Origin of the sequence: Sulfitobacter sp. EhC04, assembly GCF_001650875.1 — a bacterium.
Classification (GTDB): Bacteria; Pseudomonadota; Alphaproteobacteria; order Rhodobacterales; family Rhodobacteraceae; genus Sulfitobacter.
In genome coordinates this window covers 1-49,285 of the sequence record NZ_LXYI01000037.1, presented here as the reverse complement: position 1 = coordinate 49,285, position 49,285 = coordinate 1, and the positions used below count along the sequence as shown (strand labels likewise).

The following is a 49,285-nucleotide window of genomic DNA, read 5'->3' as shown; positions in this document are numbered from 1 at the left end:
GAGGTTTTCGAAAAGAGACAGTTTGACTGTCCAGATAACATGCCCAAGGCCTGTTCGAGGCCGAACGGGTTTTTGGCCTGACACTGACCAATAGTGCGGGCCGCGACATCCCCGTGCGCTGGATCGGCGAGCAGCATATCCGTGAAGACTGCCAGGGCCGCATCCCGAGCATGGCGGACTGGCTGCGACGGATACAGCCTGAGCCATGGATGGCCAATGGCCACATCGACCGGCATTCCGGCGATGAGCCCTGCGGCGACCCAAGGGTTGCCTGGGCCTCCGAGGTCGCCGCCGGAAGAACGGTTCTTGGCCTGAAGGATTGGATGGCGGCGCGCGCGACGCAAGCCACGCAAAGCGCCTGACAGCTCTTGGCCGTTTGCCAAACGAATACTGCATGGAAGCCCGGTTGGACGACCGGGCTTCTTGCGTCGTTTCCCCACCATTCTTCTTGAGGAGGTTCGCATGACACTCGAAGACATCAAGGCCGCCTTTGATGCCGGCCAGACCGTGCATTGGGCCAATACCGGCTACGTTGTCCACAAGGACCGGCTTGGGCAGTACCTGATCACCTATGTGCCGAACGGCAGCTGCATCGGTCTGACCGACCAGGAAGGGCAACGGTTGAACGGCAAAGAGGAGGAGTTCTTCATCGCGCGGTCGGAGGACAGCGTTGAAAATTCGGGCAGCCAATCAAGACCAGACGGGCAGGGGAGGGGCGTAGCACCCGGAGGCGCGGGGGCCTTCCCACTCGGACGGCAGCTCTGACCCGTGGGCGGGGCTGAAAGGAAAGCAGGCTTTCTGATTTGTGATCCCTCAAGGGGTCGAGAAAGCAATCCCGGATGCGCTGGCAAGAACGTCAGGCACCGAACAATCTGAAAAGGAACCATCCCATGTTCGCAGGAACCCTCACCCGCAATGTCGAGACCGCAGCCGCCGAGTACACCGGCATGATCCATTCGACGCGCTTTGACATCGCCATCCAGCTCGAGGCACGGGCCAAGATGTCCGCTCGCAGCCCGGATTTTGACGTGACGGCAGTCAACAAATCAGGCCGCAAGGTGCGTATCGGCACGGCCTGGAACGAGACCGGGAATACCAGCGGCAACCCCTACATCTCGATGCAGATCGATGTCGGCCTCGGCCCGTTCCGGGTCAACGCGGTGCAGACGAAAGAGGCGCGTGCGGCCGAGAGTGGCGCGTTCGAGATCATCCCACTGGTCTCGAACGGCCTGATGAAATCCGGCTCGATCTCGGGCGAGCTCACCGCCATGGACGCCGACAACGCCTTCACCGGCTACATCGCCAACATGATGTTCGATCTGGAGTTCATGCTGATCGAGAACAGCTACAAATCCGAGGAGACCCACCCCGATTACCGGATCGAGGTCAGCTCGCCCCGGGGCACACCGATCCGCGTCGGCTCGGCCTGGATGGCGAAAAGCAGCCGCACGGGCAATGACTATCTGTCGCTGCTGATCAACACGCCCGATGGCGACCTGCGCGTCAACGCCGTGCAGAACGAAGAGCAGCGCGGCGGCAAGACCTTCTCAATCATCCCGTTCATCGACAGCGGTGAGCAACCGCAGGACGCAGGCGCGGGGCTGGCGCTGGTCGCCTAGTCAGCGCGCGAGGAGGAGACAACTTGAACCCAAAGGGGAGCCGTGGGACCACGGTTTCCCTTTTTTCATGTCCGTTTACGTGAAGGGCGCCATCCGCTTGCGATCCGCTGAATATAGGATACGATAATATAGTATTGGACGGGCGAGGACAGGCGCATGGTGGCGAGACTGGGAAAAGCTCCGTGGTTCGAGAGCTTTGATGTTATCCCTCAAATTGGAGGATCAGCTATGGCTGGAAACGAGAGAAGCCCGAAGAGATCAGCAAGACGTGGCAGATTCAGCCCAGCGAATAGACACAGTTGCCAACTCTTGGCGCGGCAAACGGCTACATGTCGGAACTAAAGCTTTTCGATGAACAAATTACACTCCTTTTGGTGAGACATAAGGTTGTCAATTCCAGACGTGACATCCACCCGCCAATAAGTCCCTGAGGTTTCCTGCTGAATTTGAACAATCCGATCGTGGAAGTGTTGGCTGCGCGAGGGCTCCCACGGTCGAAGCGCAATCTCCCCGGAAACGCACGGCTGAGATACATTTAGCAATCCGTCACTCTGTATTTTGCTGTGATCGTCTCCGTTCCGAGGGTTCCAAGTCAGTTTCAGAGACGCGATTGTGACGCCCGTCTGCCGAAGCGCACGAAGGAACTCACCGAGTTTTTCACGGTTGCGATGCTGTGCGCCGATCCAAGGGTCTTGGATGGCAAGAGAAACTGTCTGCCCACTTAGCTCCTGAAATACCGCCGCAATATTTCTTGGCTTTCCGGCCTGAAAACGGTGAACGACCAGCCGATCAAGAAGCTTTGCAAACAGCTCCGATTTCGGAGCCTTCAAGACGGCTTGAACATGTTTGGCGATCCACAACGACTGTAAATCGTTCACACCGTGTCTTCGGAAACAGATGCCGTTCCCGAGGCCGGCCAGTAAGCCTTGCCTTGGTTCAGCGTCAAAGAGCTCTTCATTCGTGATGCCGCCGAACAACGTCAAACGCGGGGCTTCAGTAAGCTTGCTTTGAGTCATCCGGACGATGACAAGGTTGCCGGAGTCTTCAGCTGGCCTAAGCATCTCAGCGATCTGCTTATCTGTTCCGGTTGGGCTGTCCTGATCGTGCTCAGGAATGACAAGCCACGCACGACGTTCGCGATCATCCTCCAGCCAATCGCGCAGGGCTCGGGCACTGCCTAAGGACGCTTCGGGTTCCTCTGCTCCCCAAATCGAAGACCCAACTGCGATCATCTGTTTGTGGCCCTTCAAAACAGGTCCGAGAGCAATTCCGAGCGGTGCCATGCAGGGAACCGCATTCTCTGGCACATGTTTCGGTCGCGCTATCGATCGTGCCACAACTCGCTCAAGCCAACTGCGCGAGAGATGCCGATCCATGCGATCCCACCAAATCTGATTGGAATAGTCATTCAGACAGTGGACGCAGGTCGTTTGACAGTCCTTTTCACAATCGAGCTTGTTGATTGCTTCGAGAAGTAGAAGGCGAGCAGAAAAGCGACTCTCTTCGACAAGCCTCCGAGCGTAGCCAGCACCTCCAGGCGTGGCGTCCGCCAATACAATGTCGAAACCACCAAGGGGAGCCAGTTCGAATGTGGCGCGGAGGTCCCTGGGATCGGTTCCGAGCATATCCGCTGCTGCAAGCCTGATTGCTTCGGCTGCACCACGCAGGACATCTTCTTGCCAGGCACGTTGATCCACCGATGACGATGGAGGGTCGATCGGGACGGCTATCCGTATCAGCCTTATATCTGTCGAATAAGTGTGGGCGAGATCCGTCGCTCCTTTCAGTTCTTCGACCGGGCATTGGTCTCCGGTCCGGGGATCGTGATGCTTGGATGCGACCGGCCCAAACCCGAAATAGTTCCTGGCCGCTGGTTCAGCGTGTTCGCATCTGGGGCAGCGCATGTAGCCTGTCCCGTTCGGACCACGATTAACGACGATCATCTGACCTTCTGGATGATCCGCACTCCCAATCGCCGACGCGAAAAAAGTGCTCACGTCGCGGACATCGGTCGCGCCCATTAGACTGGATGATGCCTTTGTAAGCAGACGGGCTTCATCGACCGCGCGCGGTCGCAATCTGGACGAGCCCGGCTCGCCACCAGCACGATCCTTATAGTTCGTCAAAAAGCCAACCGGTTCCACGAAGCGCCGCGGAGGTTCCAGACTTCCGTCGCAGGAGGGGCAAGCCTGAAGAGTTTCTCCTTCTTTAGGAAGGCGCTCCACGTTTCGGCAATCTCTGCAAATCTGGAGACGGCCTTCGTCCATCCAGACGTCATTCGCGCTATGCGAACTGCGTCGGGAGATACCGGCGCTGGTCCACACCCTGCCTGCTGCGATCGTCTCCGCCCCAGGCGCGAACTCAGAGATCGCAAGCGACGCGTCTCGCGCAAGTTCGATATCATCGCTCCCGCGCCCATGACCACGATCCCGGACGACCTCCAGACTCAATGAGCTCACCGGGAAACTATAGGTCGGTATGACACCGAGCCTCGAGAGGCTTTCGGTCAAAAGGCGATCGAGGAAGAGCTGTTTCTCCCGTCCGGCCCGATACACCCGCCCATTGGCCTTTTGTTTTTCGTCCTCGCTTTCCGCAGACGCAGCCTGCTCCTCAGCTCTTTGAGAGCGGTCGTCAATCATTTGCCAACGGCCACAAACATCGTCCAGCCAACGCGACAGGGCCTCATCTTTCACATGCCTAATCAACTCCACGCCTTGGAGAGCAACACCGTTGGGCAATCCCGCAGCCATGGCTTCCGCCTTTGTCAGCGATCTTTCTCCATCGTCCGACTGCAACCAGATGGCGAAGTCTTCCAGTAGGCTTTTGTGGGCAGCGCTGTCCAGTCGCTCCCCCAGCACGTCGCGAAGTCTCGGAGAGCCCGAACGCGAACTGTTAGCCAAGCGTTGCGTAAACCATCCAGCGAGAACGCAGGACACCTGATGGCGGTGGAAGAACCGCGGGTTTTCGAGGTTGATATACGGAACGTTAGGCAACGCCTTCAGATAGTCGTCAAATCGACGAAAAGATGCCTGGTCGTATCGACTGCCCCTGGCGATTGTGAGCGCAATAGGCGCAACCTGAGCGCGCCGGCCAGCGCGCCCCGCGCGCTGCTGGTAGTTTGCGATCCCTGGCGGGACATTCCGACAAATAACCGCTTCGAGGTCACCCAAATCGACGCCCATTTCCATGGTTGTCGTGCAGCTAAGGACATTTACATCGCCAGTTCTAAACTTACCTTCGATCTCGTTGCGAAGCGCTGATCCGATTGCCGCAGTATGCTCTCGGGCGATCGCGGCACCCGGTTGGGTGAGCCATCGTTGCACGTAAAAATTCCGCGCGACATCCGCGTCTTTTCCGGGATCCGGAAGCTTGGAGACTGACCCTTCGCACCTGTTTGCAAGACAGACGCCACCCAAGTCAAAAGAAGCAATCCGGCCACAGGAACTGCAACGAAATCGTTCTGAGGTCTCGCCGAGCTTGATCTTGTCGAGGTCGATGACCATAGCCAAACTGCCCTTTTTCAGAACACCAACACGTGGTCGAACCATTTCGTCCCAACACGCTTCCGCAATGGTATCCGCGTCTTCCCGCGACAATCCGAGCCGGTCGCACAACACCCAGAGCAATCGTGTCCTATCGCGCGGCCTCGTCGGCAAGACCCGGCGAATTCGAGAAGCGTTGCTTTCCTTTCGAAGTTCCCAAGATATACGCTCCGACCCCAGTCCTCGTCCCCAAATCGATTCATCACCGAGATCCAAGCGTCCATCCAAATCAGAGATCGCCCGGCTCTGGCGCATCATCATCAAAATCAGACGCATCACACCGGAGGCGTAACCGCTCAAATGCGGCTTACCGTGGTCTTCCAGACTTCGGGACACGCGACGCTCAATCTTATCCAACCCATCGTGCTCGACTGAGAGCAGGCCGTATGCCTCGAGCGAGCCCCGGCCACGTCCGCCGAGTGTAATTTCGGCTGTCACAAGGGCCGTCATCCGGTCCTTCATCTCCGTTCCAGTGAGCGGGGCCGATTGATCACCTCTGTCGAAAACGCGGAATCGATGCTTCTTGAGACGTGCACTCGCTTCCGCCGAGAGGTTGGTGATCGACAGGTCTTCTTCGGAACGAACAGCATCTATGATAGCCCCGCGGACGGCCTCGACCCTCGAAATCCTTTCGAGAAATGGAGCAAAGAATGCTGCGTCTTGACGGTTGTCAGAGAAAGCGAGGAGTGAACGGCCCTGCATCGGCGCGTCTGAGTCAAGTTTGGCGGGCAGTGCCTCGAGCAGCGTTTGCGTGGCCATAGCCGAAGTGGACTCGTCACCTGCATAGATGGTCGTCAGAGGTTCGGCAAAGGCACCCTTCTTCTCCCCGCAGGCCAAACAGGCTTTCACGTATTTCTTTCGGTCGTGGTCGTCATCAACGCACTCGGCGACTTGGAGTGATATGATCCCCTCCCCCGGATCGTCTTCGATCGAGCCAGTTCGCGGATCAATGTGGACGAATTCCGTTTCTTCGTCTTCGTCTTCTTCTTCGTCCAAAGCTGCTGGCGCAGTGCCGATCAAACGGAGCACGGTCCGTTCGCCCTTGTTGTTGCGAGGCGGAAGAGCGGCCAATCGGCGCCCATCGTCCCAAGCTTCAATGTAAGGTTCTCCACATGTCCTGCACACGAGCAACGGAAAAGCAGCTGGGGCATCACTGGTAGCGTCTCGCCCCACTTTTCCCGCCAGCACCCGGCCCCATTTTTCCGGTGCATCCGCCGAAAGTTCGACCAATGCTCCCTCAATCGTGGTCGCGGCAATATGGTAACGGGCTGGAAGAAGGGGAAACCCACCCCCTTGTTTTGGCACCGCAAGAACGGCGACATTCACGAGCGCAATCAGCGCGCGTTCGGCCAATTCCTGCTCCACGCCGTCGAATATGACGCCAGCCAAGCGTTCGAGCAGCATCAAGCCGCTCGCCTTGTTATGGAGAGCTGTGGCGACCTGACGGACTTCGGTCAGGGTCGAGAGAGCCGTTAACAGCGCTTCGCCGAGATCGTCGCCTTCGAGGCGCAAGAAAGAGCCCAGCTCGTCGTTCCAGTTTTCAAGGTGAAAGCGCTCTTCTTCCGGGGAAAGGCCGCCGTCTTTACGCAGACGCGCCAACCCTTCGCCGAGCGAAACCCAGTCTTCCGGGGCGAGAGAATGAGTCGTCAGGTCTTCGCGCAAGCGCGGATGGAGTTCGCGCTCGCCTGTGATGACCGCCGCGTCGCCAGCACCGAACGGCTCGTTGAAGAGATCTGACGCGAACTTCGCCAAGTCGTCCTTTCGCTCCGGGTCCAAGCTTGCTGACGTTCCGACGCATCTGAGGGTCCCGGTCGACATGCCGAGATTGGCCTTCAATTTTCGAATTAGAAATGCGACTTCGATCGCTTGGGCACCGGCGTAGGTGTGCAATTCGTCCAGGACGAGCCAGCGGAGATCGGCGTCTTTCAGTAGCGCTCGATTGCGGGGCAAAAGCAACACATGCTCAAGCATCGCATAGTTCGTGATAAGAATGTCCGGTGGTGTCTCAAGCATTTCGGAGCGGGAAAGCAGCCATCCAGAGGGCGCTTTTTGCACGCCGGGGAACGCGTCCTCAAAGCTGGGTGACGACAGGATTTCGCGCTCGATCTCCGAACGGCTTGAACCGGGGGTGGTCTGCCCCGTGAAGCGCCCGAGCGTAATCTTCGGATCGTCAAGTTCGTTGAAAAGCAAACGCGCGATACGGAACATCTGGTCGGTGGCCAGCGCGTTCAGAGGGTAAACGAGGATCGCCTTGATTCCAGGCTTGCCGATACCATGACGCATAATGTCGTCGATCAATGGGAATAGAAAGGATTCCGTTTTCCCCGAGCCCGTTCCCGTGGCGACGATGTAATTGTCATCACGGCCAATCGCAGCTTGCTGGTGGCGATGTAGCGGCCGTCTCCAAAGATCAGGCGCTTTTTTGAACATTCCTTGCCACTTCTCGGACAACAGCTTTTCCGAGACCAGCTGTTCGATCGAGTCTCCCTTCTCAAAATCGGGCAAGCTCTCGACAAAAGGGCCCCTTATGAGAGTTTCCCCCTCGATCATCTTGCTGATGGCCTCACCCAGCGCGGGCGCGACGACCGGAGAGACGGCAGCAGCGGCGGTCGTAAAGCTTCGAATGCGCGCCTCGAGCGTTCTCCGGAATTGGAGTGGGTCCAACTCTGGCGTGCTGATTTCGCCGCTTACATGGTCTTTCACGGCCTGCTCCTTTTTTCGATCTCGGCGGCGATCAGATGGAAGATGAAGATTTCTCTGCCCAATCGTATCATTTCACCTACGGATGCGAGAACTTTACCTTTGCTCATTCCCGTTTTCGTCGACGCCCTCTCGATCATGGCTTCGACGGCCTCGGGGCCCTCACGGCTTCGAACCGCGAACGATGCAAGAGCCCTTTCGATCAGATGGACAGACGCATCGTTTTCATTTTCCGTGCTCAAGCACCGATCCGACAAAATCGGGTCTTGAAACGCGACAGACGCGCGATTCAGATCGGCACTTCGCAGCGACATCCGCGCCTCAGCCTCGCCTGAACCAAGAAACTCGTGGGTTTCGATTCGATCGCGCAAGAGGTTCAGGCCGGTCCAGGCATGGTCAGGTCCCAGGGCGTCCTTGGCCAGCCATTCACTCGGCTTTTCAGCCAGTGTTGAGAAGATTACCGGCAAACTACTGGGTCGGAAGTTGCGAAGCTTTTCTCCAGCCATGTCCGCACGCTTCGCATTCGGAAACGCGAGCATCGCCATCGGACTGAGATCCAAATCGCGCAGCCGACGAGAGGATGCGTCGGCGATCACTCTCAAGATTCGATCCGCGCCATTGGAACTGGAGAACCCATGGAATCTGATTGCATCGGCGGCGAAAAGTGTCGGAATTTCCTGAATGACGTGCAGCATCGGCAACCAGTCAAGTTCATCCTCTTGTAGGGACAGCAAAAGCAGTCGCTCGGTGCCACCAGGCAAAAGCGAGACCTGATGGACAAGAGTCGACCAGCGATGTTGCAGAGCCTTCCCAAGGCCTCCGTCCCATACATCAGGCGCGTAGCATCTTGAGAGCCAGTCCTCGAGCCGGCAAAGGGCAGATGCAGTGGGCTCAGCCGCAGTGCCGGCCAAAAGTGGGAAGGCGAATAAATCATCCCGTGCGTTGCTGAGTTGAGTCCAATCTTCCTTTCCGACGCAACGCACCTTGAGGGTAATCAAGTTCAGGCCATTCAAAGGCGCTCCGTTAAGTTCAATTTCCACTTTCTTCCCATCCACCTTGGGAGCAAGCAGCCAAAACTGACGTGAAAGGGCAGCCGGCAGACGGTCAAAGCTAACTTCACTCTGGTCTCTGTGACCATCCTCCGTTTGAAGCGTTACCGTGATCCCGCCGATATCGAACGGCATCTCGAACGAAATCCGAGTGCCTCCGGCCCAAGCTCGGATGGTAACATCCGACGGCATCGACGCGCTCTCCACTGTTGCGATCAGAGTTGGCGCACCTGCTTCCGAAACGTGCACGATGTCTCCGCCGTCCAGCGTGGCGATCGGTATTGCGTAGGTGGGTCTTTCTCGAAATGGATTGACAATCACTCGGGAGCCAATTTTCAGACCCGCGCGCTCGTCGGGAGACGTCAGCACAAGAGCATCGCTTTTGGTCGCCGAGCCTTTGACGATGACACTGCCGAGTTTCCACGGCATCACCGTTCCATCAACGCGTTCCAAAACGCACGACAAGAGTTTTGCACGAAGGGTAAACAGACTGACTTGCCCGCCTATATCAAAGGCAATTCGCCCCTCTACATATCCCCCACTACGGTCGAGACACAGGAAACCAGTGTCGTCACGCACCACATGCCTTGCCTCGGCGTCGATGAAGTTTTGCGGTGGGTCCTCAGAGCGGATGAGCACGCCTTCCAGCGCTCGGAAACCTGGCCAGACAATCAGCTTTCGCTTGAAGCGAGTGAGAACGCGTTCGGTCGAGTCAGCGTTTGTGCGGAGCAGCGTGAGCGAAAACGCTTCCGGGTCACCATTAGGAGCCAAGCCCGCAGCTTCTACGATCGCAGCGACGCTCACTATCGCGATTCCGCGCCCATCTGCTTCGACTTCCATATCTATTGCATTGCCTTGCGTCTCGACATGGACAAAGGCGCGACGCTGTTTACCGTCAGTATGTCCAGCAAGCAATTCACTGGAGCCAAAATCGAGCTCCACTTCGGCTTCGGGCCCCCAAAGGTTCGGACCGCCCAGGCCTTTTGCAACTGGTTGGCCATGTATCGAGATTTGCGGCCGACGCACACCGCTAAGCGTCCAATGTTTTGAGCCTCGCGCCAGCACTATCTTCCCCGAACGAAGGTCGACGTTGGCGCTGTAGAGATCAGGCGCCGTTTCCCGGCTCGGTTCGCCGTTTACAGAGAAGCTTTCCCTTGCAACCACGATAGCGGTCGCGACCACTCCGCTTAGCCGTGTTTCGTCATCGACGATGCGGGACGTTAGTTCGACCTGGCGACCCGTGTTGCTGTCGAATACGACAAAATCCGTGGTTTGAAATAGGCGGATGCGCCCTGGTCTGTCTCCTTGCCAAGAGACTTCGGCGGGGAGTGGAAAAGGCAGAGGCCAAAGACGCCCAGCACGAACCCTATGCAACTGGCCATCAAGAAAGATCTTGTAACGCTGCTCTTGTCCCGGGATAGACAATTGTGGACGCCCGTCCTCCCAAACAAGACGGGGAACGGGAGCGATCCGGGTCGCCGGGCCACCCGAGCCGTCGAATACCTTCTGCAACTGTTCGCCAAAGTGTTTCAGATAGCTTGATTTTTCTAGCAGAGCATTCTGATCCCGACGCCAGTCAACATAGGCCGACGCCATCCAAGCAGAATGATCCATTAAGATGGGGCGTTGCAACACGTGCACGCCTGCATCCAAGAAGTGAAGAGCATCATCCTCCCAGCGATTTAACAAAACGATGTCATCTTGATTGGGTAATCCGATGGAGCGTTCTTGAGCGATGAAAACTCTCGCGAGATGGTGCAACTGGGAGCGCGATACGCCAGCGTGAACCTGGAAAGCCTGAACCGAACGGTCAAACCCGTCGGATGCGAGACCGAGTTTTTGGCATGACCGCTGAAAAGCTCCACTGATCAGTTTGCGCTCTTCCGGAAGTTTCAATGTCCTCCCCAAGACATTCTCAACCAATGGCCAAACCTTGGCATTGCCATCTTCGCCATAGTGTTCGGATAGTGTCGCGCAAATTGCCCAACTGACCGCATATCCAAATTTCTGCATTAAGACATCAAGTCGCCAATCCGACAGCGCGTGAAGCGCATCCTTGGCTTCTGGCAATTTCTCAGCGACAAGTGCAAGTCCGAGGAACGGTGAGGCATCGGCTCGAAGCTGGGACCGCATCACCATATAATCCAAGGATCTGAGTTTATTCTGAGCGTCCCGTGAAGAACAATCTAAAGTCGCCTGCGTCAATTATCGTGCCCCGTGTATTTTTGATCGTTGTCCCATTCTCCTAAGGCATATTAGCTGACACTGTTCGTAGTGCGGCCTGCAAAGTCCTAAATAGCCAAAGCTACGAGACACTGACACTATGGTTGTCCTTGCGGGCCGATGTTGTCAACAGAATGGCATGCGTGGGGCGCAGCGCAGGTCGGTAAGGTGTGTGCCCATTTCGGCCGAGAGTTGCGAAGCAAAATAAATTCTCGGGTGGTTGCCAGTTCAAGTTATATTCTTGCGCGGGAACCAGGTCGGCAGGCCTTGCTCGGAGGTAACTCCCCATTTCATGAAGAAAGGGGCTTCGTTCGTGATCAGCTTAGCCACAACGCCCGTGTCCAAGAACCTGTTGGACGCCGTCAAGGATCAGCGGGGGTAAGTACTTCGTATAGCTGGCGGCGTGGTCGCCTGCACTTCAACCTTGGCTTAAGCCTTGCGGCCTCCCCTGCTCGGCTTCGCGTGTCGCAGGCGAGAACGGCCCTTCGGTCCGTCGCGCATTCGGCCATGCGGCCTCACCGCGGCGTTGCACCCAGTATCCCGGTTTGCCCGCCTCGCGAGCACGTTCCTCCCCGGCCGCTCCGCCGGATTGCGCTCTGGTCTGTTTTGGCCTGAGGCCAAAACGATCCCGCCACTTCATCCGTCTCCCGCGTCCGGTCGGCCCGTTTGCCTGCTCGTGTCGGGCAAACCTACCGTCAAAACACACACACATGAGTGCGGAAGCATATCCTCCGGATGGCCCCCAAATCAGCCCGCGTCAAGGATCGCAAAACTTTTCGGCGAGGGCGGCGCCAGTGGTGCGGGGCGGTCCCGTGCGTGAGGGTGCGCATGTGTCGGGTGCTGCGCGCAGAAAACTTTTGCGCCCGGCAAGCCGGCGGCTGCGCCGTCCCTGACCCGGGCAGATTCGGAAACCAGGCATTCGGCCATGCCCCCACACTCACGTGGTGGCTCCACAACCGAATACTGGAGACCAGACATGGCTTACGACACCGCAAACACCTACGAGACCATCGAGCTTTTCGGACTGACCGAGAAGGACGCGCAGCTGCCGATCCCGGAAGATCACGTCCTGACCGACCACATCATCCGCGAGAGCTTCGAGGCTTTGCTCGGGCAGCTGCGCGGGACCGGGCTCGAAGCAGAAATCGAACCGCTGGCCCATGGGCTCGCGACGATCCTGCAGCGCCGCAAGGTGGCGCTTGGCAAGGAGGTCGACCGCACCGCCGACAAGATCGGCGCGCTGGCAAAATCCCACGACGGATCGGAAATCGCCGAGACCGCGCTCGAAGAGGCGCAGGCGCGCTTCCTGCAGTTGCGCGAGATTGTCGGCGCCATCGAGGTGATGAGCGAGGCGGCGGCGGAATGTTACGAGATCGAGACGGGCCACGCCTTCATCCCGGCAGCCGGGTCGCGCGCGAGTGTCCGGGCGCAGGAGACCGGGGCGGTCTTCGAGGCACGGCAACTCCTTGAGCAGCACGACCGCGAGACCGCCGCGAAGTCAAAAGTCGAGGGGGTGCCCCTGATCGTCTCAGGTGCCACCGACTGGACCGATGTCGATGTGATCTTCAACACGCTCGACAAGGTTCGCGAGCGGATCAAGCAGAACCGCAATCAGGAGATCTTCCTCTGCCACAAGGGTGGCAAGCACGGGGCCGAGATGATTGCGGCCCGGTGGGCCCGGGCACGCGGGATAGCACAAGCGCGCTTTGATCCGCGCTGGTCCGCGCACGGGCGGGCGGCACCGTTCAAGTGCAACGACGAAATGCTGGACGACAAGTTCGCGGCGACGGGGGTTGTTCTCTTCGGAGGCAACGGGGTCGCGCTGAACCTCGGGCAGAAGGCGGAAGCGAAAGGCCTGACGGTCATGCGGGTTGCGGACCCGGCGAAGAAGGCGTCGCAGGATTGAAGAGAGAGGGTCGCCTTCGGGCGGCCCTTTCGTTGTTTTCCCAGTTGTGTGCGAACCTCGGCGGTATCGCAGTGAGCTCCAGCAACGGGCATCGACAGGCTTGGTGATCGCAATCCGGCCAATCTGTTTTTGGGAATGGCTGGATGGTATCTCGATGCAATCACAGCTTAATGTGGCCGTGCGGCAGAAGACATTTGTTGCGCAGCTCAACACCCGAACAGGTTTTTCCTCAATGCCTTTTTCTCCGGAACGCACCAAAGAGATCCAATCACGCATTGATGCGCGTTTGCGGTCCGGGCAGGCAAACGATTGGGAAGTGTCTTTTCTCACAAACATGGCTGAACGGTTTGAGCGTCACGGGACGGAGACGCGTCTGAGCAAAGCTCAGTACGCCAGCCTGCACAAAGTCCTGAAACTGGAAGGGGAAAAACCGGCCCAGACAAGGGCAGCTGCCGACGACGGCACTTCGAAACCAGCACCAAAGCGCAGCCCCAGAGCCGTTCAGGCGAGACCCCGTTCGATCTCCGTGAGCCGCGCAATCACCGCACCTCGGCGTGCCGTGCGCAAGGCTCAACGCCAAATCATGGTGCCGTTGGTGATCGCTGTCGGGTTCTTCGCGTTGGTTGGATCATTGTTTGAGACGTCGAGTTCACGATCCACGCCCTACAGTCCGTCAGCAATTCCCACATCGCAAACGACAAACACCACTTACGTCTATGTGACAGGGACACGTGTCAACCAACGTTCTGAGCCGTCTACCGCGAACGCTGTGATGGGCGTCTTGAGCGAAGGGACTCGCGTCGAAATGCTTCGCGATGAAGGGCAATGGACCCAAATTCGGTCTAACTTGGGAGTGGGCTGGATGTCTTCCAGTTTCCTATCGCCGGTCGCGCCACCTGCAGAGCGACCCGCCTCGCAAGACCGGTCGCTTCGAGCCAGCGATGTGCGGATCATTGATGGTGATACGATTGATATTCGAGGCATGACAGCGAACGTGCGTCTCGTCGGGTTTAACGCGCCTGAGACATGGAGACCATCCTGCACTGCAGAGCGCCAGGTCGGGGAACAGGCAACAGCGCGTCTTGGTCAATTGGTGCGGGGTGCGGCGTCAATTGAATTTGAGCGCGTGGCCTGTTCCTGCCGGCCCGGGACTGAAGGCACCGATCGATGCAATTTCGGGCGGCTTTGTGGGTCGTTGTTCGTTGACGGTCGGGACGTGGGCAGTACGCTCATTGCTGAAGGTTTGGCCGTGCCATACCGATGTGGCCGCACCAGCTGTCCCCCACCCCCTCAATCCTGGTGCCGATAGCAGGGGCACTCACCCAACACAGACGACGGATCATCGCGCGCGGCTGAACGCTGACCCGCAGCGTGATGCGCGTGACGGATCATTATCCAGATGCATTGGATCAGAACGAACCAAGCCACCTCAGACCGGTATCGACGGGTGCGAACGCAACTGCAAAGTGGCGGCACAAATTTGGGTCTCTCCTTTTGCTCATCGATGTGGATCGCACGGGGTCGGCCCGTTCGTGCCCTCAGCTCACGCTTCGGCAAGCACAAATACGGCTTCCACGGCTAGCCGCGGACCCTCCGCATTTGCGCTTGCGACCGGGCCTCTTGCCCCGTGCCGGGTGATCCCCATCGCAACAAGGAGTAACCCAAATGACCAACCACTACGTCGCCACCGTCCCCGTCAAGTTCACCGATACCGATGGCCAGGAGCGCACCCGTTTTCAGCGCGTGGGCGCGATGTTCCGCAACACCCGCAACGGGGACGGCTCGGAGTTCTTCAGCCTCAAGCTCGACTTCCTGGTCGCGGTCTCGGAGCTGGTGATGTTCCCGCCGAGCGCGAAAGATCCCCAGGACTAAATCCTCTGACGAGGATGGGCCGCCCCAGGATGATCTTGGGGCGGCCCGATCCCTGTTCCAGGGATGCCGGTCCCTGCGCGTTCAACGGACGCACTCTCCCCGGAATGATCAGGCCGCGACAGACCGGCCAGTCAGCCTCAAGGGGGCCATCCACAAAAATCTATCGGCCAAGGCCTCCCGGTTTTTGCGGCAGAGATTTGGCAAGCCAAATCTGGCCCTCCTTGACCCTGCCTGACCGCCCTGTCGGTGGGGTTTGCGCCCGCCCGCGGTTCGGTCCGAACACATGCGTGTTCGGCCAGACCCTCGGGCGGGGCTGGCGGACGGGACCCCAAGGACAGGTGGGTCGCCCGGTGGTGAGGGCGGCAGAGCCGCGTCCCTGCGGGCCGCGGCGTGAAGCGGACACCAAGGCTGCCTGAGACTGAAGGCGACGTAAGTATATAATTGACAGATTGGTATATTATCGTAAGGTAGGGGCAGCCTTGGTGGAAGGTGGCAGGAAATAGGGGGTCTTTCTTCGCATGTCTCGCTCAAAACGTCTCACAGATGCGGACCGCATGGAGATCGTTCGCGAAGCTGCGGAAGGCGTTTCCACTTCAGTGCTGGCGGAACGGTTTGGCGTGTCGGTGCGGGCGATCCAGTACACGCTCAAAGCCGATGCCGAGCGCCAGACGGATGCCGCAATTCCGGTCTCAGCGGTCAGTGTGAAGGTCACGGCTGCGGAGCTTGCGGCGCTCGACGCGGTGTTGGCGAAGGCGGGGATCGAGAGCCGGGCCGAGGGGCTGCGGCGGCTCATTCAGGCGGCGGGTGGGGTGTTCGTTCCGGACGCGCAGATGGCAGCAGAGATGGCGCGCTACCGCGCCTCTCTGCACGAGGTCGGTAATGGGGTCGCGCAGATCGCCAAGCAGATGGCGCAGGCCAACCGGCAGGGGCAGGGGGCTGGCCCGGAGTTTACCGAATTGCGCCTTGCGCAGATGCGCGGGCTGGCGCGGTTCATCCTGGATTCCGCTGACGAGATCGATCTGCTTCTGCGCCGCCGTCGTGACGCGATGCAGCTGCAGGCCACGGCCGCGCTGAGGGAGTTTGCCCATGCGGCTGAATGATGCCGTCCATGCCGTCACAGGCGAGGTCTTCCGGGATGGCTGGAGCCGCGTCCGGGGCTCGATGCAAGGTCTGCACGTGGCCAAGCAGACCCAGCTTGTGCGCGCGGCTGCGGGGCATCGGCCAGCGGTCTTCAAGGCGATCCGGGGCGGGGGTACGCATACCAAATCGCAGCTCGCAAACCAGCTCGACTACCTTACCACCAAGTCTACCCATATCGTCGACAGTAGCGGGTTCCTGGATGGCAAGACGAAGCTCGAGGCGGGTGACATCAAGGATCTGACCGAGCGCTTTGCCAAGCGGTGGGATGCGGGCTTCAAGCCCAAGCTTGGGCAGACCACCCACATGCTCATGTCCTTCCCCATCGGCACGCGCGGGGAGGATGTGCGCGACATCGCGACGGACGTGGCCGAGCGGTTCTTCCAAACCGATAAGGGGCATTTCGAATACATCATCGCGGTGCATGAGGACCGCGATCACCCGCATGCGCATCTGGTGCTGAACCGCCGCTCGCAGGAAGGCGAGTTCTTCTTTCTGGGGCGCAACCACCGCTTCAACTATGACGACTTCCGCCTCGCCATGGTCGAGGAGGCGGAAAAGTATGGTGTACGGCTGGAGGCCACGCGGCGGGTGGATCGCGGCGTCGTGCATTACCCGGCCCGCACCAGCGAGGTTTACGCCGCGAAAGACGAGGGCCGCGCGCCCCGCGAGCGCGAACGCGTGGGGCAGGACCTGACCCGGACGCTGGCAGAGATCGCCAACACCAGAACCGTCTATCATTCGCTTGCCGCAGAGGCCTCCCGGGAGGCCCGGGAAGACATCGCCGCGGCACTTTTTCGCGCGGGCGAGGTGCTCGCGCATGGCGGGCAGGTGGACCGAACAGGAGATGTGTATATGGCCGAGGATCAAAGCTTCGAGGATCTGAGAAGCCTCTATGCGGAAAAGCTCGCGCGGGTGCAGGGCATGATCGCCGAGAAGTCTGACGCGGAACGTCCCGTGCTGGAAAAACGCCTCATCGAGATCCAGACGCAGGTCCAGCACATGCAGCCTCTCGGCTTGCGATCATCCACGCTGTCAGAGACCCCCTCGGAGGGCGGGATCTATTCCGAGGCCAATATTGACGCCAGCCAGCGCGAGCGTCTGGCAGAGCCCGATCTGAGATCGCGCATTGACGCGGCACTACACGGCACCGGGATCAGCACATCGGAAGTGGTGGCCCGGATCGAGACGGGCGCCTCAAATGCAGCGCTCGAGCATCAATGGATCGCCAATGATCTCTCCAAAGTGGCTGAGGCGCGCGATCTGAACCTCGAACGCCGCGCCGATCTGGAACAGGCGCGCGACATTCTCAACGATGTGCACGTCGAACTTGGCACGCTCTTGGAGCGGGAGACCGTGCTGCGCCGGGATGGTGTCATGGAAGCGGAACCGGTCAGCGAGCGGTTCCATTATCATGAGGACGCGGTGCGGGCGATGGAAGGGACAATCCGTCAGGAGATGCGCGCAGACGGCCTGACAGCGCAGCAGATCGAGGACCGGGATTGGGAGGTTGTCTCAAAGGCGGAGCGCCGGATCGAGACGGAGCAGCGCGCGTATCTCGAGGCACACCCAGATCTGCTCGCACGCCCTGGCGATGTGATCGACCGGTCTGAGCCCTACAGGGAGACCATCACCGATGCGGCCCGCGCCAGCGAGATCACCAGCGAGGTCGACCGCATCATGGAGGGACGCGACCTCCGCACGCCCGTTGCGGATGCAGTCACGGATGACTTGCGAGCGCGCTATCCGGACATGCCGTCCCATCTCGCCCGTGGGCTCGGTGCAACCTATGCGGCTGTCGTCGAGATCCGGGACACGGAGGCCATCAATCAGGTTCGCCGCGACAACGAGTTGCGCGAGGGGCTTGGGGTTGGCACGCGTGACGAACGTCTAGCCACCCGCGATGGAACGCCGATGCGGTCTGACCGTGCCGACCGCCTTGCAGACGAGATTGCGCGTGTCGTGGACCATGAGCGGGCCGGGGAATTGTCTGCGCCCTTCGAGACCGAGGCGGAGCGGGACGCCTTCCGCGACGAGATCGCGCGGGTGCTTGATAACCGTCAACTTGAGCGGCTCACATCCGGCGATGCCGATGCGCTGGAAAAGGTTCTCGAGGACCGTCTCGACCGGCTCTATGTCGCCAAGGTTTACCTGCAATCGGATGCAGCGACGGCCAACACGGAGGCCTTGCGCCAGGTGGTCGATGATCTTGCCGACACCGAATATGAAAAACACCGCGCGACAGACGTGGATGGCGAGACCGAGCGGGGTCAGGTCCATTGAGCGCCTCCATGGGAAAAGCGCGGATCGCAACCGGCGTCTTGCTGGTGACGCTGGTGACCGGGGCGATGGGCTATACCATCGCCTCGGCGGTGCTGACCTACCAGGATCTCGGCTTCGGGGCAGAGATCGACTTCGCCTATATCGCGCAGAACTATCTGGCGATCCTCGATCGCCGCCCCGAGGACGCCCAACTTATTCACCTGATCGTCGGCAGCTTCGCCGCCGCCGGCCTGATGCTGAGCCTCGCCCTCTCGGGGTCAGCTCTCACACGCTTTGGCCAGACCCATTGGCAGTCTGCGCGCGAGATGAAGGCCAATGGCTTCTTCGGGGCGCCGGGCACCGGGTTCATCCTCGGCAAGCTGGGGCCGCCGGGCTCCCGCGCCAATTACATTTGCTCCAAGGTCTTCCCCCATGCGCTGATCGTGGCCCCCACGGGCCGCGGCAAGACCACGGGCTTTGTCATTCCGAACCTGCTGACCTGGCAAGGCTCCGCCGTGACGCTCGATGTGAAGGGCGAGTGTTTCGAGGCAACGGCCCGGCACCGCGCAGCCCAAGGCGACAAGGTCTATCGCTTTGCCCCCACCGATTGGGAGGGCAAGCGCACGCATCGCTACAACCCGCTCTTGCGCATCTTTGAGTTGAAAGATCCCGCACGCCAGCAGATGGAATTGCAGCTCCTCGCGACGCTCTTCTTGCAGAGTGACAACGACCGGGTGCAGGGTCTCCTCAAGGGCGGGATCGATCTCTTCGTGGCGGCAGGCCTGTTGGCGTTCCAGCGCAAGCGTCCGACCTTGGGCGAAATCTATCGCATCGCGGCCTCGGGTGGGAACAAGCAGAAAGAGTATTTCGCGCGGGGCCATGAGGTCGACAACAGGGCCGCCAAGCTGATCTTCACGCGGCTCGCGTCGACCAACAACGATACGCTGACGTCTTACGTCTCGCTCCTGATGACCTCGGGGCTGGACCAGTGGCAGAACCCGGCGATCGATGAAGCGACGGCAGTCTCGGACTTTGATTTCCGGACGATCCGCAAGAAGCCCTTTTCGGTTTACCTCGTGGTTCAGCCGTTGATGGTGAAGCCGCTCGCGCCGCTGATCCGGCTCTTTTTCTCTGACCTGCTCTCGGCCATGCAGGAAAAGGACCCCGGGCCGGATGAGCCATGGCCAGTGATGATCATGCTCGACGAGTTCAATCGCCTCGGCAAAATGCCCATCGTGGTCGAAAGCATCGAGACACTGCGCACCTATCGTGGTCACCTCGCCGTTGTCACCCAAACCATCCCCGCCCTCGATGAAATCTACGGCGAAAACACCCGCCGCGCCTTGCAGGGGAATGCGGGCGTGAAGCTCTACCTGACGCCCTCCGATGAAAAAACCGTCGAGGAGCTGAGCAAGGCGGTCGGCAAGACCACGAAGACCGTCATCACGCGCTCCCAGTCTATCGGCAAGAACCCCTTCGAAGGGCGCAGCCAATCTACACGGACTGAAGAGAGCTCTCTGCTGCCCGAAGATGAGGCGCGCCGCTTGCCGCTCGACGAGATCGTCATGGTGATCGATGCCCAGATGCCTGTCCGGGCGAAGCGGATCCAGTATTTTGACGACCGGCTGTTTAAGTCCATCCATGCGGCGCAGACAGGCGAGTTGCCGTTTCCAGAGCCGGGGGGAGGGGGGCCGCAAGGCACGCTGCCGCTGAGCATGCGCGCCATGCCGATGACACCGCCACTGGACGGGTCTGGCGGATCCGAGGCCGACGTTGAGGCCGAACGCCAGGCTGCTGATGGCCAATCGTCAGGGAAAACTGATGTCGCTCCAAAGAAAACTTCGCCGGTCGTTCAAGCCGTTATCGCCGAGGAACAGCGACAGATTGAAATGGATTTTGGGGGGGAAGTGGCTGCTCTTGGTTCGGTGAAAGATGCGGATGTCGAGCAGGTACGAACGGCCGTACATGATTTGGGCGAGTTGGAGACAGCCCTAACACAGGGGCTCTAACTTGATGGGTTGTCGCATCCAGAAGTTGATGCAGTAAGAGGTGGTCACCAGCCGCGTTCTAGAAGTCTGAGATTTCGCTCTCTATCAGGTTTGACCCTTTGCAAGGGTAACCTCCATATCTTGTTGCTCCTCCCTTATGTTGCTCCAGATAAAGTGTTACATCTCGAAAAGCCTGTTTTCGGGAATCGAGATGTGAATAAGAAAGTTACAACCAGCCAGCGAATTGGCGAAATCGGGGAGAAGGCGGCTAATCTTCAATTCTTGCGAATTGGGTTCCAATTCGATGGGCGTTCGCGGTTGGAAGCAGGGATAGACGGCATCGCTGAGGTGATGGACGATGATCAGCCGACTGCGAAGATGATTGCCGTTCAGGTCAAGGCTACTGAGCGTGGCAGCTATGTCGGCGAGACGAACGCCGGTTTCACCTATCGTGTCCGCGCTTCAGATTTCGACTATTGGCGTGGCTCCAACCTACCCGTCATCCTAGTTCTCTACAGGCAATTAGATGACACATTCTTCTGGAAGTCGCTCGAAAACCTCGTTGGCGAGGCCGAACGCACATTGCAGTTCGACAAGGAGCGCGACGTCTTGGACGGACGTGCGAAGGATCGCCTCGCTGCCCTGACCGTCGCCAAGCAAGGACACGGTTACTACGTCCCGCCACTTGGGGGAGGGGAGGACGCGATCATCAACATGGTGCCATTGCAGCTTCCTGAGGAAATCTTCGTCGCACAGACACAGCTCTCCACCCAGAAGGCGCTCGCCCGGATGAATAAGGTCTGGGAAGGCCAACGGTACGATTGGATGATCGATGAAACCTCGCTTTGGACATTCTGCGACCCGCTAACCACACCCGTTCGCGACCTAGTTGAGCGGGATCAGGTCGAACGGATCGAAACCGACTTTCTGGCACAACACGACGCCGTAGATCACCAGCACAAATTTGCGGGCCTGTTGCGACATACTCTGGCGCATGACTTTCGGGATTTGCTTGGATGGGACCGAAAGAAAAAGCAGTTCTACTTCTTGCCGACACCTGGAGGCGTCGGGCGCAAGTTTCGCTATCTTGGTGCGAAGCAGAAGACACAGGCCGACGTTGTCAGCGTCTATCAGAAGTCGAAGGGGGAGGGGCCCATCGACTATGTGCGGCACCATTCATTCCATCCCCGGTTCGAGCGCTTGGCGGACCAATGGTACCTGATCATCAACCCATCCTACTACTTCACTTCGGATGGAGCGCGCGCGCTCAACTATCCGGATGCCTTGTTGTCCGGGAAGAAGCGCCTCGACACAAACAGCACCGTTCGAGGCCAGGTGATCATGTGGCATCGATTGCTGTCAGGTCTGGAATTTGAAGATGCCGGCGAACTGCTGGCACCCGACACCAAGACGGATCGTATCATCAAGTTTGGTGACCCGCCTTCCATCGAACTGCCGAAGAGTGTGCCCGAGGACGTGTGGGGCGCGAAGGCGCAAAAGTCGAGGAAGCCGTCCGGCTCGAATGAACAAGGCAGCTTCGACCTATGAGCGACTTCAAGACAAAGATCTTCCCGGAGCCTGAACTGGAATTTGGTGACCAACACCATCATCCTGATCCACGATTGGGGTTGCTACAGGCGGGCCCGTTGCAAACGAACCTGGGGGACACGATCAAAGTCGGCGTTGTTGGCAGCGCTCTGACCGTCGAAAAATCAGGCGAGTTTCTGAATGCGATCGAAGATGGGTTCGAGGGTAAGACCGAAAAGCACCCGAACCTGCACCCGGATTTCCCCGGGTTGAGAAACCAGAACCCCTATCGGTGCCGGTTTGAAATGGTGGCTGCCGAAGATGGAGTACTGACCAAAGGTCAGATCGAGAAGATTGCCAAGGAACCGAGCGATGCGCGTGCTGTGGAGATGGCCGTCGACGCAGTTATGGCGCAACTGGAAAAGCTGGAGGCGCATCATGAACGGCCGGACGTGGTCATGGTTTCTCTCCCTGTCAAGTTGATCGAACGGGTCTGGAGAAACGAGCGGGCGCGCGATGACGAAGTTATAGAGGACGAAGCGGCCGACGCGAAAGCTGGCAGAGAAACCTCTCCGAACTTCCGTGGCTTGCTCAAGGCCAGAGCGATGGACCTCAGATTCTCAATTCAGATTGTTTGGGAGGATGTCATCAACCCCGATGCCAAGATCCCTCGCAAAATCAAGGAGAACTCTGACCGCCAAACCCAAGACCGAGCTGACCTCGCATGGAACCTTATGACGACGCTCTACTATAAGGGCAGCGGCAAGGTGCCCTGGCGCAGATTGCCGGAAGAAGGCGAGTTCACCGCCTGTTACATTGGCATCAGCTTTTTCAAGGATGCCGAAACCGACGAGATATGGACCAGTGCTGCGCAAATGTTCGACGAGCGGGGCAGAGGGTTTATTCTTAGAGGCGGTCCTGCACAGTCAGAGTCGCGGGGTCGCCACCCGTTCCTCACTATCGATGAGGCTCACAAGCTTACCGAGAGCGCCTTGGCCGCCTACAAGTCGGTCCATAGAACGATGCCGGCACGCGTGATCGTCATGAAGACGTCGCGCTTTCGCGAGGACGAGGCCGAGGGTGTTGGCAAGGCGCTCGACGAGGCAGGTGTGGAACTGCGCGATCTCGTTTGGATTCATGAGAGCTATTCAGTCAAGGTGCTGCGCGACGGCGACTTCCCTGTCCTCCGCGGCACCTTCGTTGAACTGGACGGCAATGGGCTGCTCTATACCAACGGCAGCATTCCCTACTATGGGACCTATCCTGGCCTCTATGTCCCGAACCCCCTGTTGCTCTGTCCACACCCGCAAAGCGAGAGCACAATCGAACAGATTGCGAAGGAAGTTTTCAGCCTCACGAAGGTGAACTGGAACTCGACCCAGATGAACCAACGCTTGCCGATTCCGATCCGAGCAGCCCGTAAGGTTGGTGACGTATTGAAATACGTTCCCTCGGGGCAAAAGGTCAGCAGTGACTATCGGAAGTACATTTAGAGCCTCTTGGGCCTTCGGGAATTTGCAGAAAACCGATTTGAGAAAATAGAACGCTAGGGAATTCGGATGAAGATTGACACACTTTTTATACGGAACTTCCGATGCTTCGGCGCAGAGGCTGAAACTCTCAGGTTTGAGAACGGGGTTACGGCATTGGTTGGCGGAAACGGAGCCGGAAAAACGGCGGCGCTTCAGGCGTTAGCACGGCTTTTTGGTGTCTCAAGTGCAGAAAGACAGATCCAGACACGCGATTTTCATCTTAGGCCTGACCAAACCGAGCTCGATCCTGGAGCGACGCTGTCGATCGAGTGTATCCTGTCCTTCCCAGAATTAGACGGTCTTGACGAGGCGGCGGCGGCCGACGCCGTGCCGGATTTTTTCAACCATATGGCAGCAACCGGCCCTGGAGAACCGCTTAAAGCGCGCATGCGCCTGCAGGCAGTCTGGACGGATGACGGAACGCCCGATGGTACGGTGGAAGAGGACATTCGATGGATTGGTACGCTCGGTGATGATTACGATTGGGATGAGTGCCAAAGGGTCGCCGCCGTTGATCGTGGCACCATCCAACTTGTTTATGTGCCGGCGACCCGTAATCCGGCGGATCGTGTCACTGATTTGCTTAAGGGGCGTTTGTGGCGGGCTGCGAAATGGTCGGATCGCCTGTCCAAGACGACCGAGCGCGGAGCCAAGCTCATCCAGAAGCGTTTTGAGCGCGAAGCACCCGCAGAATTCATCGTCGAGCGGCTTACGAAGCGCTGGCGGCAGGTCCACGAAGCCGACACAGATACGACGCCAGTGCTCAGACTTGTGGAAAGTCGGCTCGAGGAACTGGTCAGGCGCGTCGAATTTGCATTCCATCCCGATGAGGCCGGTCGCGAGCGGGCGCTTGTCGACCTAAGCGACGGTCAACGCTCTCTGTTTCATATAGCTCTAACTGCGGCGACGCTTGAAACCGAAAAAGATGCTCTGCGACTGGCCGCTGCCGATAGCCCGTTCGATCAGGAAAAGCTGCGGCGTGCTCATCTTACGATTCTGGCCATCGAAGAACCGGAAAACAGCCTGTCGCCGTTCTTCCTCTCTCGCATTATGAACCAAGCGCGCGACATCGGAGCGCTCAGCTCGGCGCAAGTACTGATCTCTAGCCACAGCGCTAGCATTTTGAGCCGTATCGAGCCGGACGAGGTGCGCTACTTCCGGCTCGATACGACCAGCAGGGCCTCATCGGTGAAATCTTTGACGCTACCTGACGATGCGACCGAGGCGGGTAAGTATGTCCGGCTCGCCGTGCGGGCGTATCCGGAGCTCTACTTCGCGCGGTTCGTCATCCTCGGCGAGGGGGACTCCGAACGAATTGTGTTGCCTCTGCTCGCGGAGGCGATGGGCGTCCCTCTTGATCCTTCTTTCGTGCCTGTTGTGCCGCTCGGCGGTCGCCATGTCGATCACTTTTGGCGGCTTCTTGACGCGCTGAAGATACCGCATGCAACGCTGATTGATCTCGACCTGGGGCGCTCACATGGCGGTGCGAACACGATAAGGGCGACCGTCGGATCGCTCGCCGAAATTGGAAACGATCTCAGCAACAACTTGGATGTGATGATGGAAGTGGTCGAGCTCGCCAACCTTCCTGCCCTGTCCGACGAAGAGATGACTGATGGATTTGCTGAAAACAACTGGATGCAGGCGCTGAAAGACGAAGGTGTTTTTTTCTCCGATCCACTCGATCTGGACTTCGCGATGCTCGCGGCATTTCCAGACGCCTATAAGGAGCTCGATCCGGGCGCGCACGGTCCTGACGACAGTGAAGAGGCCTTGGAGCGCAAGAAAGCCGCCACTCTCAAAAAGGGCGGGAACGCTGGTCTCTACGATCCTGAGTGGGATGATTGCTTTATCTGGTATCCATACCTGTTCTTGAGCCGAAGCAAGCCTGAAACGCATCTGGCCGCGATTAATCGCATTCCGAAGGCAGATCTTGCCGCAAACGCTCCGCCTGAACTGTGCGCGCTGGTTCAACATGTCAAAATGAAGCTCGGTCTCGAGAACGGCGCAGATTGATGTTGGTGCTTCCCGATGATTGGAGGCCTCAGGGCGTCGACGATCTCGAGCCGGGCGCGTGGCAAGCGCTGCGCGAAACGGACCGAAGCGTATGCGTTACCGCCGGCGCAGGCGCGGGCAAGACAGAATTCCTAGCGCAAAAAGCAGCATACCTCCTGCAAACTGGCATCTGTCTGCCGCCCAAATGCATCCTGGCCATCAGCTTTAAAAGGGATGCTGCACAGACGCTCAAGGCGCGCGTAGGCAAGCGTTGTCCGCCCGATCAGGCGCGCCGTTTTCACTCGCTTACCTTCGATGCGTTCACCAAAAATATGTTAGACCGCTTTCGGGCCGCGATCCCTCAACCCTTTGGGCCGCCCCGCAACTATGAAATTGGGTTTCCGCGGCGCGATGATTTGGAGGACTTCCTCACCAGGAGCGGTCGGCGTGACATCGGCTGGCAAAAATTCGAAAAGGCGATCGCACGCGCGCCGCTTCCGTTCGATGCGGAGGGAATACCACCGGCTTGGCGCGAGCTACTTCATACTTATTGGCAGGAGCAATTGGAGCGTCCAACCGGTACGTTGCTCTCGTTTGCCATGATTAACAGACTTGTCGATTATTTGCTGCGCGAGAACCCCGCGATACGGCGTGCCCTGCAGCTCACCTATCCCTTCGTTTTCCTCGATGAATTCCAAGATACGACATATGCACAATATGATCTGGTGAAGAGTGCTTTTCATGGCAGTGATGCCGTTTTCACAGCCGTCGGCGACGACAAGCAACGCATTATGGGCTGGGCCGGGGCGATGGACAACGCCTTTCAGGAATTTGCTTCTGACTTCAATGCAGTGAACGGAGCGCTACGCTTTAACTGGCGGTCTCATGCGGATCTGGTCGCCATTCAACAGGTGATTGCGGAGCGCATCGATCCAAACGTAGAAGACGTTGAAGCCAGGGGGCAGCGCGCCGTCGACGGTCAGGTCGCTGCGCTTTGGCGTTTCGATACACGCGAGCAGGAAGCACAGCAAATCGCGGCTTGGATCGATAGAGAAATTGAGCACGGCATTCTGGAGCCGCATGATTGCGCCATTCTCGTGCGTATGCGCGCCGACGATGTTGAAGCCGAACTGACGGACGTATTTGCAGCGCAAGGCCTGAAGATCAGAAACTTGGCGCGTAGTGTTGGTGGAATTGCGATTCAGGAACTACTTGCCGAAGAACTGACAGGTATCTTTATACCGCTCTTGAGGCTCGGTACTGGTGAACGTAGCCCGGGTGCCTGGAACGCCACTCAAGAACAGCTGCAAGCGCTATTCGCCATCGATACTGGCGATGAACGAGCCCAGGAGCGGCTGCAGCGAAGTATTGAAGAATTCTCCTCCACTTTGCGTGCGGCTATGCGCGATAACGAACAGAATGGCGAGAGCGCGGCAAATGTGTTTCAGATCGCCCTTGAATTTGTCGGTGCCGATCGGCTGCGCCAGGCTTTTCCCGCCTATAGACGGGACGCGGACTTCGAACGGGTACGGACAGGGTTCATCACGCTGTTTTGCGAATGCGCCGAAGCTGTGGACGCTTGGTCAGACGCTCTCGATCGCTTCGAAGGCATAGGCCAGGTGCCACTTATGACGATCCACAAAAGCAAGGGTCTTGAGTTTCACACAATGATCTTCTTCGGTCTCGATGCACAGACTTGGTGGAGCCTTTCACCCGGACGGGATGAAGAGCTGAATTCCTTCTTTGTCGCCTTCACGCGTGCCATGCAAAGGGCCTTCTTCGCTTATTGCAGTGAGCGCGGACAAGCGATCGGATGGCTTGAAAACATGTTGCTGCCGGCCGGTCTGGAGCGGGTCGACGGGCTCCTGCACCTTGCGGTTGGAGATGAATAGCAAGTTTAGTTTCAATCCACGGCTTAGTGGCCCGTTGGTGCACACGGGGGTATGATCCCGGCTCAGAAGAAGGTGATCTCCCGCAGACCTTGAAATGCACCTTCTCTAAACGCGCCCGTTTTATGCAGCCGAGGGAAATCTGGAAGCCTGTCTAGCTCGACTAACGGAAGCAAAATGTCAGCGCTGAACCATGGCATTTTCGCGGACCTGCTTTCATCATACATCTTCGAAAGTGCCCTTCCGACCGCATAGGCTCCGGCCAAGTCAATTTTGGAAACGCGTGTTCTATTTCTGGGCAGCAGGCTCCCAGTTGTCGATTTACCGCCGACATTGAAATAGATCAGGTCATGGCCCCACCCGAGGCGTATGATATGTGTCCGGTCGGACCGTTGGATTGAAACTCCCGGATATAGGTCTCTGACCCAAACCTTATGTTCATCGCACCAGTCGAGGGCTTCCTTCAGCATCGCTACGCCGCCGAGGTCTTTCTTCCAGATCGGACATAGGTGCTGAAACCCGGCGAATTTGACCCGCTTCTGACTTCTGATGTCATTGGCAATGAAAGCGCCTTCGCGCGTGACCTTCGGAGACCACATTTGTTCCTCGAGCGTGGCTGCGTCCTCCAAACCTATGTGTAAGTCATGAATCGCAACTTTGGTATCCGCGGAAATGGTTCTGTGTCGTGCTTCAAGCAGTGTGATGGGCGGTAGCGGTTTCCTCGGGTATTGGTCGAGGATCGAAGGCCCGTTGGGTCGAACGATATCGTCAGAAACATCATCTGGTCTGTCCGTTTTCACGTCGTGGTCGACCAGCCAGCGGTACGGTGTCCCGAGGTCCATAGGATCATCATTCATGAGCGAAAGATGTGGCAGACCCTTTTTCAGGAACGCCATGATCTCGCGCGTATCCTGACGTTCCGCCCCCATGAGGCGTCCGTGAAAGGATTGGCGGTCTGACTTGCTTTGACGGGCTTTCAGTCTGTTTTCGAGGCGCTCACGTTCGATATCACTTAGCTGGCGTCGCACATACGCAATCGAAACATCCACGTCCCCGTAGTCGTCATGCTCCTCGAGCGCGCTGCCGAACAGCTTCAATGTGATACGTTGCAGGCGGTTCGGATCGCTGTTGATGACCTTGGCTCGAGCAAGAAGTTCAGAAATGATGGTCTGAACCTTATCGTGTCCGATACGCTTTCGCTTGGGTTCCATTGCCAGGCGAGTTCCGTTCGGCGTTAGTTGCCAATAATACAGACCGTCAAGGATATCGGCAGGCTCCAAGTACCCAGCCTCGGCCATATGGCGCAAGACGCGGTTGGCGTGATGTGCATCGCAATCCAGGACACGTATTGCCTCTTCAAGCCCGACAGATCTTCCATTCACTGCTGAGCGCAGGACTGCTTGAACCAGCTCTAGTGGTACCGTTTTTACTGGTGAATGTTTATGGGACCGCCGTTCATCCATGGCTCGGTAGCCTTGCAAAACAAAGCTTCATCATCTCCGCCCCAACCTTCCCAGTCGGGCCAGTTGAGCCAGCATTTGAGACCCTGCCCCCGGTGACCGAGTGCCGCTTGCCTGACCCGTCTGTCCCATGCCTTGCCGCACAGGCATCTGCTGCACGCCAAAGAACTGTCGCGTCCTGAGGGCTGCGTATTCCGCACCACTGGCACCGCCGATCAGGTAGCGATTGTAGGCCTGCTGGCTGCCCATTGCGGCGCGGGCGAAGCTGTAACCGCCGCCTAGGCCACCGGAGAGGGCAGGCATCATGATGTTGCCGGAGATCGCGCGGACGATGAAGGGCGTAGCGATGATGAAGCCCTTGGCCATGAGCACCATCATGAAGAAGGGGATGAGCGCGCCTATGTTTGAAGCCCCTTCCGGGTCGCCAAGCTCACCGATCAGAGCGGAAGAGACGCCAGTGATCGTTGCGAACACGCCGGCCACGACGATAGGGTAAAGCGCGAAGGAGACCAGGGCGGACAGCCAGCGTGCAAAATAGTCCTTGGTCACCTCGAAGAGGGTTAGGAAGATCATGACCGGGGCAATCCCGATCAGAAGAGCGATCATCAGTCGAGAAGCCACGAGGATGAAGGCGGCCAGCCCGCCGAGGATCGAGAGTAGAAGCACACCGACGATGTCGAGCATGGCGCCGGCCATCCAGTTCAACTCGGAACCAGCGGCGTTCAAATAGTCCCCCAACTCGGCGATCAACCGGTCGAATTCTTCCGCGAACGTGCCAGAGGGCCCCGGGGTACCGCCACCGACCGAGGCGACAAGCGCCCCCGCAATGCTGTCGATCCCGGCCAGGATGGCGGAGGAGAGGGCGTTGAACTGCACCCAGTTTGTCGCGAATATCCCGATAAGGCCGATCTTGACCGCGAGCCAGAAGGCCGTGCGGCCGTCCATCGCCTTGTACTGGTAGATCATGTTCAGGAAGACGAGGATCACCACGAGTGTTGTTCCCAAAACCAGAAGCGTGCCGACTGTTGCTGCGACCGACCCGAATTGGGTTTCCGCCGCGGTGTCGAGATAGCCTTGGGAGGTTTCAACGAAATAGGTGACGACGCTCATCGGGGATCAGCCTTACCAATTGCCCGCTGCTTCGCAGATGGCTTTGGCCTCAAGGCGAACGTCGTTGGCGCGGCGGCTGTAGGCGTCCGAGGCTTGCAGCATCTCCCATCGTTCATCACTCGCGTACCTTTCCCGAAACACCGCCTCGGCAGCGTCCCAAGAGGGGAACCGGGTTTCACAGTCGCAGCTTTCGGTCTCGACGATGCGCTCGAGATTCTGGGCGCGGTAGATGTCTTGAACCAACACGCGCTGATAGGCTTGGCGCAGGGGGATCTCCTGCATCCACATGGGTTCAGCGGGCCGGTCTGGACAGACGTCGAAACTGCGCTCGAGGGTCGGCACGAGATTGCGCTCAGCGAAGCCGGGTGCCGACGTCAGGACCAAGACCAGCGCAGTCAGTACGAGGGTACAGCCCGCCTGCCTCATGCCGTGGCTCTGGCGGGTGTGGTCTCGCGCTTCAGGAAGACAGTGTGTCCCACGTTGGCGAATTCCGAGGAGCTGATCGACACGACCTCCCAGCCTTCGGCCCCCTTCACATTTAGGCTGGCCTGCATGTCGGCAAGACTGGTTTTGCGGGTCATGGGAAAGGACAGGATATCGTATTCAAAGGTTTTCATTGGGAAGCTCCGATCTCATTGGTGCCGGGGAGGTAGAATTCGGTGATGCCGCGTTTGCCATCATGGCGACCGGCCTGGATGATTACGTCGATGGAGTTCTCGATGTACTGGATCATGTCGGCATAGGTCATCGGGATCTCGGTCTTGAGTGCGGCGATGGCCAGACGCTGCACGGCAAGTTGCGGGGTTTCTGCGTGCAGCGTGGTCATTGAGCCGCCATGGCCAGTGTTGATCGCCTCGAGGAAGGTCATGGCTTCCTTGCCTCGCACCTCGCCCAGGATGATCCGGTCGGGGCGCATGCGCAACGTTGCGGTGAGCAGCACATCGGCGGTCTGGAACTCCGCATCGCGATTGGCGATGAGGGTCACGGCATTGGGCTGGGTCGGCAGAAGCTCGGCGGCTTCCTCGATGGTGACGATGCGTTCCTCGGATGGCACGTGCGAGAGGATCTTGCGTGCAGCCACGGTCTTGCCGGTGGAGGTGCCGCCAGAGACGATCATGTTAAGCTTGTTGTCGACGCAAAAGGCCAGCGCATCGTCGATCACGCCCGCGGCCACCACTTCGCGCAGTTCGTGGGTTTTCTCGAGGCGGAGTTCTTCAAGCTTGCGTTCCTTGCCAAAAAGGAAATCAAGCGCAATTCCCTCGAGCGGCAGGCTTGAGAAGAACCGAAGGCTGATCGACATGGCCGAGAGCACGGCAGGCGGGGTGATGACCTGTGCGCGGATCGGACGGCCCTTGTAAGTGATCGAGACCGAGACGATGGGGCGGTCCTTGCTCATCGTGGTGTTGGCAGAGGAGGCGATCTGGTTGCCGAGGTCCTTCACTTCGGTTGCTGTCAGCTTCTGGTCCAGCTTTCTCATGAAGTGATCGCCCTGGAACTCGCCCCAGCAGGTTCCGTCTGGGTTGATGCAAATCTCGATGACATCGTCGCGGGCGGCGGCGTCGATCCGGTCGAGCGAGGTTTGAAGATAGCTCAGCGACATGGGCTCAGAATATCTCCAGATCGCGGTCGACCATGACCGTGACGCGGGCGCCCTGGTCGACATAGATGACCGGGCCGATCGAGAGGTAATCGCCAATCACACTGTCCGTGGCATCGGCAAGATCATCGCCCACGTCTTCGAGCACATCCGCGGCGGTTTCGTCCTGCACATTTGCAGCGGCTGCACTAGGCGCGGCGGAGATCAGTGAAATCAGCGCGGCCGAGCCGAAGCGCTCGTCAAATCGCGTGTCGACAAAGCCGGTGACGCCGGAGCGACCCAATTCATCGCCCCCAAAAGAACTGATCTGGATGGTCTGGTTGTCGGGCAGAATGATCCGGTCCCAAGCGATCGTGACCCGGCGCTGCGCGATATCAACGCCCGAACGATAGCGCCCGATGAGGCGGGATCCACGCGGGATCAAGAGCCGAGAACCGTCGAAACTGAACACGTCTTCGGAAACAACGGCCCGGGTCTGGCCGGGCAGAGAGCTGTCGAGGGCGGTTTCCATGACGGCCTGGATCATCGTGCCCTGGATGATCGTGTTGGAGGGGTTGGCGATGACCTCAGCTTGCGTCACCGAAGTGGGCAGCGCACCATTCAGCACAAAATCCGTCACTTGCCCAAAAGTCCGTTCGGCCAAAGCAGTTTCATTTGCGCCTGAGGTGCCGCCAAAGGCGATGGTGGGGGAGGTGATGCGGCGCTCCTGAAACGCGCGCTCCTCAGCAGCGCGGCGTTCAAGTTCCGCGAGCCGTCGTGCTTCTTCCTCGCGGCGCAGCCGTTCTTCTTCCCGCGCGCGCAACTCGTCCTCGGTGGGCCCGGTGGGTGCGGGGAGGGGGCGGTTGGCCTCGAGTTGGGCCAGTTCCAGATCCATGCGGAGTTGCTCAAGGCTGCGATCCCGCGCCGTCAGTTCGTCCTGGAATCGTTGCTGTGCGGCTTCCGAGGCGGCTTGGAGCGCAGCGATCTGAGCGGTCAGCGCGTCGATCGCCTCTGCGGCGGCGGTGTCTTCCTCGACGACCGGTTCAGGGGCGTTGCGCAATTCCTCGATCTGGGCCTGAAGGGCTGCGAGCTGTGCCAGAAGCTCAGCATTGGGCTCGACCGGATCGGGTGCGACGAACACAACCTCGGGCTCGGGCGGGGGCAAGGTCTCGATGGCGCCGAACCCGTCGCCTTCGTTCTGGAACACGTCCGGCGTGGCCGTGGGAAGGACTTCCTCTTCCTCGGGTTGGGACATGAGATAGAGCAACGCACCGCCCGCGCCGATCACGAGGACGACGACCAAAGCGAGCAGCGGTGAGCGCCGTGGGGCAGGGGGCGAACCAGCGCCCTTGCCTTGTTCTAGAGCAGCGAGGCGTTTCTCGAGGTCTGCGTTTCCAGTATCGCTCATGAGCCTACCCCCGCAGGTGGGGTGGCCTCGATGCAGACCACCTCCTCCCCGATCCGCAGCACCCATTGTCGGTTCACACCTGAAACCCGGATCACGCTGTCCTCGGTGGCTTGCGTGTTGACCGTGCGCTCACGGCCATTGGCGTAGCGGAAGATCGCAGGCACCGGCGCGTTCCGCGGAAATTCGAAATACGTAAACGTCCCGTCATCCCAGACACGGGTGGGGGTGAACTCGGTCCGCGCGCTGGCACCGTAATTATAGTTCGGCGCTTGGGCCGCGATGGCACGTGTGGGCCGCGTATTGTCTTCGGGGTAGCGGAACTGGACCACGTAAAAGGTCGGACTGCGGGTCTCCTCGACGTTGAAGTAATAACTGCGCCTGTTCGTGTAGACGGTCACATTGGTATGCACCCCGCGCGCCACCGGCTTGATCGCGAAGGCCTGACCCCCGGGTACGCCGTCGATCTCGAAGCCTTCCGTGTCGCCCGCAATGATCGAGCGGATGCTCTCGCCTTCCCCGAACTCGACCGTGGTCACATGGGTGAGCGACACGCTGAGCCGGTAGACCTGACCTTCTTGATATGTCGCCAGCCGCACCCGATTGTCATTGGGCCCGCCACGCGGGATGGCTTCGGCGAAAGCAAGGCCGGGCAACAGGGCAATCAGCAATATGAAAAGTCGAACAGGGAACAAATTCAATTCTCCAATCTGTCGGAGCGGATGGAATATTCGAGGACCGTGAAGCCGAAGGGGTTGGTCCAGACCTCATCGATGGAGCGGCGGGTCTCGGGGCGGAACTCGAAGAGAAGCGTGGCGGTGAAAAGCCCGGTTTGGACGCCATTGATGGAGGTCAGGCGCTTGCGCAGGCGGACCGTCGCGCGGTTGGTTCCGATCCGGTTGATGCTGAGGATCTCCACGTCGAGCCGCGCATTGGGGCCATAGACCGTCGGCGGGTAGTTCTCATTGGCGCTGTTCCAGATCTGGCGCAGCCCGCTCTCGGCAGCTCCGTCCGAGCGGCGCAGGACGTTGCGGATGCGCAGATCGTTGTCGAGCTGGTTATAGACCTCCCGGTCGGTCACATAGCGGAACACCTCCGCCTCGATGATCGCCTGGTTGGCGGTCACCGAGGAGGCGCCGACCGAGGCTTCGGGGAGTGCAAAGCCGGTGGCGGGATCATAGGGTACGACCACAGGCGGCGGATCGACATCGAGAATTGCGACAGTCGCCGCGCTCAGGCATCCGAGAATGCCGAAGATGAGCCCGATGAGCCCAAGGCGCTGCCAGAGCCGTTCGCGGCGCAGCGCACCATAGACCAGCTCTTCTTCGATGATTTCTTGTTCACTCGCCACCTGTCACAACCCTTGATCAGTCTGCCCGCAACTCGGGCAGCGTGAAGTCCATAAACCGCTGCTCCTCGGCGATGGTGGCGGCATCGATCACGCCGCCTGTGCCGTCCCCCACGGTTTGCACGGCCTCAAGCTGCCACATGGCCACGAGCGCGATCGCCAGTTCCGCCGTCACCCGCGTGTTGAGGTCGATGCTTTCCTTGAGTTCGTCCATGTCGTCGATGAGACCGACCAGCCTGTCGACGCGTTCCAGCGATTGGCCTGCGTCTTCATAACTGTTCTGGGCAGCGGCCGAGACGAGCGCGCCGGTCGTCGCTTGCGTCGCCACACGATTGGCCCCGGGATTTCCGCTGGTGGCCATTTCCGAGAGGGTGTCGTCGTCAAAGCCGAGATCGGCCAGCACCCGGTCCATCTGGGTTTCAATCTCGCCCGCACCGGAACCGGACAGACCGGAGAAATCCCCCGTCTTGATGGCCTCAATCGTGGCGAGGATGTCTCCGAACTCTTGGTCGAGCAGGCCGTTCAACTCGTCTTCCATTTCCGTGCGGATGATTTCCGGCAGTTCAGCAAGGCGGGTCAGGGCTTCGTAGGTTCTTTGCAGCTCCGCGAGTTGGTCCGTGAGTGTGGCAAGCTGTTCGCGGAGCTGCGTCAGCTGCTCGTTTTGCAGGATCTCGTCTTCGATCATCTGCCGGAGCTGCTGGATGTTTTGCGCGATATTCTGGGTGTCGACGACGGGTACGCCCTGTGACAGGGCAGGGGACAGGGTGCCGACATACAAACCGATCCCAAGCGTCGTGGCCAAGGCCGTCCTCACGAGTAAGTCTCTCATCAGTCTATCTCCCTGATCGTGAATTCCATGAAGGCGCCCTCGGCCATGCGGGCGCTGGCCTGTGCCAATTCCTCGGCCGAAAGCACGCGGGTCCGCGCCGCTTGAAGACGAATACGCGCGGCGATGAGACGCACGAGTTCGGCGCGGGCATAGGTGTTGAGCGCGACGCTTTCCTGCATGTCTTCCGTCTCGGAAATCCGCTCGACGATGTCCGCAATACGCAAGGCGGCCTGCCTAATCGCCGCAGGGGAATTGTTGCCATAGAAAGCCGCGCCGTGCCCGGTGATTGAGAGGTTCGCATTGGCTAGAAGCGCCGGATCGATCGTGCCGAGCGCTTCGATCCCACCGATGCGGCTCAGATAGAGATTGTAGCGTTCGGGGATGACCTGGACGTAGTGCTGGGTCTCGGCAAAGGGCGGGACACCGCCATATTCGAACACGCGACCGGGTCCGGCGTTGTAGGCCGCGAGGGCGTTGATGATGTTGCCATCGAAGGTGTTGAGTTGGGTGGCGAGATAGCGCGCGCCGCCATGCACCTGCAGGTAGGGGCTGTCATAGTAATCCGGGTTGATGCCGAGATCGCTGGCCGTACCGGGCATAATCTGGGTAAGGCCAAAGGCGCCGACCGGCGAGCGCGCGCCGATGGTAAACCGGCTTTCCTGCCAGATGAGCGCCTGTAGGAGTGCGCGCCATTGAACCGGGGAGAGGCCCGCGCGGCCAACGCCGGCAAAGCCGCTGGTTTCCTGGGCGACGCGGATGATGAGTTGCTCAATGTTTTCGGCGGCATCCCCGAACATCTGTGCGCCGCCGGGATTGGGGTCGATCTCGGCATTGCCGTAGACCGTTTCGACGGAACGGGCTGGATCGCCGCTTCCGTTTTCCAGCCCTGAAATCATCGCGGTCAGGCCCTGACCGCCGAAGCTGGTCTGGGCATCGAGGATGCGTTGCAGGGTTTCCAGCTGCTCCCGTTCGATCTCGGCAATGAGTTCGCGCACGGCAAGCTTGTCCGCCTGAACGGCCAAGTCAGCCTCGCGATCGCCAGTCTCGACGATGTCACGCGCGGTCAGCCCGCTGTCATTGGTCGGCACGCCTTGGGAAAGGGCGATGCCGGGCAGCAGGCAAAGCACGAGGATATGGGGCAGTTTAGACTTCAATGTCGCCCTCCGGCGCATCTAGAGGCGTAAAGGTGCAATCAGGCGCGACAGGTGCCGTGGACGCGAGGAATGTGAAGCAGTTCGCCTGCGGTTCCTGGTACTGGGCGCAGGAGGCCAAAGCGCCGAGCGCGGTGAGAAGAAACAGAGTACGAATCATGAAAGCCTCCAAAAGTCTGGGCGGTCGCGGTAATCGGCGCCGACCAGCGCCTCGCCTTTTTCCATGCCGCCGAGGATGGTGAGATTGGGCCCGAGGGCGCTCAGATCGGCATCGACGACGATGGATCCCTGGTCGTCGCGGATGAGAGCAAGGCGGCTGTCGCTGCCGGTGTTGAGAAGCACATCGAGTTCCTTCTCATAGAGGTTCAGCATCGCGTAGTCGGCCGCATGGGCGCGGATGTTCGGAAGCAGGATCTGCGTCGGCACCGCCTCGACGATAGTCTTGCCGGTCCGCGTGCGCTCGAGCTGACTGGCGTATTGCGTCATCATCACCGCGACGGTGTTCTGCTTGCGCGCGGTCACCAGCCAGTTCGACAGCCGCTCGGCGAAATACGCGTTGTCGAGCGCCTTCCAGGCCTCGTCGATCACGATGATTGTGGGGCGACGATCCTCGATCTCGCGCTCTACCCGGCGGAAAAGATAAGAGAGGACGGCCATCCGCTCCTTGTCGGCCTCGCTGTCGAGAATGCCGGTCAGATCGAAGCCCACCACATCGCCTTTCAGCGAGAACGTGTCTTCCAGGGTCTGTCCGAAGATCCAGCCGTAGCGACCGTCTTCGGTCCACTCGAGCAGGCGCTGGTGCAGATCGCCACCATCATCGGTCGATACGAACAGCGATGCGAAATCCCGCCAGTTCCGCAGGGCCGGATTGGTGGCCTGGGCATTCTGGCGCACGACCTCCTGGATGCGGTTGGTCTGCGCCGGGGTCAGGGGCTTGTCGGCGCGGTAGAGCAGGGTTGTGAGCCAGTCCGAGAGCCAGGCGGTGCCGCGCGCATCGGTCTCTGTCCAGAGCGGGTTGAGACCCGTGGGCTGGCCGGCGTTCAGGGAGGCGTAGCGCCCGCCATTGGCGCGCACCGCCATCTCCATGCCTAGACGGTAATCGAAGACGAAGATCCGGGCGCCCGCGCGACGGGCCTGGGTCATCAGAAAGGCTGACAGCACCGATTTGCCGGACCCGGGCCGCCCCATGATCAGGGTATGGCCGCTGGTCGGTTCTTTGTCGGGCGATCCCTGCTCGTGATAGGAAAACCGATAGGCGCTCTGCTCCGGCGTGGGCAAATATGTGACGACCCGGCCCCAGGGGATAAGTGCTGCAGGTTTGCCGAGCTGTGTCCGGTGGAAGGCCGCAAAATCCGCGAAGTTGCGGTTGGTGACGGCGCTGGCGCGGACGCGCTTTGGCTGGTTGCCGGGGTGCTGGCTGAGGTAATGCGCCTTGGCCGCGACCCGCTCGCCAATCATCTTCACGCCTTCTGCGGCGGCCGCGTTGACGACCTCGGCGCTGAGCGTCTGCAGCTCGTCCAGCGTGTCACAGAAGATCGTCACGACCATGTGGTGCTCGCCAAAGCTCTGGCGTTTGGCCTCGAGATCGTCGGCCGCGATGTCGAGCGCTTCCAAGAGCGACAGGGCCGCATCCTGGCTGGCTTGCATCTGCCGCTTTTGCCGCTTGATGCGGCCCGCCATGAGGTTCGAATTGATCGGCGTGAAGGAATGGGTGACGATCATGTCGACCGGCAGGTTCAGCATGTCGAACATGGTGCAGGAGGTGCCTTCCGAGTATTCCCCGATGGTGAAACTCTTGCCGTAGCGATGCCCCACGACGCCTTCCGAGAGCTCGAAATGATCGCCATGAAACGTCACTCGCGTGTTGGCGACGTTGACGGACAAAAAGCCGTAGGTGTTTGCAGGGTAGAGCGGCAGCTCGGTGCCCGTGTTCAGCGCGCCCAGAAACCCCACCAATTCCCCCGATGCAGCCGACAGCAGGCGCGGTTTGAGCTCTGCGAGGCCGGACAGGAAGACGTTCACGGCCTCGCCCAGGCGCTGCAGGCGTTTGCGGGTCTCCTCTCTCAGCCGGTCCGGCGCGCTGCGGCTGAGGAACGGCAGGAGACTTTTCGGAGGTGGGCGGTGAATGACGGTGAGCGTCAGCGTCTTGTCGCGCAGCCCGCTGGTCTCGAGTTTCGCGCGCCAGCGCCGGTCCACCTCGCCCGCGAAGCTGTCCTCACGGATGGGGTCGAGATCAGGTTTGATGGCCTTGGAGACCTTGTGGACGTAATAGCTGAATTCCGGCCCGAGCTGCGCGACAATGCGGGCAAAAAGTGCCGTCACCTTGTCGAGATAGGCATCGTCGGTCGTGTAGCTGTTGATCCCCTCGAGCCGGATGCAGCGGAAGAGTTCGTTCACCCGGGTCCGCACGGTCTGGTCGTCGACTAGGCTCACATAGGGCAGCATATGCGCGAGGCGGGTCTCGCGCGCATACCAGTCTGGCGTCATTGTGCGGGCATCGAGTGCAGGATCACGGGCGTCATCACGGGGCATAGCTGTCCCCGCCATGGATGGACCTGTTGCGCGTGGGCGGTGTCTCCTGCAGGGCCGTCATCATCACGTCGATGAAACGCGGGTCCCAATCTGCGGCCTTCCAAAGCACCGGATAGAGTAGGGCGGCCACGCCCAGCACCGCGATGTGCTGGACCCAGACGAAGAGGAGCACCGAGCCGAAGAGCCAGACCATCGCGTACATGATGGGCAGGCCCAGAAGCTTCGGCGGGCGCACGAGGCCGAGAAAGAGAGGCGCGCGCTCAACCACCGGCAAAGACCGCAGCAACGATCGTCGGGGCGGCCGCAACACCAGCGATGCCGACAAGCACCCAAAGTGCTTGGCGCAGATCGATGATGTTGAAGAACCAGCTCAAGAAAACGCCGAGGACCGCGAGTGTGGCGATCACGACGCCGAGCGGGCCGGTCAGCGCATCGACGATGCCTTGTAGCAGGCTCTGGATCGGGGAGAGATCGATGCTTTGAGCAAGGGCGGGTTCGGCAATGAGCAGGAAGAGCGCCAGCGAGGCGACAAAGGAGTTTGAAATCTGTTTCATGAATTTGATCCTTCCAATCGGGCTACGACAGCCATGACGCGGGCCACGTGGTTCTGGGTTTCTCGGTAGGGGGGAACGCCGCCATACTGGCGAACCGCATCGGGCCCCGCGTTGTAGGCCGCCAGCGCCAGATGCGGATCGCCGAACGTCTCCAGCATCATCGCGAGGTAGCGGGCGGACCCGTCGAGGTTCTGCAGCGGATCACGCGGGTCGACGCCCAGATCACGCGCAGTTGCTGGCATCAATTGACCAAGGCCAATGGCACCCGCACTTGAAATCGCATCCTGCCGGTAGGCGCTCTCAACCTCGATGTTGGCGCGGTAGAGGCTCAACCAGTCCGTGACGGAAAGCTCCGCGCGCCTTAGGCCGGGGTGGCTGGCATAACGCAGGGCCGTGGTCTCTATGGCGTTTAGGACATCGGCACGGGGCAGGGGTGCTGGACCGACACGGGCTGCAAAGCGCATCGCTTCTCGCTCTGGCAAAGTTTCATCGCTGCCGAAAATCGCAAGTTCGTCGGCTGCCGATCCCTGACCGATGCCGTCATTGTAGTTCCGGGCAAAACTGCTCTGAGACCGGGATGGGGTCAGAGAGCCGTCGCTCTCCATGACCAGGACCATTTGCGCTGAGGCAGGTGCTGCGACCAGCCAGAGACAGACGAGGTTAGCTGCCAGCGCCCTTGTCTGATGGGGCTTTGTCTGACGGCGCGAGTTTGTGGGTCCGGCTTGTTCCCGCTTCAAGCGGCAGGTCGACATGCGCAAAACCAAGGCCAATGAAGAAAGACACCACGCCGGAGATCGTCTTGAATTCGCGGATCTTGATATCGTTGTAGGTCGTCCGCGTGCGGGCGGTGACGAGGAGCTTTTCCACCCCGTCATCAGAGACAACGCGCATGATCCAGACCCCGTAATAGCTGGGGCCTTTCTTATGTGCCGACTCCTGGCACAGGATTTCTGCGCTATAGCCGCTTTCCACGAGTTCGCGGAAACGTGCTTCCGTAACCACATTTGGTGCTTCGATGTCCCAGTTCATGGCCCGGCTCACGCTTTCTCCAATGGCGCGACCCTAGGCATTCCCACTTGAAGCCCAGAGTTACGATAGTATATTATCAACCGCAAGATGTAATATCATGCTTTGGCTGTAGTTTGGTCACGCAAACACTAGTCTCGGCCAGTGTCCGCGATCAAGGAGATAACAGGTTTGAGAAACCCGAGGTTGATATGCCTGCTCCCATTGCAAGCTCTGGCCCTTCTGATCTGCGTTCCCGGGCCGGTTTTGGCGGAATCCTGCTTCGCCCCGCCCCGCCCCTTCCTGCCAAGTGATTCGCAGGCCGCGCGGGACTATGCGGCTATCATCCGCGGCGACTTCGAAAATTACATCCAGGATATCCAGAGCTATTTCCGTTGCCTCGACAGCGAACGCGCCCGCGCTTTCGAAGAAGCGCGGGAAGTCAGCGAGGACTATGGCCGATTTCTGCAATTGGTAGGGGATTGATGGGCAGCCTTGGGAGCATCAGACTAGCAGCCCGTGGAAACCAGACGCCGATAACACCCTCATATATCTACTTTTTAGATAACAGATTTCATCCGCTAGCGACGTCACAAAAGGTATGTGACGCGTGGCAAAAACAATCAGAAGCAAAGGGCAGGTGGCACTCTGCCAGGCGTTGGTCGACGCGCGCAAAAGCGCATGCTTGGGCCAGGACGACTTGGCGGACAGGCTCAAGTGCCATCAATCTCTCGTGGCGCGCATTGAGAGCGGCGAACGCCGGATCGACGTCGTCGAACTGGTCGTTCTGGCGCGCGCCATCGGCTTTGACCCGTTCGATGTCTTGGCGATCGTCGAAGCCGCCACGGAGCCCGACCACAGGATTTAAGCGATTTCATCAATCGAGAACACGGGAGGTGACATCTCCCGGTGTGAATTCGCTACCGCGAGGACGAACAGTAACCGATTTTAACGAGGCCCGGCATACGGTTGCGGCAAACGATTTGGATCTGAGCTGCTATCCGCAACGCCAAATTGCAGGAAGTCAGTAAACAGTGAACGAAACTGAGGTCGAAGGCGTCGCGATCGCCATTTTGATTGCAGCCGATGAAGAAACCATTGTCGGCTGGGTATATCGCTGGAACACAGGTGCTCTGGCAATCCGGTGGGACATGCATGGCCCACAGCGCGTCTCAAGGATTTACCCGGATCTTAGCGATGCCGATAAAGCTGAAATCGACTTCGCGTCTCTCACGCAGCTTAATTGTCGCTACGACTGATATGGAAGAATATGGCCTTTATGGCCCTCGATTGTGTGGTTTTTTCTGCATTCCAGGTTTGATTTTGTACAAGGCTCTGCGCGACGTCGCTGCGCCTCAACAGTCAGTAATTGACCTGCTCAAAGCCGTAATTCCCGCTATAGTCACGCCACTCTACGAAGACGGATCTGTGATAAATGTTCGGGCAGTGCTCGCCCCACCGCTCGAGACCGGCATGCGCAGCAGGAAGCGCTGCGGGTGACGACGCCCTCCAAGAAAAATCGCCCTGGATCCCGTAGGTGCCGAGGACAACGACGGCGCTGCGGTTGCAGTCGCCATCTCGCCCGGATTCGTACTGGCGGGCATAACGAACGTCAAAGACGCGGATGGAGCGCACGAAATTGAATTCCGGCCCGCTGATATCGATATCGGCGCGGTCTTCTACGAGCTGGAGGGCGTAATCAGCCCGCACGAGGTTCCCCCAGACAGCGTCGGAGCCTTTCAGCCCGAGCATTCCGCCAGCCTCGGCTGCCTGATCGAAGAGCGGGGCTGAAGAGTTTGGTGGGGTTCCTGAACCACCATATAGGGCATCGAAGATCCGGTCCGTGGGGCGCGACCTGGCAGGCCCATCGTAAGACGCACCCATGGGGCAGCGCCAAATCTGCAGCGGCGGCTCCACCGGCCATGGTGTGATGCGCCGGATGAACTCGGCCCGCGCGCGTGCGCATGGCACGGAAGCCGGCCACCCACCGGACAAACACAGCAGGATGGCGCAATCGATCTGATAGGTTTGGGCGCGTGCTTGCGTCGGAACTGTTGGGCCGATCAAGGCGAGAGCTAAAAAGGCCACCAGAGGGAGATTTTTGAATTCGAAACGCATGGCAAGGACCCTTGACGATCTTCACCCAGCATACATACGAAAATATACTATTGCAACATTGGTGATGTGTATTGCGGTTGCGGTGGTCGGCAAGATCGCGAGCCGACAGCGTCGGCTTGCCCACCCTGAGGAAACCATGCGTTCCAGCGATTAGCCTTGATCGCATTGATTGCGATGATTACACTCCTATCAGGAGGAGATCATGGCAAGCATTACCATCCGGAACCTTGACGATGACGTGAAGCGCCGCCTTCGCATCCGTGCGGCTGAGCACGGCCGTTCGATGGAAGAGGAGGCGCGCGAGATCTTGCGCCATGCCGTCGGCGAAGCGAAGCCCTCCCACGATCTTGCCGCGGCGATCCGTGCGCGGGTCGCGCCTCTGGGCGGCGTTGATCTCGACCTTCCGCAGCGTGAAGCCATGCGTGAACCGCCCGCGTTCGACCAGGCCTGACGCATGATCATCCTCGACACGAATGTCATCTCCGAGCTGTTGCGCCCGGCCCCGGAGCCCAAGGTCGAACACTGGCTGTCCGCTCAGGACGGGCTCAACGTTTATCTGACCTCGATATCGGAGGCGGAGCTACGCTATGGCCTCGCAATCATGGGGAACGGCAAGCGCCGCGCCGCGTTGGTTGACGCCGTGGACCGCATCCTGCGCGAGGACCTTGCCGGGCGCATTCTGCCCTTCGACAGCGACGCCGCGCAGTCCTATGCCACCATCGCTGCCGCACGACGGTCCGCCGGGCGGCCGATCGCCCAGGCCGATTGCCAGATCGCCTCCATTGCCCACTTCCGTGGTGCCTCCGTCGCCACGCGCAACACGTCTGACTTCGAGGGTTGCGAGATTGACCTGATCAACCCCTGGACCGCCGCATGAACGCCGTTGAAATCGAACAAGCCGTTTCCGAACTTGCCGAGCAGCCCTTTGACGCGGCCGAGTTCCCCTATGCCCTCCTCATGGCCTTCGGCAACAAGGACACGACCATCAAGCGGCTGCGCACCGGCGCGTCGAACAAGTCCGATATCGGCGGCGTCCTGCAGACCAACAACATCCATCTTGCGACCTGCGCACCGGGCGACATCGCGGCGACCCTGACCGCCCTTCGCGACAGCCCTACCACCTTCCGCGCCAAGGCGAAGTTCATCCTCGCCACCGATGGCATCGACCTCGAGGCCGAGGATATCACCACCGGCGAAACCATCGCCTGCCGCTATACCGATTTCCCCGATCACTTCGGCTTCTTCCTGCCGCTCGCCGGTATCTCCACCGTCAAACAAATCCGCGAAAGCGCCTTTGACATCCGCGCGACCAGCCGCCTCAACCGGCTCTATGTCGAGCTGATCAAGGACAACCCCGACTGGGGCAGCGCTGAGAAGCGCCACGACATGAATCATTTCATGGCGCGGCTGATCTTCTGCTTCTTTGCCGAAGACACCGACATCTTTGTCAGCGACAACCTGTTCACCGCCACGATCGACCAGATGGCGAACCGCGACGGCTCGAACACGCACGAAGTCATTGGCGAAATCTTCCGCGCGATGAACACGCCCATCCCCAAACGCGCCGAGGCCAAGCTGCCCCGCTGGGCCGATGCTTTTCCCTATGTGAACGGCGGGCTCTTCTCGGGCAGCACCGATGTGCCGCGCTTTTCCAAGATCGCGCAGCGTTACCTGTCCCATATCGGCAGCCTCGACTGGACGCAGATCAACCCCGACATCTTCGGCTCGATGATCCAGGCGGTGGCGGATGAGGAGGAACGCTCGGTCCTCGGCATGCACTACACATCCGTGCCGAACATCCTGAAGGTTCTGAACCCGCTCTTCCTCGATGATCTGCGCGCGGAGCTGGAGGCGGCGGGCGACAACGCGCGCAAGCTGGCCAATCTGCGCGCGCGCATGGCCAAGATCCGCGTGTTCGATCCCGCCTGCGGGTCGGGCAACTTCCTTGTCATCGCCTACAAGGAAATGCGCAGCCTTGAATATGAGATCAACAAGCGCCGGGGCGAACCGCTGCGCCGCACCGACATTCCCCTGACCAACTATCGCGGGATCGAACTGCGCGACTTCTCGGCCGAGATCGCGCGGCTGGCGCTGATCATCGCGGAATACCAATGCGACGTGACCTATCGCGGCCAGAAAGAAGCCCTCGCAGAATTTCTGCCACTGGACGCGCAGAACTGGATCACCTGCGGCAACGCCCTGCGGTTGGACTGGCTGTCGGTCTGCCCGCCCACGGGGACAGGGGTGAAGTTTCAGGCCGATGACCTGTTCATGTCGCCGCTGGATCAGGCGCAGATCGACTTCGCGAATGAGGGGGGTGAGACCTATATCTGCGGGAACCCACCATACAAAGGTGGAACCGAACAAGAGCCGAGCCAAAAGGACGATATGCGATCCTTGTTTGACGGCGAGTTTCCCACTTGGAAGTCACTTGACTATATACTGGGGTTCTTTCTCAAGGCGCGACGCTATTTGGATTTTACAGAGGCATCCGCGGCTTTTGTTACAACAAACTCCGTTTGCCAAGGGGAACAAGTTTTCCGATTTTGGCCAAGTATAATCAATCAATCAGTTCGAATAAATTTTGCGGTTACCTCCTTCAAATGGCAAAATTTGGCCGCTCGTAATGCTGGTGTCACTGTATGTATAGTTGGGTTCTCGAGGAAGCTTGGGCAGGCAAAGCTCTTTGATGGGATGGAAGGAAACGTACGAGAAGTTGAGAATATCAATGCTTATTTGGTCCCATATCGCGATGTGTATGTTCAAAACGCAACGCGACCATTGCAAGGCCTAAGTCCAGTTGTGAACGGAAGCAAACCTGCTGATGGTGGAGGGCTGATTTTCAACTCAGAGATTGCTGCCAGCCTTCGCTCAAAGGCGGGACATCGCACGGACGTCATTCGACCATTTTTTGGGGCGCACGATGCTACACATGGTGTTGGCCGATACTGCATATGGATGAATGAGCAAGACTACTCAGCACTTCGAGAAATACCTGAATTTAAGGAACGTTTCGATATTGTTGCGGAAATGAGGCGAAAGAGCGAAAAGGAACTCACAAAGGCGGGTGCAAGTTCTCCACATCTTTTCCAGCAGGTTCGACAAACTGGTGACGAGATAGTTTTTCAGATTCCTCGGCACTCCTCCGAAGAGCGCGATTTCTATCCAGTGGCTACCTTGCCGCGCGGTGCCATCGTTGGAGACGGTGGATTTGCTTTTTTCGATCCGCCGTTGTGGAACATCGCGACAATGGCATCGCGGTTGTGCTTGGTTTGGATTGCTACTGTTTGTGGGAAAATCAAGACAGACTATAGGTTCTCGAACACCCTCGGCTGGAACACCTTCCCCGTACCCAAACTGACCGAAAAGAACCGCGCCGACCTGACAGCGGCGGCGGAAGGCATCCTTCTGGCCCGCGAGGCGCATTTCCCCGCCACCATCGCCGACCTCTACGACCCCGAAAAAATGCCCGCCAACCTCCGCGCCGCCCATGACCACAACGACGAGGTGCTGGAACGCATCTACATCGGCCGCCGCTTCCGCAACGACACCGAACGGCTGGAAAAACTGTTCGAGATGTACACGCGGATGACGACGAAGGTGAGCGCATGACTCAGACCAGTGAGCCGCTGAAGTTGCAAAAGGTGGACTATGAAAAACTGAACGCCCGGCAGAAGGAGACCTATAATTTCCAAAAGATGTCAGGGCGCTTGGCTGATTATGGCTTCACCTGCATTTTGCTATCAGACGACTGGAAGGGCGCTGACTTTCTTGCTTATCATTTCAGCAAGGAGATCATGCTCAAGGTCCAACTCAAAGCCCGGCTGACTTTTCAGGGCAAATATCGTGGTCTCGACCTTCACATAGGGTTTCGAGATGGGGAGCGATATTACCTTTATCCACATGACACTTTGCGTCACGAGCTGCATGAGGCTGGCTTTGTTACCCCGGATAGTCCGGTCCAATGGCGCGAGAACTGGAATCGCACATGGAACTATGTTCCAAAAACCATTCGACCGTATCTTGAGAAATACGAAATTTAGGAGACGTCATGCAGCCAGTCCCCTCCGTCTCCGTCAAATACGCCGTCAACGGCAGCTCGACCACGTCGAACGAGCTGGGCATGCGCGTGAAGCAGGAACGCGCCTACGCGAAGCGCCGGTTGGTCGTGATGGGTCAGAAAGTGAACACACGATGACCCTTGACCCTGTCATGAGCGCGGAACGCACCCGCAGGCTGGTGGACGATCTGCGCGCCAAACCAGCGGAAACCACCTGGATCGAGTTCAAGGAAAACAATGCTGACGGACCGTTGATCGGTAAGCTGATTTCGGCCTTGTCCAATGCCGCACGTCTGGCCGATCAGCACTTTGCCTATGTGGTTTGGGGGGTGCGAGACGGTGATCACGCGGCTGTCGGCACGGTTTTTGAGCCGACGGTGAAGAAGGAGAAGGGGCAGCCGCTCGAACTGTGGATTGCGAACCACCTGTCGCCTAGCATCGAGTTTCGCTTCGAAGAAGTTGATCATCGTGGGGGGCGTCTGATCCTGCTGACCATCCCCGCCGCCGCAACCGCCCCGGTAGAATTTGACCGCACAGCCTATTTGCGCATCGGCAGCGCCACGCCGCGCTTGTCCGACCATCCGGAACGCCTGCGTGCCCTCTGGGCCAAGTTGCAGCCATACGCTTGGGAGACAGGGGTCGCGGCGCAGTTCCTAACCGGCGACGACGTTCTTGCGCGGCTGAATTACGCCAACTATTTCGATCTTACGGGCCAGCCCTTGCCGGATAACAGGCAGGGGATCTTCGACAGGCTAATGGCAGATCGCCTGATCCAGAAAGATGTAAGCGACCGTTGGAACATCACCAATCTGGGTGCAATCCTGTATGCTAAGAAACTTGCCGATTTCGGCCCCTCTGTAGAGCGCAAAGGCGTCCGTTTCGTGGCCTATGCCGGCACCGGACGTGCAGATGACGTGAGTCACCGCCAGGATGGCCAGCGCGGCTATGCAGCGGGATTTCAGGGGCTGGTGGATTACATCGACGGCCTTCTGCCTCGCAACGAATTGATTGGTAAAGCATTCCGCGAGGAGCGTCCGCTCTACCCGTCGATAGCGATCCGCGAATTGATCGCCAACGCATTGATCCACCAGGACATGACGATCACCGGTGCCGGTCCACTCATCGAGTTATTCAGCGATCGCATGGAGATCACGAACCCGGGCGCCCCCTTGGTTAGCCCCGACCGGTTTTTGGACTCGCCCCCGCGTTCCCGAAATGAAGCTCTTGCTTCCTTGATGCGGCGCATGAAACTTTGCGAAGAACAAGGCACCGGCATCGACAAGGTGATCTCGGCGGTTGAGCTACACCAGTTGCCCCCACCGGATTTCCGCATGGAGGGAGACGCCGTGCGCGTGGTTCTGTTTGCACCACGCCGATTTGCGGACATGACACCGGAAGAAGCCGTGCGAGCGTGTTACCAACATGCCGCGCTCAAATACGTAGGCGGTCAAAAGATGACGAACGCGACACTTCGGGAGCGGCTTGGCATCGACGACCAGAACGCTGCGCAGGCATCGCGGGTTATTCGCGCAACGCTGGATGCTGATCTGATCCGTCCTGCGGATGCTGAACGCCCTCGGGCCGGATATGTCCCCTCATGGGCGTGACAGGGACAACATTTGATCGGGTTTTGATTGTGCGTATGTGGGCTAGAGGGCGTAAATTGGAAGATACATATAAATCATACTGTTACGATAGGCAGGGTGCGGTATCGCTACTTGATCGGGTTTTGATTGCCTGCCCCAAAGCGAATGATTCCGCGCCCCTCAGAAGGAAAACATCATGACACAGCAGGTTCCTTCCGTCTCTGTCAATTACGCGGCCAATGGAAGCTCGACCAAATCGAACGAGCTTGGCATGCGCGAAATGCAAGAGGGTGCCTATGAGAAGCGGGGCGAGCAATACCTGCTGATCAAGTCGCCCCCGGCCTCGGGCAAGAGCCGCGCGCTGATGTTCATCGCGCTCGACAAGCTGCACAATCAGGGCCTGCGCCAGGCCATCGTCGTGGTGCCGGAAAAATCCATCGGGTCCAGCTTCAACGACGAGCCGCTGAGCAAGTACGGCTTCTGGGCAGACTGGACCGTGCAACCGCGATGGAACCTATGCAACGCTCCAAGCGGGGATGACGGCAAGGTCGGCGCTGTCGGCAAGTTTCTGGCGAGCGACGACAAGATTCTGGTCTGCACCCACGCGACCTTTCGGTTCGCCGTGGACAAGTTCGGGATTGAAGCGTTTGATGATCGGCTCATCGCGGTAGACGAGTTTCACCACGTCTCTGCCAACCCTGATAACAAGCTGGGCACGCATCTGGGCGCACTGGTCGCGCGCGACAAGGTGCATCTGGTTGCGATGACCGGGTCCTATTTCCGCGGCGATGCCGAAGCCGTTCTGTCGCCCGAAGATGAGGCAAAGTTCGATACCTTCACCTATACCTACTATCAGCAGTTGAATGGTTACAAATACCTCAAGACGCTCGACATCGGGTATTTCTTCTATTCCGGGTCCTATGCGGACGACATCCTCAAGGTTCTGGATCCGACCGAGAAGACAATCCTTCACATCCCGAACGTGAACTCGCGCGAAAGCACCAAGGACAAGCATCGCGAGGTCGAGCATATCATTGACGCCCTGGGCGATTGGCAGGGAGCGGATCCCATCACAGGCTTTCAGCTGGTCAAGACGCCCGACGAGCGAGTCTTACGCATCGCCGATCTGGTGGACGACGAGCCATCCAAGCGTGACAAGGTTTCCGCCGCGCTGAAAGACTCCACGCAGAAGAACAACCGCGATCATGTCGACATCATCATCGCCCTGGGTATGGCGAAAGAAGGGTTCGATTGGATCTGGTGCGAACACGCCCTGACGGTGGGTTATCGTGCCAGCCTGACGGAGATCG

At 59.1% G+C, this 49,285-nt stretch carries 41 protein-coding genes and 1 pseudogene; 23 read left to right on the top strand and 19 right to left on the bottom strand.

Translation table 11 applies throughout. The features are described from left to right. Nucleotides 1-38: 38 nt before the first annotated feature. The 3 genes and pseudogenes from A8B82_RS24725 to A8B82_RS15885 form a co-directional block, all read left to right on the top strand. Nucleotides 39-362 (top strand): annotated as a pseudogene (locus tag A8B82_RS24725) (DUF6915 family protein); the annotation flags it as partial. Nucleotides 363-462: 100 nt separating this feature from the next. Then, on the top strand, nt 463-765 hold the full coding sequence (locus A8B82_RS15890) for a hypothetical protein (protein WP_067294482.1): 303 nt from the start codon (nt 463-465) through the stop codon (nt 763-765). Between the two features lie 125 nt (nt 766-890). Beyond that, a complete protein-coding gene (locus A8B82_RS15885) occupies nt 891-1,619 on the top strand; it encodes a DUF736 family protein (RefSeq protein ID WP_067294504.1) in 729 nt (242 codons plus the stop codon). Between the two features lie 338 nt (nt 1,620-1,957). Here A8B82_RS15885 and A8B82_RS15880 read toward each other — a convergent pair whose 3' ends face one another. Both A8B82_RS15880 and A8B82_RS15875 read right to left on the bottom strand, forming a co-directional pair. After that, the gene (locus A8B82_RS15880) at nt 1,958-7,864 is read right to left on the bottom strand and encodes a DEAD/DEAH box helicase (RefSeq protein WP_067294481.1); all 5,907 of its coding nucleotides are present in this window, start codon (nt 7,862-7,864) and stop codon (nt 1,958-1,960) included. Beyond that, complete coding sequence (locus A8B82_RS15875; RefSeq protein ID WP_138069786.1) at nt 7,861-11,115, bottom strand: hypothetical protein; 3,255 nt, start codon at nt 11,113-11,115, stop codon at nt 7,861-7,863. The genes A8B82_RS15880 and A8B82_RS15875 overlap by 4 nt, the downstream gene beginning before the upstream one ends. A gap of 994 nt (nt 11,116-12,109) precedes the next feature. On the opposite strand from A8B82_RS15875, the gene A8B82_RS15870 reads away from it, so the two are divergent. The 10 genes from A8B82_RS15870 to A8B82_RS15830 all read left to right on the top strand — a co-directional run bounded on the left by A8B82_RS15870 (nt 12,110) and on the right by A8B82_RS15830 (nt 27,244). Beyond that, nucleotides 12,110-13,039, top strand: a complete 930-nt coding sequence (locus A8B82_RS15870; protein WP_067294475.1) for a DUF2493 domain-containing protein — start codon at nt 12,110-12,112, stop codon at nt 13,037-13,039. Between the two features lie 154 nt (nt 13,040-13,193). Continuing rightward, the gene (locus tag A8B82_RS24830) at nt 13,194-14,348 is read left to right on the top strand and encodes an SH3 domain-containing protein (RefSeq protein ID WP_082899337.1); all 1,155 of its coding nucleotides are present in this window, start codon (nt 13,194-13,196) and stop codon (nt 14,346-14,348) included. A 356-nt stretch (nt 14,349-14,704) separates the two neighbouring features. Next, on the top strand, nt 14,705-14,911 hold the full coding sequence (locus A8B82_RS15865) for a hypothetical protein (protein ID WP_067294472.1): 207 nt from the start codon (nt 14,705-14,707) through the stop codon (nt 14,909-14,911). A 518-nt stretch (nt 14,912-15,429) separates the two neighbouring features. After that, nucleotides 15,430-16,011 carry a helix-turn-helix domain-containing protein gene (locus A8B82_RS15860; protein WP_067294469.1) on the top strand — a complete coding sequence of 194 codons (582 nt, stop codon included), beginning with the start codon at nt 15,430-15,432 and terminating at the stop codon, nt 16,009-16,011. After that, nucleotides 15,998-18,331, top strand: a complete 2,334-nt coding sequence (locus tag A8B82_RS15855; protein ID WP_067294466.1) for a relaxase/mobilization nuclease domain-containing protein — start codon at nt 15,998-16,000, stop codon at nt 18,329-18,331. Before A8B82_RS15860 ends, A8B82_RS15855 begins: the two co-directional genes overlap by 14 nt. An 8-nt stretch (nt 18,332-18,339) precedes the next feature. Then, complete coding sequence (locus A8B82_RS15850; protein ID WP_067294463.1) at nt 18,340-20,319, top strand: type IV secretory system conjugative DNA transfer family protein; 1,980 nt, start codon at nt 18,340-18,342, stop codon at nt 20,317-20,319. Nucleotides 20,320-20,511: 192 nt separating this feature from the next. Continuing rightward, entirely contained in the window at nt 20,512-21,846 is a 1,335-nt protein-coding gene (locus A8B82_RS15845; RefSeq protein WP_067294501.1) for a DUF4365 domain-containing protein, read from the top strand. Then, nucleotides 21,843-23,318 (top strand): argonaute/piwi family protein, encoded by a 1,476-nt coding sequence (locus tag A8B82_RS15840; RefSeq protein WP_066010375.1) that lies wholly within the window; start codon nt 21,843-21,845, stop codon nt 23,316-23,318. The genes A8B82_RS15845 and A8B82_RS15840 overlap by 4 nt, the downstream gene beginning before the upstream one ends. A gap of 66 nt (nt 23,319-23,384) precedes the next feature. Continuing rightward, on the top strand, nt 23,385-25,373 hold the full coding sequence (locus tag A8B82_RS15835) for an ATP-dependent nuclease (protein ID WP_082899336.1): 1,989 nt from the start codon (nt 23,385-23,387) through the stop codon (nt 25,371-25,373). Next, nucleotides 25,373-27,244, top strand: coding sequence for a UvrD-helicase domain-containing protein (locus A8B82_RS15830; protein ID WP_067294461.1), 1,872 nt, complete (start codon nt 25,373-25,375; stop codon nt 27,242-27,244). The genes A8B82_RS15835 and A8B82_RS15830 overlap by 1 nt, the downstream gene beginning before the upstream one ends. Nucleotides 27,245-27,306: 62 nt before the next feature. Here the strand turns inward: A8B82_RS15830 and A8B82_RS15825 are convergent, their stop codons facing one another. From A8B82_RS15825 to A8B82_RS15755, 16 genes are read right to left on the bottom strand one after another with little or no spacing between them, the layout of a single operon-like run. Beyond that, on the bottom strand, nt 27,307-28,704 hold the full coding sequence (locus A8B82_RS15825; protein ID WP_138069785.1) for a hypothetical protein: 1,398 nt from the start codon (nt 28,702-28,704) through the stop codon (nt 27,307-27,309). 30 nt (nt 28,705-28,734) lie between these two features. Then, the gene (locus A8B82_RS15820) at nt 28,735-29,811 is read right to left on the bottom strand and encodes a type IV secretion system protein (protein WP_067294455.1); all 1,077 of its coding nucleotides are present in this window, start codon (nt 29,809-29,811) and stop codon (nt 28,735-28,737) included. Nucleotides 29,812-29,823: 12 nt separating this feature from the next. Further along, nucleotides 29,824-30,237, bottom strand: a complete 414-nt coding sequence (locus A8B82_RS15815) for a hypothetical protein (RefSeq protein ID WP_067294453.1) — start codon at nt 30,235-30,237, stop codon at nt 29,824-29,826. Next, entirely contained in the window at nt 30,234-30,428 is a 195-nt protein-coding gene (locus A8B82_RS15810; RefSeq protein ID WP_009807516.1) for a hypothetical protein, read from the bottom strand. Before A8B82_RS15810 ends, A8B82_RS15815 begins: the two co-directional genes overlap by 4 nt. After that, complete coding sequence (locus A8B82_RS15805; RefSeq protein WP_058243506.1) at nt 30,425-31,411, bottom strand: ATPase, T2SS/T4P/T4SS family; 987 nt, start codon at nt 31,409-31,411, stop codon at nt 30,425-30,427. The genes A8B82_RS15810 and A8B82_RS15805 overlap by 4 nt, the downstream gene beginning before the upstream one ends. Nucleotides 31,412-31,415: 4 nt before the next feature. Then, a complete protein-coding gene (locus A8B82_RS15800; protein WP_067294451.1) occupies nt 31,416-32,795 on the bottom strand; it encodes a TrbI/VirB10 family protein in 1,380 nt (459 codons plus the stop codon). Then, complete coding sequence (locus tag A8B82_RS15795) at nt 32,792-33,487, bottom strand: TrbG/VirB9 family P-type conjugative transfer protein (protein ID WP_067294495.1); 696 nt, start codon at nt 33,485-33,487, stop codon at nt 32,792-32,794. The genes A8B82_RS15800 and A8B82_RS15795 overlap by 4 nt, the downstream gene beginning before the upstream one ends. Nucleotides 33,488-33,489: 2 nt before the next feature. Further along, nucleotides 33,490-34,143, bottom strand: coding sequence for a virB8 family protein (locus tag A8B82_RS15790; RefSeq protein WP_067294449.1), 654 nt, complete (start codon nt 34,141-34,143; stop codon nt 33,490-33,492). 16 nt (nt 34,144-34,159) lie between these two features. Further along, nucleotides 34,160-34,969 carry a type IV secretion system protein gene (locus tag A8B82_RS15785; protein ID WP_011102862.1) on the bottom strand — a complete coding sequence of 270 codons (810 nt, stop codon included), beginning with the start codon at nt 34,967-34,969 and terminating at the stop codon, nt 34,160-34,162. Beyond that, on the bottom strand, nt 34,969-36,057 hold the full coding sequence (locus tag A8B82_RS15780; protein WP_067294493.1) for a lytic transglycosylase domain-containing protein: 1,089 nt from the start codon (nt 36,055-36,057) through the stop codon (nt 34,969-34,971). Before A8B82_RS15780 ends, A8B82_RS15785 begins: the two co-directional genes overlap by 1 nt. A gap of 55 nt (nt 36,058-36,112) precedes the next feature. Further along, on the bottom strand, nt 36,113-36,280 hold the full coding sequence (locus A8B82_RS24365) for a hypothetical protein (RefSeq protein WP_162841715.1): 168 nt from the start codon (nt 36,278-36,280) through the stop codon (nt 36,113-36,115). Further along, nucleotides 36,277-38,652, bottom strand: a complete 2,376-nt coding sequence (locus tag A8B82_RS15775; RefSeq protein WP_067294447.1) for a type IV secretion system DNA-binding domain-containing protein — start codon at nt 38,650-38,652, stop codon at nt 36,277-36,279. Before A8B82_RS15775 ends, A8B82_RS24365 begins: the two co-directional genes overlap by 4 nt. Next, nucleotides 38,642-38,920, bottom strand: coding sequence for a type IV secretion system protein VirB3 (locus tag A8B82_RS15770; protein ID WP_067294445.1), 279 nt, complete (start codon nt 38,918-38,920; stop codon nt 38,642-38,644). Before A8B82_RS15770 ends, A8B82_RS15775 begins: the two co-directional genes overlap by 11 nt. Continuing rightward, complete coding sequence (locus A8B82_RS15765) at nt 38,913-39,206, bottom strand: TrbC/VirB2 family protein (RefSeq protein ID WP_067294442.1); 294 nt, start codon at nt 39,204-39,206, stop codon at nt 38,913-38,915. Before A8B82_RS15765 ends, A8B82_RS15770 begins: the two co-directional genes overlap by 8 nt. Beyond that, nucleotides 39,203-39,823, bottom strand: coding sequence for a lytic transglycosylase domain-containing protein (locus tag A8B82_RS15760; protein WP_067294439.1), 621 nt, complete (start codon nt 39,821-39,823; stop codon nt 39,203-39,205). Before A8B82_RS15760 ends, A8B82_RS15765 begins: the two co-directional genes overlap by 4 nt. 43 nt (nt 39,824-39,866) lie before the next feature. After that, entirely contained in the window at nt 39,867-40,235 is a 369-nt protein-coding gene (locus A8B82_RS15755) for a hypothetical protein (RefSeq protein ID WP_064223254.1), read from the bottom strand. 210 nt (nt 40,236-40,445) lie between these two features. Between A8B82_RS15755 and A8B82_RS15750 the strand changes: the two genes are divergently transcribed. From A8B82_RS15750 to A8B82_RS15740, 3 genes are all read left to right on the top strand, one after another. Continuing rightward, complete coding sequence (locus A8B82_RS15750; RefSeq protein ID WP_317963157.1) at nt 40,446-40,697, top strand: hypothetical protein; 252 nt, start codon at nt 40,446-40,448, stop codon at nt 40,695-40,697. Nucleotides 40,698-40,821: 124 nt separating this feature from the next. Beyond that, nucleotides 40,822-41,079, top strand: a complete 258-nt coding sequence (locus tag A8B82_RS15745; RefSeq protein ID WP_067294437.1) for a helix-turn-helix domain-containing protein — start codon at nt 40,822-40,824, stop codon at nt 41,077-41,079. A 166-nt stretch (nt 41,080-41,245) separates the two neighbouring features. Then, entirely contained in the window at nt 41,246-41,470 is a 225-nt protein-coding gene (locus A8B82_RS15740; protein WP_067294435.1) for a hypothetical protein, read from the top strand. Between the two features lie 103 nt (nt 41,471-41,573). Here A8B82_RS15740 and A8B82_RS24560 read toward each other — a convergent pair whose 3' ends face one another. Then, nucleotides 41,574-42,329, bottom strand: coding sequence for a hypothetical protein (locus tag A8B82_RS24560; protein ID WP_235604712.1), 756 nt, complete (start codon nt 42,327-42,329; stop codon nt 41,574-41,576). Between the two features lie 202 nt (nt 42,330-42,531). On the opposite strand from A8B82_RS24560, the gene A8B82_RS15730 reads away from it, so the two are divergent. The 7 genes from A8B82_RS15730 to A8B82_RS24425 form a co-directional block, all read left to right on the top strand. Next, on the top strand, nt 42,532-42,780 hold the full coding sequence (locus A8B82_RS15730; RefSeq protein ID WP_067294432.1) for a FitA-like ribbon-helix-helix domain-containing protein: 249 nt from the start codon (nt 42,532-42,534) through the stop codon (nt 42,778-42,780). Between the two features lie 3 nt (nt 42,781-42,783). After that, entirely contained in the window at nt 42,784-43,206 is a 423-nt protein-coding gene (locus A8B82_RS15725; RefSeq protein WP_067294429.1) for a type II toxin-antitoxin system VapC family toxin, read from the top strand. Continuing rightward, nucleotides 43,203-45,941, top strand: a complete 2,739-nt coding sequence (locus A8B82_RS15720) for a class I SAM-dependent DNA methyltransferase (RefSeq protein WP_067294427.1) — start codon at nt 43,203-43,205, stop codon at nt 45,939-45,941. The genes A8B82_RS15725 and A8B82_RS15720 overlap by 4 nt, the downstream gene beginning before the upstream one ends. Then, nucleotides 45,938-46,372 (top strand): hypothetical protein, encoded by a 435-nt coding sequence (locus A8B82_RS15715; protein ID WP_067294425.1) that lies wholly within the window; start codon nt 45,938-45,940, stop codon nt 46,370-46,372. The genes A8B82_RS15720 and A8B82_RS15715 overlap by 4 nt, the downstream gene beginning before the upstream one ends. 8 nt (nt 46,373-46,380) lie before the next feature. Then, nucleotides 46,381-46,527, top strand: a complete 147-nt coding sequence (locus A8B82_RS24215) for a hypothetical protein (RefSeq protein ID WP_161489466.1) — start codon at nt 46,381-46,383, stop codon at nt 46,525-46,527. Continuing rightward, the gene (locus A8B82_RS15710; protein WP_082899335.1) at nt 46,524-47,996 is read left to right on the top strand and encodes an ATP-binding protein; all 1,473 of its coding nucleotides are present in this window, start codon (nt 46,524-46,526) and stop codon (nt 47,994-47,996) included. Before A8B82_RS24215 ends, A8B82_RS15710 begins: the two co-directional genes overlap by 4 nt. Nucleotides 47,997-48,171: 175 nt before the next feature. After that, nucleotides 48,172-49,285 (top strand): DEAD/DEAH box helicase (locus A8B82_RS24425; protein ID WP_201120838.1); only part of this gene is annotated, 1,114 nt, incomplete at its 3' end.

Excerpts from the sequence above, each read along its gene's own strand:
- A8B82_RS15715 (WP_067294425.1), top strand. The coding sequence starts at position 45,938 with ATGACTCAGACCAGTGAGCCGCTGAAGTTGCAAAAGGTGGACTATGAA.
- A8B82_RS15725 (WP_067294429.1), top strand. The coding sequence starts at position 42,784 with ATGATCATCCTCGACACGAATGTCATCTCCGAGCTGTTGCGCCCGGCC.
- A8B82_RS24830 (WP_082899337.1), top strand. The coding sequence starts at position 13,194 with ATGCAATCACAGCTTAATGTGGCCGTGCGGCAGAAGACATTTGTTGCG.
- A8B82_RS15805 (WP_058243506.1), bottom strand. The coding sequence starts at position 31,411 with ATGTCGCTGAGCTATCTTCAAACCTCGCTCGACCGGATCGACGCCGCC.
- A8B82_RS15840 (WP_066010375.1), top strand. The coding sequence starts at position 21,843 with ATGAGCGACTTCAAGACAAAGATCTTCCCGGAGCCTGAACTGGAATTT.
- A8B82_RS15810 (WP_009807516.1), bottom strand. The coding sequence starts at position 30,428 with ATGAAAACCTTTGAATACGATATCCTGTCCTTTCCCATGACCCGCAAA.
- A8B82_RS15710 (WP_082899335.1), top strand. The coding sequence starts at position 46,524 with ATGACCCTTGACCCTGTCATGAGCGCGGAACGCACCCGCAGGCTGGTG.
- A8B82_RS15825 (WP_138069785.1), bottom strand. The coding sequence starts at position 28,704 with ATGGATGAACGGCGGTCCCATAAACATTCACCAGTAAAAACGGTACCA.
- A8B82_RS15760 (WP_067294439.1), bottom strand. The coding sequence starts at position 39,823 with ATGGTCCTGGTCATGGAGAGCGACGGCTCTCTGACCCCATCCCGGTCT.
- A8B82_RS15755 (WP_064223254.1), bottom strand. The coding sequence starts at position 40,235 with ATGAACTGGGACATCGAAGCACCAAATGTGGTTACGGAAGCACGTTTC.
- A8B82_RS15865 (WP_067294472.1), top strand. The coding sequence starts at position 14,705 with ATGACCAACCACTACGTCGCCACCGTCCCCGTCAAGTTCACCGATACC.
- A8B82_RS24560 (WP_235604712.1), bottom strand. The coding sequence starts at position 42,329 with ATGCGTTTCGAATTCAAAAATCTCCCTCTGGTGGCCTTTTTAGCTCTC.
- A8B82_RS15890 (WP_067294482.1), top strand. The coding sequence starts at position 463 with ATGACACTCGAAGACATCAAGGCCGCCTTTGATGCCGGCCAGACCGTG.
- A8B82_RS15860 (WP_067294469.1), top strand. The coding sequence starts at position 15,430 with ATGTCTCGCTCAAAACGTCTCACAGATGCGGACCGCATGGAGATCGTT.
- A8B82_RS15830 (WP_067294461.1), top strand. The coding sequence starts at position 25,373 with ATGTTGGTGCTTCCCGATGATTGGAGGCCTCAGGGCGTCGACGATCTC.
- A8B82_RS15785 (WP_011102862.1), bottom strand. The coding sequence starts at position 34,969 with ATGAGAGACTTACTCGTGAGGACGGCCTTGGCCACGACGCTTGGGATC.
- A8B82_RS15835 (WP_082899336.1), top strand. The coding sequence starts at position 23,385 with ATGAAGATTGACACACTTTTTATACGGAACTTCCGATGCTTCGGCGCA.
- A8B82_RS15765 (WP_067294442.1), bottom strand. The coding sequence starts at position 39,206 with ATGAAACAGATTTCAAACTCCTTTGTCGCCTCGCTGGCGCTCTTCCTG.
- A8B82_RS15800 (WP_067294451.1), bottom strand. The coding sequence starts at position 32,795 with ATGAGCGATACTGGAAACGCAGACCTCGAGAAACGCCTCGCTGCTCTA.
- A8B82_RS15775 (WP_067294447.1), bottom strand. The coding sequence starts at position 38,652 with ATGCCCCGTGATGACGCCCGTGATCCTGCACTCGATGCCCGCACAATG.
- A8B82_RS24215 (WP_161489466.1), top strand. The coding sequence starts at position 46,381 with ATGCAGCCAGTCCCCTCCGTCTCCGTCAAATACGCCGTCAACGGCAGC.
- A8B82_RS15730 (WP_067294432.1), top strand. The coding sequence starts at position 42,532 with ATGGCAAGCATTACCATCCGGAACCTTGACGATGACGTGAAGCGCCGC.
- A8B82_RS15720 (WP_067294427.1), top strand. The coding sequence starts at position 43,203 with ATGAACGCCGTTGAAATCGAACAAGCCGTTTCCGAACTTGCCGAGCAG.
- A8B82_RS15850 (WP_067294463.1), top strand. The coding sequence starts at position 18,340 with ATGGGAAAAGCGCGGATCGCAACCGGCGTCTTGCTGGTGACGCTGGTG.
- A8B82_RS24365 (WP_162841715.1), bottom strand. The coding sequence starts at position 36,280 with ATGATTCGTACTCTGTTTCTTCTCACCGCGCTCGGCGCTTTGGCCTCC.
- A8B82_RS15820 (WP_067294455.1), bottom strand. The coding sequence starts at position 29,811 with ATGAGCGTCGTCACCTATTTCGTTGAAACCTCCCAAGGCTATCTCGAC.
- A8B82_RS15855 (WP_067294466.1), top strand. The coding sequence starts at position 15,998 with ATGCGGCTGAATGATGCCGTCCATGCCGTCACAGGCGAGGTCTTCCGG.
- A8B82_RS15885 (WP_067294504.1), top strand. The coding sequence starts at position 891 with ATGTTCGCAGGAACCCTCACCCGCAATGTCGAGACCGCAGCCGCCGAG.
- A8B82_RS15870 (WP_067294475.1), top strand. The coding sequence starts at position 12,110 with ATGGCTTACGACACCGCAAACACCTACGAGACCATCGAGCTTTTCGGA.
- A8B82_RS15815 (WP_067294453.1), bottom strand. The coding sequence starts at position 30,237 with ATGAGGCAGGCGGGCTGTACCCTCGTACTGACTGCGCTGGTCTTGGTC.